52 protein-coding genes (1 of these 52 running past the window's edge) are annotated in these 56819 nt (G+C 66.6%); 32 read left to right on the forward strand and 20 right to left on the reverse strand.

Annotation, left to right across the window (positions count from 1 at the left end):
• Positions 1-246 precede the first annotated feature (246 nt).
• Together R1H25_RS11360 and R1H25_RS11365 are read right to left on the reverse strand one after the other, a co-directional pair.
• A complete protein-coding gene (locus tag R1H25_RS11360; protein WP_317223619.1) occupies positions 247-1962 on the reverse strand; it encodes a M28 family metallopeptidase in 1716 nt (571 codons plus the stop codon).
• A gap of 86 nt (positions 1963-2048) precedes the next feature.
• A complete protein-coding gene (locus R1H25_RS11365; RefSeq protein ID WP_049449443.1) occupies positions 2049-2711 on the reverse strand; it encodes a hypothetical protein in 663 nt (220 codons plus the stop codon).
• Positions 2712-2806: 95 nt separating this feature from the next.
• Between R1H25_RS11365 and R1H25_RS11370 the strand changes: the two genes are divergently transcribed.
• Positions 2807-4105, forward strand: coding sequence for a murein hydrolase activator EnvC (locus R1H25_RS11370; RefSeq protein ID WP_164158540.1), 1299 nt, complete (start codon positions 2807-2809; stop codon positions 4103-4105).
• 108 nt (positions 4106-4213) lie between these two features.
• Positions 4214-5662, forward strand: coding sequence for a S41 family peptidase (locus R1H25_RS11375; RefSeq protein ID WP_317223620.1), 1449 nt, complete (start codon positions 4214-4216; stop codon positions 5660-5662).
• 83 nt (positions 5663-5745) lie between these two features.
• On the opposite strand, the gene R1H25_RS11380 is transcribed toward R1H25_RS11375, so the two are convergent.
• Positions 5746-6438, reverse strand: a complete 693-nt coding sequence (locus R1H25_RS11380; protein WP_019662230.1) for a rhomboid family intramembrane serine protease — start codon at positions 6436-6438, stop codon at positions 5746-5748.
• A 226-nt stretch (positions 6439-6664) separates the two neighbouring features.
• On the opposite strand from R1H25_RS11380, the gene R1H25_RS11385 reads away from it, so the two are divergent.
• From R1H25_RS11385 to R1H25_RS11395, 3 genes are all read left to right on the forward strand, one after another.
• A complete protein-coding gene (locus tag R1H25_RS11385) occupies positions 6665-8092 on the forward strand; it encodes an outer membrane protein transport protein (protein ID WP_057501843.1) in 1428 nt (475 codons plus the stop codon).
• Between the two features lie 139 nt (positions 8093-8231).
• Positions 8232-8831, forward strand: coding sequence for a nicotinamide riboside transporter PnuC (gene pnuC, locus R1H25_RS11390; protein WP_049449434.1), 600 nt, complete (start codon positions 8232-8234; stop codon positions 8829-8831).
• Entirely contained in the window at positions 8818-9891 is a 1074-nt protein-coding gene (locus R1H25_RS11395; RefSeq protein WP_317223621.1) for an AAA family ATPase, read from the forward strand. Before pnuC ends, R1H25_RS11395 begins: the two co-directional genes overlap by 14 nt.
• 89 nt (positions 9892-9980) lie before the next feature.
• Here R1H25_RS11395 and putA read toward each other — a convergent pair whose 3' ends face one another.
• Positions 9981-13199, reverse strand: coding sequence for a bifunctional proline dehydrogenase/L-glutamate gamma-semialdehyde dehydrogenase PutA (gene putA / locus R1H25_RS11400; protein WP_317223622.1), 3219 nt, complete (start codon positions 13197-13199; stop codon positions 9981-9983).
• A 274-nt stretch (positions 13200-13473) separates the two neighbouring features.
• Here putA and R1H25_RS11405 point away from each other — a divergent pair, with 274 nt between their 5' ends.
• The 6 genes from R1H25_RS11405 to R1H25_RS11430 are packed head-to-tail and all read left to right on the forward strand — an operon-like array spanning position 13474 to position 18354.
• Positions 13474-13950, forward strand: a complete 477-nt coding sequence (locus R1H25_RS11405) for a DUF2244 domain-containing protein (protein WP_004153894.1) — start codon at positions 13474-13476, stop codon at positions 13948-13950.
• 11 nt (positions 13951-13961) lie between these two features.
• A complete protein-coding gene (gene coxB / locus R1H25_RS11410; RefSeq protein ID WP_317223623.1) occupies positions 13962-14918 on the forward strand; it encodes a cytochrome c oxidase subunit II in 957 nt (318 codons plus the stop codon).
• Between the two features lie 59 nt (positions 14919-14977).
• Positions 14978-16585, forward strand: coding sequence for a cytochrome c oxidase subunit I (gene ctaD / locus R1H25_RS11415; protein ID WP_004153896.1), 1608 nt, complete (start codon positions 14978-14980; stop codon positions 16583-16585).
• A gap of 8 nt (positions 16586-16593) precedes the next feature.
• Positions 16594-16878 carry a hypothetical protein gene (locus tag R1H25_RS11420; RefSeq protein WP_317223624.1) on the forward strand — a complete coding sequence of 95 codons (285 nt, stop codon included), beginning with the start codon at positions 16594-16596 and terminating at the stop codon, positions 16876-16878.
• Complete coding sequence (locus R1H25_RS11425) at positions 16875-17465, forward strand: cytochrome c oxidase assembly protein (protein WP_317223625.1); 591 nt, start codon at positions 16875-16877, stop codon at positions 17463-17465. The genes R1H25_RS11420 and R1H25_RS11425 overlap by 4 nt, the downstream gene beginning before the upstream one ends.
• Before the next feature lie 13 nt (positions 17466-17478).
• Positions 17479-18354: a cytochrome c oxidase subunit 3 gene (locus R1H25_RS11430; RefSeq protein WP_005412024.1), complete on the forward strand. Its 876-nt coding sequence runs from the start codon at positions 17479-17481 to the stop codon at positions 18352-18354.
• 20 nt (positions 18355-18374) lie between these two features.
• Here R1H25_RS11430 and R1H25_RS11435 read toward each other — a convergent pair whose 3' ends face one another.
• Positions 18375-18593 carry a twin transmembrane helix small protein gene (locus R1H25_RS11435; RefSeq protein ID WP_005412025.1) on the reverse strand — a complete coding sequence of 73 codons (219 nt, stop codon included), beginning with the start codon at positions 18591-18593 and terminating at the stop codon, positions 18375-18377.
• Between the two features lie 57 nt (positions 18594-18650).
• Between R1H25_RS11435 and R1H25_RS11440 the strand changes: the two genes are divergently transcribed.
• The 5 genes from R1H25_RS11440 to R1H25_RS11460 all read left to right on the forward strand — a co-directional run bounded on the left by R1H25_RS11440 (position 18651) and on the right by R1H25_RS11460 (position 23092).
• Positions 18651-19367 (forward strand): SURF1 family protein, encoded by a 717-nt coding sequence (locus R1H25_RS11440; RefSeq protein WP_317223626.1) that lies wholly within the window; start codon positions 18651-18653, stop codon positions 19365-19367.
• Positions 19368-19463: 96 nt separating this feature from the next.
• The gene (locus R1H25_RS11445; RefSeq protein ID WP_317223627.1) at positions 19464-20033 is read left to right on the forward strand and encodes a hypothetical protein; all 570 of its coding nucleotides are present in this window, start codon (positions 19464-19466) and stop codon (positions 20031-20033) included.
• A 10-nt stretch (positions 20034-20043) separates the two neighbouring features.
• Entirely contained in the window at positions 20044-21207 is a 1164-nt protein-coding gene (locus tag R1H25_RS11450; RefSeq protein ID WP_057501836.1) for a heme A synthase, read from the forward strand.
• A gap of 4 nt (positions 21208-21211) precedes the next feature.
• A complete protein-coding gene (gene cyoE, locus R1H25_RS11455; RefSeq protein ID WP_005407798.1) occupies positions 21212-22105 on the forward strand; it encodes a heme o synthase in 894 nt (297 codons plus the stop codon).
• 165 nt (positions 22106-22270) lie between these two features.
• Complete coding sequence (locus R1H25_RS11460; RefSeq protein ID WP_049449418.1) at positions 22271-23092, forward strand: hypothetical protein; 822 nt, start codon at positions 22271-22273, stop codon at positions 23090-23092.
• A gap of 83 nt (positions 23093-23175) precedes the next feature.
• Here R1H25_RS11460 and R1H25_RS11465 read toward each other — a convergent pair whose 3' ends face one another.
• The 6 genes from R1H25_RS11465 to rpsU all read right to left on the reverse strand — a co-directional run bounded on the left by R1H25_RS11465 (position 23176) and on the right by rpsU (position 28322).
• Complete coding sequence (locus tag R1H25_RS11465; RefSeq protein WP_049449416.1) at positions 23176-24147, reverse strand: bile acid:sodium symporter family protein; 972 nt, start codon at positions 24145-24147, stop codon at positions 23176-23178.
• A gap of 28 nt (positions 24148-24175) precedes the next feature.
• On the reverse strand, positions 24176-24676 hold the full coding sequence (locus tag R1H25_RS11470) for a protein tyrosine phosphatase family protein (protein ID WP_317223628.1): 501 nt from the start codon (positions 24674-24676) through the stop codon (positions 24176-24178).
• A gap of 27 nt (positions 24677-24703) precedes the next feature.
• Positions 24704-26443 carry a DNA primase gene (gene dnaG / locus R1H25_RS11475; RefSeq protein ID WP_317223629.1) on the reverse strand — a complete coding sequence of 580 codons (1740 nt, stop codon included), beginning with the start codon at positions 26441-26443 and terminating at the stop codon, positions 24704-24706.
• A 61-nt stretch (positions 26444-26504) separates the two neighbouring features.
• Positions 26505-27425 carry a YihY/virulence factor BrkB family protein gene (locus tag R1H25_RS11480; protein WP_049396179.1) on the reverse strand — a complete coding sequence of 307 codons (921 nt, stop codon included), beginning with the start codon at positions 27423-27425 and terminating at the stop codon, positions 26505-26507.
• Positions 27426-27529: 104 nt separating this feature from the next.
• Positions 27530-27973, reverse strand: coding sequence for a GatB/YqeY domain-containing protein (locus R1H25_RS11485; RefSeq protein WP_099590220.1), 444 nt, complete (start codon positions 27971-27973; stop codon positions 27530-27532).
• A gap of 133 nt (positions 27974-28106) precedes the next feature.
• Entirely contained in the window at positions 28107-28322 is a 216-nt protein-coding gene (rpsU, locus tag R1H25_RS11490) for a 30S ribosomal protein S21 (RefSeq protein WP_002808376.1), read from the reverse strand.
• Between the two features lie 166 nt (positions 28323-28488).
• On the opposite strand from rpsU, the gene tsaD reads away from it, so the two are divergent.
• Positions 28489-29514: a tRNA (adenosine(37)-N6)-threonylcarbamoyltransferase complex transferase subunit TsaD gene (tsaD, locus tag R1H25_RS11495; protein WP_049449411.1), complete on the forward strand. Its 1026-nt coding sequence runs from the start codon at positions 28489-28491 to the stop codon at positions 29512-29514.
• 33 nt (positions 29515-29547) lie between these two features.
• On the opposite strand, the gene R1H25_RS11500 is transcribed toward tsaD, so the two are convergent.
• Entirely contained in the window at positions 29548-30213 is a 666-nt protein-coding gene (locus R1H25_RS11500) for a hypothetical protein (RefSeq protein WP_317223630.1), read from the reverse strand.
• Positions 30214-30572: 359 nt separating this feature from the next.
• Here R1H25_RS11500 and folB point away from each other — a divergent pair, with 359 nt between their 5' ends.
• The 4 genes from folB (at position 30573) to R1H25_RS11520 (ending at position 35262) form a co-directional block, all read left to right on the forward strand.
• Entirely contained in the window at positions 30573-30926 is a 354-nt protein-coding gene (gene folB / locus R1H25_RS11505) for a dihydroneopterin aldolase (protein WP_005415016.1), read from the forward strand.
• Between the two features lie 88 nt (positions 30927-31014).
• Positions 31015-32286, forward strand: coding sequence for a mechanosensitive ion channel domain-containing protein (locus R1H25_RS11510; RefSeq protein WP_317223631.1), 1272 nt, complete (start codon positions 31015-31017; stop codon positions 32284-32286).
• 128 nt (positions 32287-32414) lie between these two features.
• Positions 32415-34589, forward strand: coding sequence for a glycoside hydrolase family 3 N-terminal domain-containing protein (locus R1H25_RS11515; protein ID WP_317223632.1), 2175 nt, complete (start codon positions 32415-32417; stop codon positions 34587-34589).
• A gap of 130 nt (positions 34590-34719) precedes the next feature.
• Positions 34720-35262 carry a hypothetical protein gene (locus R1H25_RS11520; protein WP_088479113.1) on the forward strand — a complete coding sequence of 181 codons (543 nt, stop codon included), beginning with the start codon at positions 34720-34722 and terminating at the stop codon, positions 35260-35262.
• 70 nt (positions 35263-35332) lie between these two features.
• Here R1H25_RS11520 and R1H25_RS11525 read toward each other — a convergent pair whose 3' ends face one another.
• On the reverse strand, positions 35333-36502 hold the full coding sequence (locus R1H25_RS11525) for a PQQ-dependent sugar dehydrogenase (RefSeq protein ID WP_317223633.1): 1170 nt from the start codon (positions 36500-36502) through the stop codon (positions 35333-35335).
• Positions 36503-36670: 168 nt separating this feature from the next.
• Here R1H25_RS11525 and yiaA point away from each other — a divergent pair, with 168 nt between their 5' ends.
• Positions 36671-37123 carry an inner membrane protein YiaA gene (yiaA, locus tag R1H25_RS11530; RefSeq protein WP_005407812.1) on the forward strand — a complete coding sequence of 151 codons (453 nt, stop codon included), beginning with the start codon at positions 36671-36673 and terminating at the stop codon, positions 37121-37123.
• 93 nt (positions 37124-37216) lie between these two features.
• Here the strand turns inward: yiaA and R1H25_RS11535 are convergent, their stop codons facing one another.
• From R1H25_RS11535 to R1H25_RS11560, 6 genes are all read right to left on the reverse strand, one after another.
• Positions 37217-37540, reverse strand: a complete 324-nt coding sequence (locus tag R1H25_RS11535; RefSeq protein WP_033833647.1) for a hypothetical protein — start codon at positions 37538-37540, stop codon at positions 37217-37219.
• Between the two features lie 109 nt (positions 37541-37649).
• On the reverse strand, positions 37650-38951 hold the full coding sequence (locus R1H25_RS11540; protein ID WP_088479733.1) for an APC family permease: 1302 nt from the start codon (positions 38949-38951) through the stop codon (positions 37650-37652).
• Entirely contained in the window at positions 38948-39709 is a 762-nt protein-coding gene (locus R1H25_RS11545) for a L,D-transpeptidase family protein (RefSeq protein ID WP_317223634.1), read from the reverse strand. The genes R1H25_RS11540 and R1H25_RS11545 overlap by 4 nt, the downstream gene beginning before the upstream one ends.
• A gap of 15 nt (positions 39710-39724) precedes the next feature.
• Positions 39725-40573, reverse strand: a complete 849-nt coding sequence (locus tag R1H25_RS11550; protein ID WP_049449392.1) for a MurR/RpiR family transcriptional regulator — start codon at positions 40571-40573, stop codon at positions 39725-39727.
• A gap of 535 nt (positions 40574-41108) precedes the next feature.
• Entirely contained in the window at positions 41109-42203 is a 1095-nt protein-coding gene (locus R1H25_RS11555) for a dipeptide epimerase (RefSeq protein WP_100477436.1), read from the reverse strand.
• Positions 42200-43639: an SH3 domain-containing protein gene (locus R1H25_RS11560; RefSeq protein ID WP_317223635.1), complete on the reverse strand. Its 1440-nt coding sequence runs from the start codon at positions 43637-43639 to the stop codon at positions 42200-42202. The genes R1H25_RS11555 and R1H25_RS11560 overlap by 4 nt, the downstream gene beginning before the upstream one ends.
• 132 nt (positions 43640-43771) lie before the next feature.
• On the opposite strand from R1H25_RS11560, the gene R1H25_RS11565 reads away from it, so the two are divergent.
• The 9 genes from R1H25_RS11565 to R1H25_RS11605 all read left to right on the forward strand — a co-directional run bounded on the left by R1H25_RS11565 (position 43772) and on the right by R1H25_RS11605 (position 54730).
• Complete coding sequence (locus tag R1H25_RS11565) at positions 43772-45262, forward strand: transglutaminase domain-containing protein (protein WP_317223636.1); 1491 nt, start codon at positions 43772-43774, stop codon at positions 45260-45262.
• A 51-nt stretch (positions 45263-45313) separates the two neighbouring features.
• The gene (locus R1H25_RS11570; RefSeq protein ID WP_317223637.1) at positions 45314-48337 is read left to right on the forward strand and encodes a TonB-dependent receptor; all 3024 of its coding nucleotides are present in this window, start codon (positions 45314-45316) and stop codon (positions 48335-48337) included.
• A gap of 55 nt (positions 48338-48392) precedes the next feature.
• Positions 48393-49946 (forward strand): serine hydrolase domain-containing protein, encoded by a 1554-nt coding sequence (locus R1H25_RS11575; RefSeq protein WP_317223638.1) that lies wholly within the window; start codon positions 48393-48395, stop codon positions 49944-49946.
• Positions 49879-50592: a M15 family metallopeptidase gene (locus R1H25_RS11580; RefSeq protein WP_317223639.1), complete on the forward strand. Its 714-nt coding sequence runs from the start codon at positions 49879-49881 to the stop codon at positions 50590-50592. Before R1H25_RS11575 ends, R1H25_RS11580 begins: the two co-directional genes overlap by 68 nt.
• A 227-nt stretch (positions 50593-50819) precedes the next feature.
• Positions 50820-51191 carry a hypothetical protein gene (locus R1H25_RS11585; protein ID WP_049449379.1) on the forward strand — a complete coding sequence of 124 codons (372 nt, stop codon included), beginning with the start codon at positions 50820-50822 and terminating at the stop codon, positions 51189-51191.
• A gap of 232 nt (positions 51192-51423) precedes the next feature.
• Positions 51424-51834, forward strand: coding sequence for an EF-hand domain-containing protein (locus R1H25_RS11590; protein WP_317223640.1), 411 nt, complete (start codon positions 51424-51426; stop codon positions 51832-51834).
• A gap of 95 nt (positions 51835-51929) precedes the next feature.
• Positions 51930-52682 (forward strand): HAD family hydrolase, encoded by a 753-nt coding sequence (locus R1H25_RS11595; RefSeq protein ID WP_317223641.1) that lies wholly within the window; start codon positions 51930-51932, stop codon positions 52680-52682.
• Positions 52683-52714: 32 nt separating this feature from the next.
• Entirely contained in the window at positions 52715-53203 is a 489-nt protein-coding gene (locus R1H25_RS11600) for a hypothetical protein (RefSeq protein WP_317223642.1), read from the forward strand.
• Between the two features lie 165 nt (positions 53204-53368).
• Positions 53369-54730 carry a VOC family protein gene (locus R1H25_RS11605; protein WP_317223643.1) on the forward strand — a complete coding sequence of 454 codons (1362 nt, stop codon included), beginning with the start codon at positions 53369-53371 and terminating at the stop codon, positions 54728-54730.
• Positions 54731-54861: 131 nt separating this feature from the next.
• Here R1H25_RS11605 and R1H25_RS11610 read toward each other — a convergent pair whose 3' ends face one another.
• Positions 54862-56376, reverse strand: a complete 1515-nt coding sequence (locus R1H25_RS11610; RefSeq protein WP_012509864.1) for an acetyl-CoA hydrolase/transferase family protein — start codon at positions 56374-56376, stop codon at positions 54862-54864.
• Between the two features lie 364 nt (positions 56377-56740).
• Between R1H25_RS11610 and glnE the strand changes: the two genes are divergently transcribed.
• Positions 56741-56819: the 5' end (the start) of a bifunctional [glutamate--ammonia ligase]-adenylyl-L-tyrosine phosphorylase/[glutamate--ammonia-ligase] adenylyltransferase gene (glnE, locus tag R1H25_RS11615; RefSeq protein ID WP_317223644.1), read on the forward strand. Its footprint extends 2717 nt past the window's final position; 79 of the gene's 2796 nt are visible here — the first part of the coding sequence; the start codon lies at positions 56741-56743; its stop codon lies off the right edge, out of view.

The raw sequence follows: 56819 nt of genomic DNA on the forward strand, positions 1-56819 counted from the left end.
CGTGCCGGCCGCTGGCCGGCAACCCGATGGCGTTGCATTGCCCGGCAGATCCACGCCATGCGTGGATGAGATGGTCTCCGCGGAGAGCGGTGCCAACCGAGGTTGGCACCCACCAGCAGCGGGTCCGTTGGCACCCACCAACCGTGGCGCCTACCAGCGGCGGGGCGGTTAGCCACGCAAAAAAAAGCGGCGCCCCAAGGGGCGCCGCTTTGACCTCAACGATGTTCAGTCGAGCATGGCTCGACTCTACTTTGCTGCGGCCGGTGCCTTGTCCTTCATCATCGCGTCGCGGGCGGCCTTGAACGGGTTGCCTTCGTACCAGTTCGGCCAGCGATCGCCACCGGCCAGTTCCTTGCCCACGCCGTACATCAGCTGCAGGTCCTCGACGGTGCCGTCCAGCTTCCAGGTGGCTGCATCGAACTCATCCTTCGGGCCGTGGTAGCGGTTGGCACCGTAGTCCGCCGCAGCCTTGCGGCCGGCGTCCACGCCACCCTCTCGCAGATCCTCGCCACCATCGGCGTACAGGGCCGGCACACCGGCCTTGGCGAAGTTGAAGTGATCCGAGCGGAAGTAGAAGCCGCTCTGTACCGAGGTCTCGCCGTGCAGGGTGCGGTCCTGGGCCGCAGCCAGCGGCTTGAGGATGTCTTCCAGCTCCGAGCTGCCGAAGCCGGTGACGGTCACGTCCTTCGCGCGGCCGGCCACCGACATCGCGTCGATGTTGATCACACCGGCGATCTTGTCCAGCGGGAAGGTCGGATGGGCAACGTAGTACTTCGAGCCCAGCAGGCCGGATTCTTCCAGGGTCACCGCCAGGAACACCACCGAACGCTCCGGCTTCGGCTCCTGGTGGGCCATCGCTTCAGCCACCTCGAGGATGCCGGCCACGCCGGTCGCGTTGTCGACCGCCCCGTTGTAGATGTTGTCGCCGGTCTCACCCTCATGCTTGCCCAGGTGATCCCAGTGCGCCATGTACAGCACGGCCTCGTCGGCACGCTTGCTGCCCGGCAGCACGCCCACCACGTTGCGCGACTGCTTCTGCGCGATCTGGCTCTTCAGGTCGACCGCAGCGGTGGCCTTCAGCGGCACCGGCTTGAAGCCGCGCTTGCTGGCGTCCTTGTAGGCCTGCGCCAGGTCCAGGCCGGCACCGGCGAACAGCGCCTTGGCGGCGTCGGCACTCAGCCAGCCCTGCACCGGAATGCGGGCTTCCGGGTCATCCTTGGCCGGCAGGTCGTACTGCGGGCCCGCCCAGGAGTTCTTCACCACGTCCCAGCCGTAGGACGCGCCGGCGGTGTCGTGCACGATCAGCGCGGCAGCGGCGCCCTTGCGCGCAGCTTCCTCGAACTTGTAGGTCCAGCGACCGTAGTAGGTCATGCGCTTGCCGTCGAACAGCTTCGCGTCATCGACATGGAAGCCCGGGTCATTGACGAACATGACCACCGTCTTGCCCTTCCAGTCCTGGCCGGCGTAGTCGTTCCACTTCTGCTCCGGCGCGTCGACGCCGTAGCCGACGAACACCAGGTCGCTGGCATCGACCTTCACCTCGGCCTGGCCGGTACGGGTACCCACCACCATGTCGGTGCCGAACTTCAGTTCGGTGGTCTTGCCGCCCTGGGTGATCTTCAGCACGGTCGACTCGTCGGCCGTGGTTTCGGTCATCGGCACATCCTGGAACCAGCTGTCGCCGTTGCCGGGCTGCAGGCCGATGCGCTGCATCTGGTCGCGGATGTAGTTGACCGTCAGCTCCTCGCCCTTGCTGCCTGGGGCGCGGCCTTCGAATTCGTCCGAAGCCAGCGTCTTGACCATCTCGGTGAAGTCGCCGGCGTTGATCTCCGGGGAGAACTGATGGGCGGCCGGCTTCGCTGCAGCGGTGTCGGTGGCTGGCGCGGCGGCTGGGGTGTCTTCGCCTTTGCAGGCACTGAGCGCGGCCGCAGCGGCCAGGCACAGGAGGAGTTTGCGGGGCATCGTCGATTCCTGGGTAACAAAGGGCGGCCGCGCGTCGTGCACAGCCGGTGTCAGCGAGTATCACCGAACCCGAAGGCGCGGTGCGCTCAGTCCGCCGGAGCGGTTTCGGTGTCGAACGGGATCGGCTCGGCGCCGGTGACCGGCCCGATGCGGGCGCTGCGGTGTACGTACAGCACCACCTCACGTTCGAACTGCAGGGGGCCGTTGACCACGGCGTTCGGGCCGATGATCACGCGTGGTTTGCGGCTGGCGGTCAGCGAGACGCTGAAGTTCGGCTTGCGTACGTGCACGCCACCGTTGACCTGCGAGCCGATGCCCACGGTGATGTCACCGTTGACGGTCTCCACGTCCTTGCCGACGCGGCTTTCGACCAGGCCGATGCCGCCGTTCACGGTTTCGACGCCGCCTTCGACCTGGGTGCCGCGGTCGGTGAAGATGCTGCCGTTGACAGTGCTGACGCTGCCGCGCGCGATCACCTCACGGCCCAGGCGCACACCGCCGTTGACCGTTTCGATCTTGCCGGTGCGTGCACGGTCGGCCACCTTGACCCCGCCGTTGACGGTGTCGATGCTGCCGGTCTCGACGCCTTCGCCGACACGGATACCACCGTTGACGGTGTCGAGCTTGCCGTAGCGTTGGCCGGCTTCGGCGCTGATGCTGCCGTTGACCTTGCTGATGTTCTCCTGGGCACAGACCGGCCCGGTGGCCAGCAGTACGCCCAACAGCAGCGGAATGGAAAGAGTTTTCATGGAGACCTCGATGGATGTGCGGCTGGCAGGCCGCGTGCGGAGATGTCACCATTCCCCGGTACCCCCTGCAACTGCCTGAAGTCACTGGAAAGCCCTTGCGCGACAACGCCTTCCCATCACGCCGACATCACATCGCCGCCGTACGCGGCGGGCGCTGCCTGCTGTTGGGGCTGGCGATCGCCTTGGCGTTGCCGTTGCCGGGCGCAGCGCAGACCACCCGCGAGACCGAGCGCAAGCTGCAGAAACTGCGCAGTGAGCTGAAGGGCGTGGCGCAGGAGCGTCGGCAGATCGAGGGACAGCGTGGCCAGGCCTCGCAGCAGCTGCGCGAGGCCGATGAGAAGGTGGCCCGCACCGGCCGTGCGCTTGCGCAGACCGAGACCGCGCTGCGCGAGCAGGGCAGGGCCCTGGCCGAAGCGGAACAGCGCCGCAGCACGCTGCAGGCCAACCTCGCCCAGCAGCACCGCGAACTGGCTGGCCTGCTGCGTGCGGCCTATCAGCTGGGCAATCACGCCCCCCTGAAGCTGCTGCTGTCGCAGGACACGGTGGCCGATGCCAATCGCGCCCTGGCCTACCACCGCTACCTGCAGCGCGAGCGGGCACAGCGCATCACCACGCTGACCGCTGACCTGAAGGAACTGGAAGCGCTGCAGGCGCAGATCGCCGAGCGCAAGCAGAAGCTGCAGGGTGCACAGCAGGACCAGAAGCAGCAGGCCGCGGCGCTGGAAGCCGACCGTCGCGATCGCGCAAAGACCGTGGCCTCGCTGGACGAGCGCTTCAAGGACCAGCGCGAGAAGGAACAGGCGCTGGGCCAGGATGCCAAGGCGCTGGAAACACTGCTGGCCAATCTGCGTGCTGCTGCGGCCCGCGCCGAGGCCGAGCGTCGCGCGGCTGCGCGCCGTGCGGCAGCGGAGAAGGCTGCCGCCGAACGTGCGGCACGCCAGGCCGCGGCACAGGGACGGCCGCCGCCGCCCACCAAGGTTCCGCCGGCGGTGGCGTCCGCACCGGCCCCGAAGGTCGGTGGCCTGGGCTGGCCGTTGTCCGGCAACCTGCTGGCCCGCTACGGCGGCAAGCTGCCCGATGGCCGCACCAGCAGCGGCGTGCTGATCGGCGCCCCGGCCGGAAGCACCGTCACCGCCGTGGCCGACGGCACCGTGGTGTTCTCCGACTGGATGACCGGCTACGGCATGATCCTGATCGTCGACCACGGCAATGGCTACATGAGCCTGTATGCCCACAACGACACCCTGCTGAAGGATGCCGGCGCGCGGGTCAGCCGCGGCGATGCGGTGGCCAAGGTCGGCAATTCCGGGGGCCAGGGCGTGACCGCGCTGTACTTCGAGCTGCGCCGTGGCGGGCAGCCGGTCAATCCGGACAGCTGGCTGCAGCGGCGCTGAATCCCGGCCCGCCACGTGCGGGCTGGATTCAACGGGAATTTAGCTGTGCTTCGCGCATAATCGGTGCATGTGCCTTGGGCACCATGCCACCGTCGACAGGAGTGATCCATGCGCGCAGCCCGTACCGCCACCCTCTTGCTGGCCCTGTTGCCAGCGCTGTCCTGGGCGCAGCAGACCGCGCCCGCCCCGAGCCAGGAAACCAGCGGGCAGGCAGCGAACAGCGAGGAGGCGGTGACCTCGAAGGTGCCGCTGGAGGAAATCCGCCGTTTCGTGGCCGTGTACAACGCGGTGCGCGCCGCCTATGTCGACCCGGTCGATGACAAGAAGCTGATGCAGTCGGCCGTGCGCGGCCTGCTGCTCGACCTCGATCCGCACAGCACCTACTTCAACAAGGAAGACGCGCAGGCCTTCGACGAGCAGGCCAACGGTGCCTACGAGGGTATCGGCGTGGAGCTGCAGCAGCAGCCGGACAACGCCAGCATGAAGGTCATTTCGCCGATCGACGACACGCCGGCGGCCAAGGCCGGCATCCTCGCCGGTGACCTGATCATCGCCATCGACGGCAAGCCGATCAGCGCCATTGATGCAAGTGAACCGCTGCGTGGCCCGGCCGGCAGCAAGGTGGTGCTGACCATCGTGCGCGAAGGCAAGCCCAAGCCATTCGACGTGAGCCTGACCCGCCAGACCATTCGCGTGACCAGCGTGAAGAGCCGCATGCTGGAACCGGGCTACGGCTACATCCGCCTGAGCACCTTCCAGGCCGATACCGGTTCGGACTTCCAGAAGCAGGTGCAGCAATTGCAGAAGCAGGCCGGTGGCCAGCTCAGGGGCCTGGTGCTGGATCTGCGCAGCAACCCGGGTGGCCTGCTGACCGCTGCGGTGCAGGTGGCCGATGATCTGCTCGACAAGGGCAACATCGTCAGCACCCGTGGCCGCATCAGCATCAGCGATGCACGGTTTGACGCGACCCCGGGCGACCTGCTGAAGGGCGCACCGGTGGTGGTGCTGGCCGATGCCGGTTCGGCCAGCGCATCGGAAGTGCTGGCCGGCGCGCTGCGCGACAACAAGCGCGCGCGCGTGGTCGGCAGCCGCACCTTCGGCAAGGGCTCGGTGCAGACCGTGCTGCCGCTGGACAACGGTGATTCGGTGAAGCTGACCACTGCGCGCTATTACACGCCCAGCGGCAAGTCGATCCAGGCCACCGGCATCGTGCCGGACGTTGAACTGAAGCCGGCCGCGACGCCGGCGGAAGATGCACTGCCGGCCAGCCTGAGCGACTACAGCGAAGCGACCCTGCCGGGCCACCTGCGCGGCGATGACGAAGGCACCGAGGGCTACCACGCCGGCGCGGTGCTGCCGGGCGATGGCCCGATCAACGACGCGCTGGCCGAGCTGAAGAACCCAGGCTCGGTGGCCGCACGGTTGAAGGCCGAAGCCGCCAAGACGGATGCGGCCAAGGCCGCGAAGGCCGCTGCGGCGAAGCCGGAAGCCAAGGTCGAACCGAAGGCGGAGAGCAAGCCGGAAGCAAAGCCCGCACCGGCCCCTGCCAAGCCCTGATTCTGCAGAGTCGAGCCCTGCTCGACTGATCTACGAACCGGCCGGTGAGCGTGGAGCCGGCCAGCGGCCGGCACTACCCGGCGTCAGAAGCCGTGGCGCTTGCGCAGGCGGCGGGCGATGGCCGCCCGCACGTAGACCCCGTACACCACGCCGAACACGAAGCCGCCGATGTGCGCCCACCAGGCCACCATGCCGAAGCTGGGGCCGATATGGGCGAACACCACCTGCAGTGCGGCCCAGACGCCGATCAGCAGGTAGGCCGGGGCACGCACGAATTCCAGGAACAGGCCGAGCGGGATCACCACGCCCAGCCGGGCGCCCGGGAACAGGGCCAGATAGGCGCCGATCAGCGCCGACACCGCGCCGCTGGCGCCGATGATGATCTGGTCCGGGCTGCCCATGGTGTAGATCGCCACCAGGTTCGATACCGCACCGCCTACAAGGAACAGCAGCAGCAACCGCCACGGCCCCAGCACCCGCTCAGCAGGCAGGCCGAAGATCAGCAGGAACACCAGATTGCCCAGCAGGTGCGACCAATCGGCGTGCAGGAACAGGGCGGTGAACAGGCGCAGCACGCTGCCGTCCTGCAGGGTGGCCCACCAGTCCAGTGGATGGGTCAGGCCGGTGGACAGGGCGCCCCAGTCCAGCCAGAGACTGCCACGGGCATCGTCCGGACGCGAGATCGACCACAGGAACGCCAGCCACAGTGCCGCAAACAGCACGGGCGTGGCCCAGCGCAGGGCCGCCTTCTTGCGAGACGGGAGGGAGACGAACATGGGCACTAGCCTAGCGTGCGGGCGCTTGCGGCGGGGATTGTCCTGTTCAGCTTTTGGGACGAAAAAACCGCCGCTGCTGTTATTGTTTCATTAACAGCTCTGGGTAATACTCGCATACGGCGTCGTATGTCGGGAGGGGAATCCGGCGCGCTCCGATGGGTCCCAGGACCTGCCGGGCGCAGGCGCACACAGAGCAACATCACCGCTTACCGGAGAGAGAACTACGATGCAAACCGCTTCCACCATTGCCCGACTGACCCTGCTGGCCGTCGGCGTTGCCGGTGCGCTGGCCGCCGCCGATGCCAATGCTGCCGCCTTCCAGCTGAAGGAAAACAGCGCCAAGGGCCTGGGCCGCGCGTTCGCCGGCTCTACTTCGACCGAAGGCGACGCCTCGGTCATCGCCACCAACCCGGCCTCCATGCGCCTGCTCGACGGCACCATGCTGCAGGGCGACGTCAGCGCCATCAGCTTCGGCGCCAAGTTCCGTGGCCAGGGCAAGTACGCCAACGGCGCTCCGATTTCCGGCGGCAACGGCGGCGACGCCGGCATGATCGCCCCGGTTCCGGCGGCCTACTTCCACCTGCCGTTCGGCGAGAACGACAACATGCACTTCGGTGCATCGCTGACCGTGCCGTTCGGCTTCAAGACCGAATATGACCGCGACTGGGTCGGCCGCTACAACGGCGTCAAGACCGAGCTGCAGGCGATCGACCTGGGCGTCGCGTTCTCCTACGACGTCAACCCGTACCTCTCGTTCGGTGCGTCGGTGTTTGCCGAGCGCCTGAACGTCGACCTGACCAGCGCCGTTGACGGCGGCACCGCGATCAACGCCAGCGCCCAGCGCACTGCTGCGGCGCGTGTACTGGCTGCGGGTGGCACTCCGGCCCAGGCCGCAGCGGCGTCGCAGGCAGCTGCACGCCAGGCCGCCCAGCTCGGCTTCTCGCCGGGTACCGCCGATGGCTACCTGCGCATCAAGGGTGATGAAGTGTCGGTGGGCTACACCCTCGGCGTGACCGTCACCCCGGTGGAAGGCACCAACATCGCCTTCAGCTACCGCTCGAAGGTCGAGCACAAGATCACCGACGGCAAGGCCGATTTCACCATGACGCCGCAGGCTGCCGCGTTCCTGTCGCAGGCTGCCCCGGGCACCTTCATCGACAGCAACGGTCGCGCCACCATCACCCTGCCGGCCAGCGCCACCGTGGGCTTCACCCACCGCGTGAACGACCAGTGGCAGATCATGGCCGAAGTCACCCGCACCGCGTGGAGCAAGTTCGACCAGGTCGTCGTCGATTACGACTCCAACCAGCCGGACAGCGTGCTGCCGTTCCACTACCGCGACACCACCTTCGCGTCGATCGGTACCGATTTCCGCGTGAACGACAAGCTGACCCTGCGTGGCGGCCTGGCTTACGACCAGACCCCGACCACCGACGCCCACCGCGACGTGCGCGTGCCGGACACCACCCGCAAGTGGCTGTCGCTGGGTATGACCTACGCTGCTTCGGACAAGATGGAATACAGCGTGGGCTACACCCACCTGTTCACCAAGGATCCGAACGTCAACTCGACCTCGGCCACGGCCAACACCGTGACCGGCAAGTACAAGGTCAGCGGCGACGTGCTGGCGGCTTCGCTGCAGTACAAGTTCTGATCCAGGCGATTGCCTGAAGCAGTGCGAAGGAGGCCCCGCGCAAGCGGGGTCTTTTTTTTGGGGCCTCGGACCACCCACGCCTGGAATGGATCCAGCGCGAGTGTCTCCATCGGTGGCCAGGATCCATGACAATAGCGCCATGAACCTGTCCGATCCGAACTTCCAGCTGGAGCTGGCCGCCAACATCGCCGTCGCCGGCTCGATCCTGCTGGCCGGCCGCAACAACGTGCACACCTGGTGGCTGGGCATCGTCGGCTGCGCATTGTTTGCTGCCGTGTTCGAACGATCGCACCTGTATGCGGACATGGTGCTGCAGTTCTTCTTCATCGCCATCAGCGTGTTGGGCTGGTGGCAGTGGTTGCGTGGTGACCATGGCGCGCCGCTGCCGATCACCGCGCTGCGCCCACGTGCCTGGGCCTGGCTGGCGCCGCTGGCGGTAGTGGCCACCTTCGGCTACGGCTGGATGCTGACCCGCCTGACCAACGCCTATGCGCCGTACATCGATTCGGCAGTGCTGGTGCTGAGTGTGATCGCGCAGATCCTGATGATGCGACGCAAGCTGGAATCGTGGTGGGTGTGGCTGCTGGTGAACACCGTTGCGGTACCGCTGTACTACAGCCGTGGCCTGCACCTGACCTCGATCCTGTACGTGGGCTTCTGGATCAATGCGCTGGTGGCCTTGCGCCATTGGCGGCACCTGATGCGTGACGAGGCCAAGACGGCCGATGCTGCTGCCTGAGCGCGTTGCACGCGGCCTGGTGGTGGGCAAGTTCTGCCCGCTGCATCTGGGTCACGAACACCTGATCGAGTTTGCCGCCACGCGTTGTACGCAACTGCTGGTGATCGGCTGGTCGCAGCCGGGCTTTGCCGGCTACAGCGCCGAGCGCCGCGAGCGCTGGCTGCGTGCGCGTTTCCCGCGAGCGACGGTAGCGGTGCTGGATGACGCGCGACTGGCGGCATTGTGCACGGAGCACGGTTTGCCAGTGCGAACGCTGCCGCAGGACAGTGATGACGAACAGGTGCAGCGCGACTTTACCGCCTGGCTGTGCCTGAACCTGTTCGGTGGGCCGGTGCAGGCGGTGTACACCGGTGAGGACTACGGTGACGGCTTCGCGCAGGCGCTGGCCACGTACTTCGGTGCGCCGGTACGCCATGAGCGGCTCGAACGCGCACTGGACGCCGGGCAGCCGTGTGGCACCCAGCTGCGCGCCGATCCGCATGCGCACCGCCATGGTCTCGCGCCGCAGGTCTATGCCGGCTATGTGCAGCGCGTGGCGTTCATTGGTGGCGAGTCCAGCGGCAAGACCACGCTGGCGCACATGATGGCCGAGCGCCTGCAGACCGCCTGGGTGCCGGAGTATGGCCGCACACTATGGGAGCAGCAGGGCGGAGAGCTGACGCCAGATGATCTGCTTCGCATCGCAATGGCACAGCCGCAGCACGAAGACGAGGCCGCACGCCATGCGCATCGCTGGCTGTTCTGCGATACCACTCCGCTGGTGACGCTGGGCTACAGCGGCTGGATGTTCGGCACGGCACCGGAGTCGCTGCGGCAGGCGGCACGACGACGCTACGACCTGCAGTTCCTGTGCGCGCCGGATATTCCGTTCGACCAGGACGGAACGCGCGTGGGCGAAGCCTTCCGGGCGCAGCAGCATGCGTGGTACCTGGCGCAGCTGCAGGCAGAGAGAGTCGAGTACGTGCTGCTGGAGGGCGATCTGGAGACGCGCATCGCGCGGGTGCATCGCGAGCTGGCGAAGCGTGCGGACAATCGGTTCAGTCTGGGCCAGCCTCTGTAGAGCCGAGCCCATGCTCGGCTCCGCAGGAACCCAAAGCACAAAAAACCCCGCTTTCGCGGGGTTTTTCATTTGCCGCATCACGCAGGCGATCAGTCGCCCAGGGTCAGCAGCGAGGCGTTGCCGCCGGCGGCAGTGGTGTTCACCGTTACCGTCTTCTCGGTAGCGAAACGCAGCAGGTAGTGCGGGCCACCGGCCTTCGGGCCGGTGCCCGACAGGCCCTGGCCGCCGAACGGCTGCACGCCGACCACTGCACCGATCTGGTTGCGGTTGACGTAGACGTTGCCGACGTGGACGCCGTTGCTGATGCGGTCGACGGTCTCGTCGATGCGCGAATGCACGCCCAGGGTCAGGCCGTAGCCGGTAGCGTTGATCTGATCGATCACCGCGTCGAGCTGGTCGCCCTTCCAGCGGATGACGTGCAGCACCGGACCGAACACCTCCTTCTGCAGCTGGCCCAGGTCCTTCAGCTCGTACGCGCGCGGTGCGAAGAAGGTGCCGTTGGCGGCTTCGGTGGACAGTTCGGCAGCCGCGATCAGGCGCGCTTCGCGGTCCATGCGCTCAGCGTGGTCCTGCAGGATCTTCAGCGCATCGGCATCGATCACCGGGCCGACGTCGGTGGACAGCAGACCGGGGTTGCCGACCTTCAGTTCCTTCATCGCACCGGCCAGCATGGTCATCACCTTGTCGGCGATGTCGTCCTGCACGAACAGCACGCGCGCAGCCGAGCAACGCTGGCCGGCGGAGGTGAAGGCCGAACCGATCGCGTCCTTGACCAGCTGTTCCGGCAGTGCCGAGGAGTCGGCGATGAAGGCGTTCTGGCCACCGGTCTCGGCGATCAGCACGCCGATGGCGGCGTCACGTGCGGCCATCGCGCGGTTGATCGCACGGGCGGTGTCGGTGGAGCCGGTGAAGGCCACGCCAGCCACGCGCGGGTCGGCGGTCAGGGCGGCACCGACGGTGGCACCGTCGCCCGGCAGGAACTGCACCACCTCGGCCGGCACGCCAGCGTCGTGCAGCAGCTTCACCGCGTAGTAGCCGATCAGGTTGGTCTGCTCGGCCGGCTTGGCGATGACGCTGTTGCCGGCGGCCAGTGCAGCGGCCACCTGACCCAGGAAGATCGCCAGCGGGAAGTTCCACGGGCTGATGCAGACGAACACGCCGCGGCCGTGCAGCTGCAGCTCGTTGGATTCACCGGTCGGGCTCGGCAGCTTCTCGGCGTGGCTGAACTGCTCGCGCGCCTGCTTGGCGTAGTAGCGCAGGAAATCCACGGCTTCGCGCACTTCGGCGATGCTGTCGGGCAGGCTCTTGCCGGCTTCCTTCACGCACAGCGCCATGAACTCCGGCATGCGCGCTTCCAGCTGGTCGGCGGCGTGCTCGAGGATGGCGGCGCGGCTGGCGGCCGGGGTGCGGTTCCAGGCCGGCTGCGCAGCCACGGCGTTGGCCAGGGCCTTCTGCACGGTGGCGGCATCGGCGGCCAGCCACTGGCCGACCACTTCGCGGGTGTCGGCCGGGTTGGTCACCGGCAGCGCGGCGCCGGCCGGGTTGGCACCCGGCACCAGCGGGGCGGCCTGCCAGGGCTTCACGGCCGCGTTGATCTGCTCGGCCAGGGCGCGCAGTTCGTTGTCGTTGGCGAGGTTGGCGCCCATGGAGTTCTTCCTGTCGTGGTTCTGGCTGCGCAGCAGGTCAACCGGCAGCGGGATCTTGGGATGCGGAATCGATTCGAACGAGGACACCATCTCGACCGGATCGCGGATCAGGTCGGCGATCGGCACGCGCTCGTCGGTGATGCGGTTGACAAAGCTGGAGTTGGCGCCGTTTTCCAGCAGGCGGCGCACCAGGTACGGCAGCAGGTCTTCATGCGAACCGACCGGCGCATACACGCGGCAGGGCAGGTTCAGGCGGTCGGCCGGCACCACTTCGGCATACAGGTCGTCGCCCATGCCGTGCAGCTTCTGGTGCTCGTACACGCCGCCATTGGCGATGCTGCGCACGGCAGCGATGGTGTGCGCGTTGTGCGTGGCGAACATCGGGTAGATCGCGTCGGCATGGGTGAACAGGCGCTTGGCGCAGGCCAGGTAGGACACGTCGGTGTTCTGCTTGCGGGTGAACACCGGGTAGCCCGGATAGCCTTCGATCTGCGCGCGCTTGATCTCGGCATCCCAGTAGGCGCCCTTGACCAGGCGCACCTGCAGGCGGCGACCAGCGCGGCGTGCCATGTCGGCCAGATGGTCGATCGTGTACGGGGTGCGCTTCTGGTAGGCCTGCACCACCACGCCGAAGCCGTCCCAGCCGGCCAGCGAGGCATCGCCGAACACCTGCTCGATGATGTCCAGCGACAGTTCCAGGCGGTCGGACTCTTCGGCGTCGACGGTGCAGCCGATGCCATAGCTCTTGGCCAGCTGCGCCAGTTCCAGCACGCCCGGCACTAGGTCCTTCAGCACGCGCTCGCGCTTGGCGTGCTCGTAGCGCGGGTACAGCGCCGACAGCTTGATCGAGATGCCCGGGGCGTTGTTGACGTCGCCGTCCGGACGGCCGCCGCGTGCCTTGTGATCGCCGCCGATGGCGTGGATCGCACGACGGTAGTCTTCAAGGTAGCGCAGCGCGTCCTTCATGGTCAGCGCGCCTTCGCCCAGCATGTCGAAGGAATAGCGGTAGCTCGCGTTGTCGCCCTTGTGCGAGCGCGACAGCGCTTCGCTGATGGTGCGGCCCATGACGAACTGGTGGCCCATGATCTTCATCGCCTGGCGCACGGCCAGGCGCACCACCGGCTCACCCACGCGGCCGACCAGGCGCTTGAACGCGCTGGGCGCATCGGCGCGGGTGGCATCGTTCATCTGCACCAGCTTGCCGGTCAGCATCAGGCCCCAGGTGGAGGCGTTGACCAGCACCGAGTCACTGCCGCCCAGGTGCTTTTCCCAGTCGGCATCGGCCAGCTTGTCGCGGATCAGCTTGTCGGCGGTGTCCTGGTCCGGAATGCGCAGCAGCGCCTCGGCCACGCACATCAGCAGCACGCCTTCCTCGCTGCCCAGATCGTACTGGCGCATGAAGGCTTCGATCGCGCCCTGGTCCTTGGCGCGCACGCGCACGCGGCCGACCAGGTCGGCGGCCAGCGCCTGCACCCTGGCCTGTTCCTCGGCGGGCAGGCGGGCCTGCGCCAGCAGCTCGCGCACGTGGCTGGCCTCGTCCTTCAGCCAGGCATCGGTAATGGCCTGGCGGAACGGGTTGGCGGGCGCCGGCAATTCCGGCGACAGCAGCGCGCCGGGACGCAGGGCGTCGTGGGCGGCAGGGGAGGAGGAGGGTGCGTTCATGCCGGTCCGGCCAATGGAAAACTTGGCGATTTTAATCATTTTTGCGGGTTGCGGAAGTGCCCCGCAGCCACCTTCGTGAAGCGCTGATAGTCCCTAGCTGCGGTGGATTCAGCGTGTTCAGCAAGCGCCGCAGAATTTGTGCTGAATTCGTCATTCGTGCCGCCGACCTCATGCTGTGTTGCAGCATGGGAAAAAGTGTGAATGCACCCTTGCTACCGGCGAGAGGGCGGGGCTACCATCGAGACGTTTCCCGCGGCAGGAACGCGGTTGCGACATGATCGAGGTGCTTCCAGCTCCGGATGGGTCAGGTACGCAGCTGCGGCTGCGTCCCCCACGGGCGCTCGATGCCCGGCAGTTCGTCCTGTTGTTCACCGTGTTGTCGGGTGCGATGTGGCTGGTGTCCGCCCTCGGGTGGTTGGCCGGCAATGCATTCGCCCCCCTGTTCGCGCTGCTGTACAGCCTGGTGCTGGCGGCCGCGCTGCGTGCCTTGTGGCGCAGCGGTGAACGGCAGGAGGAGATCCGGGTAGTGCCGGCGTACGTGGAGGTCATTCCCGTACCCGGTGGATCGCCGGTGTTCCGGGCCCACCCCCACTGGGTGCGCCTGCTCACCGACGATGAGAGGGTCCGGCTGGCATCCAGCGGCCGGCAGGTGGAGGTGGGGAGTTTCCTCGCGCCGGCCGAACGTCAGACGCTCGCAGAGACACTTGAAAGCTTGCTCGCCGCCAGCGATGGCGGCAACCGACGACGCTAAGGGTCTAGGCAATGAAGCAAAGCAGCAGGTGGGGCATGAAGTGCGTGAACGCGGTTGCCGCAGTGCTGGCGACCGGGGGACTGATGCCGGCGTTGGCCTGGGCCCAGGCGGCCGATCCGAAGCCGTGGCAGCTGAACATGGGCAAGGGGGTGACCCAGACCTCGCGCCTGGCCTGGGAATCGAACAACCTGTCGTTGATCATCTGCACGGTGATCGGCGTCATCGTGTTCGGAGCGATGGCCTACGCCATCTTCAAATTCCGCAAATCCAAGGGTGCGGTTGCGGCCACCTTCAGCCACAACACCAAGGCCGAGATCATCTGGACGGTGATCCCGGTGATCATCCTGATCGTGATGGCATGGCCGGCCACGGCCAACCTGATCAAGATGTACGACACCCGCGACGCCGAGATGACGGTCAAGGTCACCGGCTACCAGTGGATGTGGAAGTACGAATACCTCGGCGAGAACGTCACCTTCACCAGCCGCCTGGACCGCGAGTCCGACCGCGTGCGGCAGAGTGGCGTCGTGCCGACCCGCGAGAGCCATCCGCACTACCTGCTGGATGTCGACAACCGCCTGGTGCTGCCGGTCGATACCAAGGTGCGCTTCGTCATCACCTCCGATGACGTGATCCACGCCTGGTGGGTGCCGGCGCTGGGCTGGAAGCAGGACGCCATCCCCGGCTTCATCAATGAAGCCTGGACCCGCATCGAGCAGCCCGGCGTGTATCGGGGCCAGTGCGCCGAGCTGTGCGGCAAGGACCATGGCTTCATGCCGATCGTGGTCGAGGCGGTGTCCAAGGAAGAGTTCAAGCAGTGGCTGGCGCAGCGCAAGCCGGCGCCGCCCGCGGAGCCGGCAACGCCTGCGGCACCTGCTGAACCGACTGCACCGACGGGAGAGGCACCTGCAGCGCCTGCCGCTGCTGAAGTCGGCAGCGCGCCTGCCACCGCGGCCAGCGGAGCGTGATGTAAAGCCCGCGGCCGTTCGCGGCCGTGGTGACAACCGATTCTGAGAGGTGTTTTGCAATGGCGCACTCGGCAGTTGGGCACGACGATCACCATCACCAGCAGAGTTTCTTCGAGCGTTGGTTCTTCTCGACCAACCACAAGGACATCGGCACGCTGTACCTCGGTTTCAGCTTCATCATGTTCATCATCGGTGCGGCGATGAGCGTGGTGATCCGCGCCGAGCTGGCGCAGCCGGGCCTGCAGTTCGTCAAGCCCGAGTTCTTCAACCAGATGACCACCGTGCATGCGCTGGTGATGATCTTCGGTGGCGTGATGCCGGCCTTCGTCGGCCTGGCCAACTGGATGATCCCGCTGCAGATCGGCGCGCCGGACATGGCGCTGCCGCGCATGAACAACTGGTCGTTCTGGTTGCTGCCGGTGGCCTTCAGCCTGCTGCTGCTGACCCTGTTCCTGCCGGGTGGTGCACCGGCCGGTGGCTGGACGCTGTACCCGCCGCTGTCGCTGCAGGGTGGCTACAACGTCGCCTTCAGCGTGTTCGCCATCCACGTGGCCGGCATCAGTTCGATCATGGGCGCGATCAACATCATCGCCACCGTGCTCAACATGCGCGCGCCGGGCATCGACCTGCTGAAAATGCCGATCTTCTGCTGGGCCTGGCTGATCACCGCCTTCCTGCTGATCGCGGTGATGCCGGTGCTGGCCGGTGCTGTGACCATGCTGCTGACCGACAAGTTCTTCGGCACCAGCTTCTTCAACGCCGCCGGTGGCGGTGACCCGGTGATGTACCAGCACATCTTCTGGTTCTTCGGCCATCCCGAGGTCTACATCATGATCCTGCCCGCCTTCGGCGTGGTCAGCGAGATCATCCCGACCTTCAGCCGCAAGCCGCTGTTCGGCTACCAGGCGATGGTGTACGCCACCGCCGCGATCGCCTTCCTGTCGTTCATCGTCTGGGCCCACCACATGTTCACCGTGGGCATGCCGCTGGGCGGCGAGATCTACTTCATGTTCGCCACCATGCTGATCTCGATCCCCACCGGGGTGAAGGTGTTCAACTGGGTCAGCACCATGTGGCGTGGCTCGCTGACGTTCGAGGCACCGATGCTGTGGTCGGTGGCCTTCGTCATCCTGTTCACCATCGGTGGCTTCTCCGGCCTGATGCTGGCGATCGTGGCGGCCGACTTCCAGTACCACGACACCTACTTCGTGGTCGCCCACTTCCACTACGTGCTGGTGACCGGTGCGGTGTTCGCGCTGATCGCCGCGGTGTACTACTGGTGGCCGAAGTGGACCGGGCGCATGTACAGCGAGAAGTGGGCCAAGGTGCACTTCTGGTGGTCGATCGTGTTCGTCAACCTGCTGTTCTTCCCGCAGCACTTCCTCGGCCTGGCCGGCATGCCGCGCCGTATTCCCGATTACAGCGTGGCCTTCGCCGACTGGAACCTGATCAGCTCGATCGGCGCGTTCGGCATGTTCGTCACCCCGTTCATGATGGCGGCGATCCTGCTGTCCTCGCTGCGCAATGGCGAGAAGGCCGAGGCCCGATCCTGGGAGGGTGCACGCGGTCTGGAGTGGACGCTGCCGTCGCCGGCACCGGCGCACACCTTCACCACGCCGCCGACCATCCGCCCGGGAGATCTGGCACATGACGACATCACGCATTGAGGTGGGGCATGCATAGCGAGAGTCCGCTGCAGACCGGTAGAGCCGAGCCATGCTCGGCTCACGGCGTGCTCGCCACCGGTAGAGTGGACTGTCAGTCGACTCGCCCGGTGCAGCCGACTGACAGTCGGCTCTACCAAAGCCAAAGCCAAAGCCAAAGCCAAAGCCAGACCGAAGCCCAACGCCAAGTCATCGAGCAGCAACGCCAGCGCGCCAGGCGCACGGCGATGTGGGTCGGCGCCATCGCCGTGCTGGTCTACGTCGGCTTCATCCTCAGCGGGGTGATCGGCCGATGAGCGAGGCACCGGCCAGCACACCGTCACGCAGTGCGGGGCTGCCGCGCCTGATCGGCGTGGCGGTGGCGGTGTTCCTGCTCACGTTCTCGCTGGTGCCGCTGTACCGCATCGCCTGCGAGAAGGTGTTCGGTGTGCGTCTGGAGCGCGGCCCCGGTGGCGAAGCCAGTGCGGGGGCGGTGGCTGGCAAGCGCACTGTGCGCGTCGAGTTCGATGGCGGCGTCAATTCGCGCCTGCCGTGGTCGTTCCACCCCGAACAGCTGACCATGGACGTGGTGCCCGGCGAGCTCAACGAGGCGCTGTACTTCGCCCGCAACGACAGCCAGCAGGCGGTGGTCGGCAGTGCGGTGCCTTCGGTGGCGCCGGCGCGTGCGTCGGGCTTCTTCAGCAAGACCGAATGTTTCTGTTTCACCGCGCAGACGCTGCAGGCTGGCGAGAAGCGCGACATGCCGGTGCGTTTCATCGTCGATCCGGACCTGCCGCCGGAGATCAGGACGATCACCTTGTCCTACACCTTCTACCGCAACGACGCGCTGTCCGATCGGCTGGCCCCGGCCGCCACCTCGGAAGGCGCGCACGCCGCACCCTGACCCGGATACCGACATGGCCCAGACACCGACCGACGCCAACGTGTACTTCGTCCCGGCCCAGAGCAAATGGCCGTTCGTGGGTTCCATCGCGATGATGGTGACCATGGTCGGCGTGGCCAGCTGGCTCAACGATGCCAGCTGGGGGCGCTGGACGTTCTACATCGGTATCGCGATGCTGGTGCTGACCCTGTTCTGGTGGTTCAGCGACGTGGTGCGCGAATCGCAGGCCGGCAACTACAACCACCAGGTCGATGGCTCATTCCGGATGGGGATGATCTGGTTCATCTTCTCCGAGGTGATGTTCTTTGGCGCCTTCTTCGGCGCACTGTTCTACACCCGCAACCTGGGCCTGTCGTGGCTCAGTGGCGAAGGTCGCGGGGTGATGACCAACGAGCTGCTCTGGCAGGGCTACTCGGCAGGTTGGCCGACCAACGGCCCGGCGGCGATCGGTGGCGCATTCCAGACCATTCCGGCCTGGGGCCTGCCGCTGATCAATACGCTGATCCTGCTGACCTCCGGCGTGACCCTGACCATCGCCCACCACGCACTGAAGGCCGGCAACCGCCGCCAACTGCTGATCTGGCTGGGCCTGACCGTGGTGCTCGGCCTGGGCTTCCTGACCCTGCAGGCGGAGGAGTACATCCACGCCTACAAGGAGCTGAACCTGACGCTCGGCTCTGGCATCTATGGTTCGACGTTCTTCATGCTGACCGGCTTCCACGGCGCGCACGTGCTGCTGGGCACGATCATGCTGATCGTGATGTGGCTGCGTTCGGCCAAGGGGCACTTCACCCGCGACAACCATTTCGGTTTCGAAGCCGCCGCGTGGTACTGGCACTTCGTCGACGTGGTGTGGCTGATGCTCTTCATGTTCGTCTACGTGCTTTGACCACGCACGCATCGGTGGCCTCAGCCGCCGATGCCGTGCGGTTTTATCCAGCCCATGTAGATGCTCACGATCACCAGCAGGATCAACGCCACCGATACCGCGATGCGGCGGGTCAGTGCGTTGACCGTGCGCTTGGTCTGGCCGCGGTCGACCAGCAGGTAATAGAGGCCGGCGCCCAGATTCCAGACGATGACAATCAGAAACGCGATTACCAGCAGGGTCTTCAACGAATCACTCATGCGCGGCTCGAGGGCAGGGTGGATGGGCCTATCTGACCGCGTTTGCGCGGACTTGTCATGATGCGCCAGCACACGCGCGTGATCGGATGGCTGCTGGCAGTGCTGGCCATGGCCGGTTTCACCGCATTGGGGCTGTGGCAGCTGCAGCGCATGCATGCCAAACAGGCAATGTTGGATGCGCAGGGTCCAGCTGTGGCACAGGCATTGCCGCTGTCGCAGGCACTCGCGGCGACCGGCGCGTTGCACGGCGTGGCCGACCACGGCCGCTTCCTGCCCGGCGTGGTGCTGCTGGACAACCAGACCCGGCATGGCCGCGCCGGGGTGAAAATCTATCGCCCGTTCCGCAGTGACGAAGGCAGCGTGCTGCTGGTCGATCTCGGCTGGCGCGCGCTGCCGCCGGATCGCACCCTGCCGGATGTGCCGTCGCCGCCTTCGCCGGTGGCCGTACGTGGGCTGCTGGCGCCGCCGCCGTCAGCTGGACTGGCACTGGGCCCGGCGTTCTCCACCACCGGTGAGGCCGGGCGCTGGCTGGCCAGCCGGTTGCCGGCCGAGGGGCTGGCGCGCGCGCTGGGGCTGCAGGCGTTGCCCGACCGCGTCCTGCGCCTGGACCCGGCACTGCCATTCGGCGATGAGCGCGACCTGGACCTGTTGCCGAACACACTGCCGCCGCAGCGTCACCTGGGCTACGCCGTGCAGTGGTTCGGGCTGGCCCTGACCGTGCTGGTGGTCGCGCTGGTGCTGGAGTGGCGCCGGAGGCGCGTGATTACCCGGTAGTGCCGGCCGTTGGCCGGCAATCCCTCGGTTTCCTGGATGCCGGCCAGCGGCCGGCACTACCGGCATCCCTTACCCAACCATGAGAAAATGCCCCGCATGAACACTGCTACGTCCCCGCAGGCGCGCGGCTCCGGCCGCCGGACCCTGGTGCTGCTGTTTGCCGTGTTCTTCGGGGCGATGGCGCTGGCCGCCGTGCTGCGCTTCACCGGCTGGCAGCCGACCGGGCACCGCAATGCCGGCCAGCTGCTGAAGCCGCCGGTGGACCTGCGCCAGCAGGCGCCCACCCTGGCCAGCGGCCAGCATTATCCGTGGAATCCCGAGGCCCGTACCTGGCGCCTGCTGGTGGCCCCGTCCGGCGCCTGCGACGCGCAGTGCGTCACTTTGTCGCAGGGACTGGGCAAGGTGTGGCAGCTGTTCGGCCATAACGCCGATAATGTCGAGATTCTGTGGCTGGGAACGCCACCGGCGTCGATCGCCTCGCTGCCCGCGTTGCGGCCGCTGGCTCCGTCGCCAGCCCTGCGCGCGGCGCTGCCTGGCGTCGATGATCCGGCGGGATTGCCGGTCTACGTGATCGATCCGAACGGCTTCGTGATCATGCGTCATGCCCCGGGCACCGACCTGGGTGGCCTGCGCAAGGACATGGCCACGTTGCTGAAACTGAAGTGAGTCCCGTTTGATGAGCCTTTCCGCGCGTCCGGCGCTGCACCGCAATTTCCACCGCCTGGCGTGGTTCGCCATGATCATGACCGCGAGCACGATCATGTTCGGCGCCTTCGTGCGCCTGTCCGATGCCGGCCTGAGCTGCCCGGACTGGCCGACCTGCTATGGCCAGGCCACCTGGCCGCAGCACGTGGAAGAGACCATCGGCCACCCGGCGGCGGAGATCCGCCCGCTGGAGACCCACAAGGCCTGGCGTGAGCAGGTGCACCGCTTCCTGGCCGGCGCGCTGGGCATCGAGATCCTGACCCTGGCGCTGTTGGCCACGCGCAAGCGGCGATTCGGAAGCACGGCGGTAGTGACCGCCTGCGTACTGGTGGCCGCCGGCATACCGCTGTACATGATGGGCTGGCATGGCACCGCCAGCGCGCTGGCGCTGATCGGCGAGGCGATCCTGCTGATCGCCGCGCTGCGCTGGAGCAACATCGACCTGGCGCGCGCTGCACTGCTGACCCTGGCGGTGGTGATCTTCCAGGCCCTGCTGGGCATGTGGACGGTGACCCTGCTGCTCAAACCCATCGTGGTGATGGGCCATCTGCTGGGCGGCATGCTGATGTTCGCGCTGCTGGTGTGGATGGCCTGGCGCGCCACGCACATGCCGATCACCCTGGCCGAAGCACCGAAGCTGAAGTGGCTGTTGCGCATCGGCGTGGCGGTGCTGGTCACCCAGATCGCGCTGGGCGGTTGGGTCAGCGCCAACTACGCGGCGCTGGCCTGCGGCGGCGGCAGCGCCTCGCTGGACAACTTCCCGCGCTGTGCCAACCAGTGGTGGCCGCAGCACAACTTCGTCGAGGGCTTCACCCTGTGGCGCGGCATCGGCGTGGACTACGAAGGCGGCGTGCTGGATGGCGCCTCGCGTATCGCCATCCAGATGGCGCACCGCCTGTTCGCGGTGGTGGTGGCTGTCTACCTGCTGTGGCTGGGCGTGCGCCTGTTCCGCTTGCCGAGCATGCGTGGCTGGGCCAGCGCGTTGATCGCGCTGCTGGTGCTGCAGGTCACCCTCGGCATCCTCAATGTGAAGCTGGCGCTGCCGCTGGAAGTGGCGGTGGCCCACAACGGCGTGGCCGTTGCCCTGTTGTTCGTACTGGTCAGCCTGCTGGCCCGCCTGCGTGCCCCGGACTGATCCCATGTTTTCCAATTACCGCCAGTACTGGGACCTGACCAAGCCCAAGGTCGTCGCCCTGATCGTCTTCACCGCCCTGGTCGGCATGGTCCTGGCCATTCCGGGCGTGCCCAGCTGGGAGCAGGTGCGCGCCGGCGTGCTCGGCTTCCTCGGCATCTGGCTGGCGGCCTCGGCCGCGGCTGCGATCAACCAGCTGCTGGATGCGCACATCGATGCGCAGATGGCGCGCACCTCGTGGCGTCCGCTGGTGGTGGGCAAGGTCAAGCCGTGGCAGGTGCTGGTGTTCGCCGGCGTGCTGATCGTGCTGTCGATGACCATCCTGGTGCTGTGGGTGAACCTGATCACCGCCGTACTGACCTTCGCCTCGCTGATCGGCTACGCGGTGATCTACACCGTGTACCTCAAGCGCGCGACCTCGCAGAACATCGTCATCGGTGGCCTGGCCGGCGCGATGCCGCCGATGCTGGGCTGGGCGGCGGTGACCGGCATGCAGGGCTCGTCGGACTGGGCGTACTCGTCGCTGCTGGTGCTGATCATCTTCATCTGGACGCCGCCGCACTTCTGGGCGCTGGCGATCTTCCGCCGCGAGGACTACGCCAAGGCGGAGATCCCGATGCTGCCGGTGACCCACGGCGTGGTGCATACCCGCAAGCAGATCATGGTGTATTCGGTGGTGCTGGCGCTGGTGTGCCTGCTGCCGTACCTGGTGGGCATGAGCGGCGCGTTCTACCTGGGCGGTGCGATCGTGCTCAACGCCGTGTTCCTCTGGTATGCCTGGCGCATGCTCAACCCGCCGGACGAGCTGTTCTCGATGAAGATGTTCTATTACTCCATCGTCTACCTGATGGCGTTGTTCGCCTTCCTGCTGGTGGACCACTGGATCCTGCCCTGGTTGTGACCGGTTGGTGTATCCACGCATGGTGTGGATCAACTGTAGAGCCGAGCCATGCTCGGCTGAGGGCTGATCGGAGAAGCAGCCGAGCGTGGGCTCGGCGCTGCACTTGATCTCTTCCAGCTGCGTCGCCATTGCTGTTCCTGACCCCAAGGAAAGGAAGGCGCAGGGATGCATTCGATCTTCCGCTGGACCGCCGCGCTGCTGCTGGCGCTGGGCATGGCCCTCAGTGCGCATGCCGACGACACCGCCGCGCAGATCCGCCAGCATGCCGGTGACCATCGCCTGCTGGTACTGGGTGAGTTCCACGGCACCCGCGAGACCCCGCTGCTGGTACGGGAGCTGATGGAGGCCTACGCGGCCGATGGCACACCGGTGCGGTTGGCATTGGAGCTGCCGACCGACGAGAACGCCGCGCTGGCGACCTATACGGCGTCTGCCGGCACAGCCGAGGCGCGCGCTGCATTGCGTGGCACGACGTATTGGAACGTCCGCAGCCGGATGCATGACGGCCGTCGCAGCGAGGACATGCTTGAGCTGATCGAGGCGGTACGCGTGCTGCGCAGCCAAGGGCGCGACGTGCAGGTGTTCGGCTTTGATCGCATGCTTCCCGCCAACATGGCCGGCACTGGTACGCGTGACCGGGTGATGGCCGAAGAAGTAAGAGCACGCGCGCGGGCGCTGCCGAAGAACGGGCGGCTGCTGGTGCTGACCGGTAACGTACATGGCATGCGTACGCAGCCGAAGATGATTGCGTACCCGCCAATGACGGCACTGCTGAAGGATCTGGACCTTTACAACGTGCGTATCGAGGCGCGTGGCGGGGAAGGCTGGGGCTGCACGGCACCTCAACGCTTTGGTGTACGTCCGCTGCCCAGTTACAACGGTGAGTCGCCCAGGCGGCACACTGCTGGTGACCGCAGTTATGACCTGCAGGTATGGCTGCCGCGCTTCAGCGTGGCGCGGCTGCTGGACAGCGATTCTGTCTGGTGATCATCCACGCGCCGTTCAACCGCCAGCCGAGCATGGGCTCGGCTCTACAGTAGATCCACGCCATGCGTGGATGGATTTGCGGCTCAGGGCTTGCGCCGCGCATAGCGCTGCGCGATCACGCCGCAGACGATCAATTGGATCTGGTGGTAGATCATCACCGGCAGCACGATCGCGCCGAGGCTGCCGCCGGCGAACAGCACCTTGGCGATCGGCACGCCGGTGGCCAGGCTCTTCTTCGAGCCGCAGAACACGATGGCGATCTCGTCCTCGCGGTTGAAACGCAGGCGGCGGGCGATGAACGTGATCAGCGGCATGGCGATGCCCAGCAGTACCGCGGCCACCACTGCCACGGCCAGCAACGACAGCAGCGGCGTCTTGCTCCACAAGCCTTCGGTAACGGCTTCGCCGAACGCCGAGTACACCACCAGCAGGATCGTGGCCTGGTCGGTGTAGCGCAGCAGCGCGCGCTGCTTTTCCACCCAGCCGGCGATCCACGGCCGCAGCAGATGGCCGGCGACGAACGGCACCAGCAGCTGCAGCATGATGCCGCCGATCGCATGCAGCGGGTCGTGCACACCGCCGGAGGTGCCGGCCAGCGCGGTCAGCAGCAGCGGGGTCAGGAACACGCCGAGGATGCTCGACAGTGAGGCACTGCACACCGCTGCCGGTACATTGCCGCGGGCCATCGAGGTGAACGCGATGGACGACTGCACGGTGGAGGGCAGGGTGCACAGGAACAGCACGCCCAGGTACAGCTCCGGAGTCAGCAGCCAGCCCGACAGCGGCTTGAACATCAGCCCCAGCAGCGGGAACAGGATGAAGGTGCAGGCCAGGATGGTCAGGTGCAGCCGCCAGTGCAGCATGCCGCCGATGATCGACTCGCGCGGCAGGCGCGCGCCATGCAGGAAGAACAGCGCGGCGATGGCGACGGTGGTGACGTCATCGAGGACGATGGCGGCGGCGCCCTTCATCGGCAGCAGCGAGGCCAGGCCCACGGTGCACAGCAGGGCGAGGGTGAAGTTGTCCGGTCGCAGGCGCGACCACCAGCGGGTCATGGTGGGCAGAGTCCTTGGTGCGGAGGGTTCAGGGCGAAGTGATCGGCGTGGCCAGGCGCTGGCGGGTGGCGGCTTCCAGTGACTTCAGGCCGGCGCGCTGGCCGAGCTGCAGTGCCTGTTCCGGGCTGGCGTGTTCGTAGCGTGCGTTGACCAGGCCGAGCACGGCACCGGCGCGGTTGCCGGAGGCGCAGTGCAGCAGCACCGGTCCCTGGCTTTGCCGCAGGGCCTGATGCACGGCGCGCACATTGGCTGCATCCAGCCCCTCGGCACCGGCCACCGGAATGCGCACATAGCGCAGGCCCAGCGATTCGGCCACGCGGGTTTCATCGAAACCCCGGTCCTCGCCAGGCTGGCGCAGGTCGATCACGGTGCGCACGCCTTGTGCGGCCAGTTCGCGCAGCTGTGCGGCACTGGGCTGGCCGCCGGCATACAGGCCGGGGCGGACTTCATTGAGCGGGGTATCCGCAGCCAGGACAGCCAGCGGCAGGCAGAGCGACAACAACAGCAGGCAGGTCAGGCGCAGCAGCATGGTCCTCTCCGTGAAAACGTCCTGCCGCTACAAGCGCAGTCCGGCGCGGGCCTTCAACAGCTCGCGCAGTTCGTATTTGTCAGTATCGTCCAGACCCTGCTGGCGCTGCTTTGCCAACAACTCCTCCAGACGTTGCACCAGCAGCTGTTTCTCCAGCTGGGCCACGGCATCGTGCAGTTCCTGGGTCCACATCGCGTCGTCGCCCGGCAGCGTCTGTGCGGCCAGCGTGTGCAGTGACGCCTGTTCCTCTCGCCCGTCGAAGTGCTCCAGCAGGGCGCCGGTGCTGATGTCCGGGCGCTGCTCGACCAGGCCCAGCAGCTCCAGCAGCAGCTCCACGCCCGGCAGGCGCAGGCCCTGGAAGTGGTGCTTGCCACCCAGCGTCAGTGCCAGCGACGGCTGCTGCAGCAGCACGGCGATCGCGCCGCGCACCAGGCTGCGCTTGGCCACCGGTTGAATAGTGCGTGCCGGCTGGCGCTGAGGCATCGGCGCGCGCGCAGACGGGGCGTTGCCGCCGAGCCCGGTCAGCTGCGCCAGCTGCTGCTTCATCAGGTCGCCGAAGGCACCGTCGGGAATCTGCGCCAACATCGGCTTGGCCCGCTCGGCCAGGCGTGCCTTGCCGTCCAGCGTGCCCAGGTTGATCTCGCGGGTGAGCTCGTCGAAGAAGAACTGCGACAGCGGCGTGGCCTGCTTCAGGCGCTCGTTGAAGGCCTCGGCACCTTCCTTGCGCACGATGGTGTCCGGGTCCTCGCCATCGGGCAGGAACAGGAAGAAGGCCTGGCGACCATCCTTCATGCGCGGCAGCACCGACTCCAGCGCCTTCCAGCCGGCGCGGCGGCCGGCGGCGTCGCCGTCGAAGCAGAAGAACACGTCCGGCGCGTTGCGGAACAGCAGCTCGGCATGGTCCGGCGTGGTGGCGGTACCCAGCGTTGCCACCGCCTGGGTGACCCCGAACTGGAACAGCGAGACCACGTCCATGTAGCCCTCGACCACGATCAGCCGCTCGATCTTCTGGTTTGCCTGGCGCACCTGCCACAGGCCGTACAGTTCGCGGCCCTTGTGGAACAGCGCGGTTTCGGGCGAGTTGAGGTACTTGGGGCCGTCGTCCTTCTCGAACACGCGGCCGCCGAAGGCGATCACCCGGCCACGGCGGTCGAAGATCGGGAACATCACCCGGTCGCGGAACTTGTCGTAGACGTGGCCGCGGTCGTTCTTCGAGAAAAGGCCGGCGCGGTCGAGCAGCTTCATGCGCCGCTCGTCCTTGCCCAGCGCGTCGCGCAGGCCGCTGTAGCCGTCCGGGGCGTAACCGATCTGGAAACGCGCGCGGTTCTCTTCGTCCACGCCACGCCCATCGAGGTAACTGCGTGCCTTCTCGCTGCCCTCCAGATTCTTCTGGAAGAACTTGGTGGCCGCGTCCAGCGCCGAATACAGCTCGCGGCTGTCGTCCTGCTGCTGGGGGCTGCGCGGGTTCTCGCTGCGCGGCACTTCCATGCCGGCGCGCTTGGCCAGTTCATCCACCGCGTCGAGGAACTCGAGGCGGTCGTAGTTCATCAGGAAGCTGATCGCGGTGCCGTGCGCGCCGCAACCGAAGCAGTGATAGAACTGCTTGGTGGGCGAGACCGTGAACGACGCCGAGCGCTCGTCATGGAACGGGCAGCGCGCTGCGTATTCCTTGCCCTGTCGCTTCAACGGCACGCGGCTGCCCACCACCTCGACAATGTCGGAGCGGGCGAGCAGATCGTCGATGAAAGCGTCGGGGATACGGGCCATGGGCAACAGGGCAGGGCGCGGTGCAGGACCACGCGACGGAACCGGGGGCGGTCGGCCTAGTTTACCCCCTGTCGGGCACCTGGCTGGCGGTTGCCGGATCAATGCCGGCTGCGGCCAGGTGATGACGCGCGCGCAGGCGCTCATCGATCACCGCCGTCATCAGGGCGCCAACGAAGAACACGACGGTGGCGTAGTAGATCCAGACCAGCGAGATCACCAGCGCACCCATCGAGCCGTAGGCACTGCCGGGGGCCACGGTGGCGATGTAGACGCCGATGCCATAGCGGCCCAGCGCGAACAGTGCCGAGGTGATGACGCCGCCGATGAAGGCCTGGCGCCACGCCACGCGACGGTCGGGCAGGTAGTGGTACATGAAGGCGAACCCCACCGCGTACAGCAGCAGGCTCGTGACGTACCCCAGCGCGGGCAGGATCGAGGGCAGTTGCGCGAAGGCCACCTGCAGCACCGTGGTGGCGGTCATCGACAGGATCAGCAGGAAGCCCAGCGCCAGCACCACGCCGAACGAGAACACGCGCTTGCGCAGCCAGGCCTTGAGGCCTTCCAGGCGCTCGCCGCTGGTGCGGAAGATCAGGTTCAGTGCGTTCTGCAGCTGGGCGAACACGGCGGTGGCGCCGACGAACAACAACAGCGTGCTCCACACGCCCGCCAGCGAGCCGACATCCGGCTGGTTGTCAGCGTTCTTCAGAACGGTTTCGGCCACGGTAGCCGCGCTGCTGCCGGCCACCGAGCTGATCTGGTCGATCAGCGCCTGCTGGGCCGGTGGGTACAGCGAGGCGGTCAGCCACAGCAGCAGCACCAGCAACGGTGCCATCGACAGCAGGGCGTAGAAGGAGACGGAAGCTGCCTGGGTCAGCACGTCGACGTCGATGAAGCGCTTGGCCACCGCCATCGGGAAGCTGTCCTGCAGGCGCTTGATGTACTTGTGCAGTGACACGGGAACGTTGGGCTCGGGTTCAACCATGTGTGCGGTTGTAGCAGGCGACCGACGAAGGTGCGGTGAAGCGGGTGCATCAATGGGGTCAGAGCCCTTCCGCGTTGCGAAAGGGATCCGACCCCGGCAATGGCTTACGCCAGCTGCTGCTTGACCAGCTTGGAGACCAGGCCCATGTCGGCCTGGCCGGCGAGCTTGGGCTTCAGTGCGCCCATCAGCTTGCCCATGTCCGCCGGGCTGGAAGCACCGGTCTCGGCGATGGCGGCCTGGATGGCGGCCACGATCTCGGCTTCGCCCATCTTGGCCGGCAGGTAGGCTTCGATGACCACGATCTCGGCGCGCTCGATCTCGGCCAGGTCTTCGCGGTTGGCGGCTTCGAACTGGCTGACCGAGTCCTTGCGCTGCTTGACCATCTTGTCGAGCACGGCGATCACGGCGGTGTCATCCAGCTCGATGCGCTCGTCCACTTCGCGCTGCTTGATGGCGGCGTTGATCAGGCGGATCACGCCCAGCTTGTGCTTCTCGCCCGCCTTCATGGCGGCCTTCATGTCTTCGGTGAGCTGCTGCTTCATGCTCATGAGGAACCTCGTGGTGGTAGGTGGGGCGGGGCGGATGCCCGAACCCGGAAACGCAAAAAGCCGGCGACGCTCGCGCGTGCCGGCTTCGGCTCCATCGCGACAGGCAGGCCCGCCGCAATGAAGATGCGTCCGATCAGTACAGGCGCTGACGCTTGGTGACGTCGCGCGACGAGCGGCGCAGCTGACGCTTCACAGCAGCGGCGGCCTTGCGCTTGCGCTCCTGGGTCGGCTTTTCGTAGAACTCGCGCTTGCGGGTTTCGGCCAGCACACCGGCCTTTTCGCAAGTGCGCTTGAAGCGGCGAAGAGCAAACTCGAAGGGCTCGTTCTCGCGGACTTTGACGCTGGGCATGGAATCTCCGGGACACAGTAGAACCGGGTCACGCCCGGCGAGCCGCACATTATAGCGGCGAATCAACAAACTGCAAGCGGCCAACCCTGAATACGGGCCGGGGGTTCGAAAGCAGTGAGATCTGCACGTTCCCCGAGGGGACGGCAGGGGCGTCATAATAGCAGGCATGCGAGTCCTTGGCATCGAATCTTCCTGTGATGAGACCGGCGTGGCGGTGTATGACACCGACCTTGCCGGCAGCGCGGCCCTGCGCGCCCATGCGGTCTACAGCCAGATCGCCCTGCACGCCGAGTACGGTGGTGTGGTGCCCGAGCTGGCCAGCCGTGACCACGTCCGCAAGCTGCTGCCCCTGGTGCGCCAGACCCTGGCAGAAGCTGGCCTTGGCGTAGACGACATCGACGGCGTGGCCTACACGGCCGGCCCCGGCCTGGTTGGTGCGCTGCTGGTGGGCGCGGGCGTGGCCCGCTCGCTGGCCTGGGCGCTGGAGGTGCCGGCGGTGGGCGTACACCATATGGAAGGCCACCTGCTGGCCCCGCTGATGGAAGACGACCCGCCGGAAGCGCCGTTCGTGGCGCTGCTGGTATCGGGCGGCCATACCCAGCTGGTGGCAGTGGACGCCATCGGCCAGTACCGCCTGCTGGGCGAGACTCTGGACGATGCTGCCGGTGAGGCCTTCGACAAGACCGCCAAGATGATGGGCCTGCCCTATCCGGGCGGGCCGCAGCTGGCCAGGCTGGCCGAGCAGGGCACGCCGGGTGTCTACCGCTTCGCGCGGCCGATGACCGACCGTCCGGGGCTGGATTTCAGCTTTTCCGGCCTGAAGACCCAGGTCCTGATGGCCTGGCGCGACAGCGACCAGAGCGAGCAGACCCGTGCCGATATCGCCCGTGGTTTTGAAGATGCGGTGGTCGAGACCCTGTCGATCAAGTGCGAGCGCGCGCTGGAAGCGGCCGGCACCAACGTGATTGTGGTGGCCGGCGGTGTCGGCGCCAACAAGCGCCTGCGCGCCCGCCTGCAGCAGATGGCCGAGCGTCTCGGCGGCCGTGCCTGCTTCCCGCGGCCGGCACTTTGCACCGACAACGGCGCGATGATCGCCTTCGCCGGCGCGCTGCGCCTGCAGGCCGGGCAGCACAGCCCGCCGAAGGTGGATGTGACCCCGCGCTGGGACATGGCGACCCTGCCGGCGGTGTGATCCGGTAGCGCCGGGCCACGCCCGGCGGACGCATTACCGACGCCCTGCCAACGGCGACGCGGCCAATACCGTCGTCGCCCGCTCATGGCGTTGCAGCCAGCCCAGCGTGTGCGGGCAGCGGGCGTGGATCAGCCGCCCGATCGCGGCCAGGTCGGCGCCGATGTCGCGTTCCAGGATGGGTTCGTGATGGGCGATGCGGTTGCGTAGGTGGCGGATGCGTCCGATATCCGCATGGATGGCTTTCCTGACGGCACTGGGATGAGCAGAGGGAGCATGCTGCAGAACCCTGCTGAGTGCGGGTATCCAAAGCGTGGAGTCGAAGCGACAGGTGAAGAGCTGCTGCCAGAACACCATTGGCAGGTTGGCGACGATCCCAGGTGTATCGGTTACGCGGCTGGCAAGTTGTTCCAGTGCCGTGCGCGGAGAAGTACTGGATGAGGTTGGCAGCCTGCGTCGGAAGGCATCATTCCAGGGCCAACGCGGGCCATGCTGCCGGGCGAGCACAACTGCAGCGGCGTTGCGGGTGACCACTTCGCACAGATGGACCGGCATCATCAGTGCACTGCACATCCGCATGTTCCACAGGTACAGGGATTCGGCTGTGACGTCGGGGCTGCAGGTCGATGCGATTCTCTCGTAAGTAGACAGGCGCTCCGCTGACAACGCGCGCCGGAGTACATCGTATGGAGCCATCGTCATGAGCGGTGGTGAAGGAGGGATCGATGTTCGCCAGAGTGGGCGGCGGCGACCATCAGGGAACGTCGTTGTCCGCGCGGCTGATTTTCTGCGTTTTGCCTCGGACGAATACCTGACCTGCCCTGTCGGAATTGGCCTTGACCGGCGATCTGGTCCTTGCCTAATCTGCGTGCCTGCGCCACCGGGACTCGCGGCTGGATTCCAGCTCCCCCCGGGGACAAACGGTAGTACCAAAGGGCCCTGCTAGTGGGGCCCTTTGTCTTTTCCGGCGCCGTCTCCCTGCCGACCGCTCACCGCCCGTTCCGGGCAGGCTCACCGCCGTGCCGTTACCATGGCCGCCTGTATTCGTGCCGGTACGCGCAATGGACAAGGTTTTCATCGAAGGGCTGACGATCGACGCCCTGATCGGGATCTACGATTGGGAACGACGGATCCGCCAGGACCTGGTGTTCGACCTGGAAATGGGTTTCGACAACCGTCGCCCCGCTGCCACCGATGACATCGCCCATACCTTGAACTACAAGGCGGTGAGCAAGCGCCTGGAGCAGTTCGTGCGCGAATCGGAATTCGGCCTGGTCGAGACCCTGGCCGAGCGCTGCGCGCAGATTGTGCTGGACGAATTCGACGTGAAGTGGCTGCGCCTGAAGCTGAGCAAGCCGGGCGCGGTGCGCGGTGCGCGCGCGGTGGGCGTGATCATCGAACGTTCGCGGGACTGACCCGGTCGCGCCGGCCATTGGCCAGCAGACCCGGTAGTGCCGGCCGTTGGCCGGCAACCTCAACGGCAATGAAGAAAGGAGACAACTGATGGTGGACGCGGTGGTGGCGGTACAGTGGCTGGAAAAGCTGCAGAACACACTGGAACCCTATCCCGGCGCCTACCTGGCGTTGATGATCTCGGCGCTGCTGATCGCAGCCGGCCTGGCCAACTGGGTGACCAAGCGCATCCTGGTGCGTGGCCTGCGGCGCCTGCTGCAGCGCCTGCCGGGTGCCGAGTCCGGGCGTGGCAGCCACCTGATGCGGGTCATTTCGCGCCTGTCCAACGTGGTGCCCAGCCAGGTGATCGCCTCGGGCATCACCCTCATCCCCGACCTGCCGCCGGGCCTGGTCAACGTCATCATCAAGCTGTGCATCGTGTGGGCCGTACTGACGGTGTCGATGGCGTTCTCGCATGCGCTGGACGCGGCCAACAGCCTGTACGAGCGCAAGCCCGATGCGCGCAACAAGCCGATCAAGGGCTACCTGCAGGTGGTCAAGATCGTGGTGTTCGTGGCCGCCGGCCTGTCGATCGTCGCCACCCTGCTGGGGGTGAAGCTGGGCCCGCTGGTGACCGGCCTCGGCGCAGCCACTGCGGTGCTGATGCTGATCTTCCAGGACACCATCCTGTCGCTGGTGGCCAGCGTGCAGATCAGCGGCGATGGCCGTGTGCGCATCGGCGACTGGATCGAGATGCCCAGCCAGAACGCCGATGGCGATGTGATCGACATCGCCCTGCACACCATCACCGTGCAGAACTTCGACAAGACCATCACCACCATCCCGACCAAGAAGCTGGTGACCGAGTCGTTCAAGAACTGGCGCGGCATGCAGGAAGCCGGTGGGCGCCGGATCAAGCGCGCGCTGTACCTGGACCAGCACAGCGTCGGCTTCCTGGATGAGGGCGACCTGGCCTTCCTCGGCCAGTTCGCGCTGCTGCGCGATTACCTGCAGGCCAAGGAGCAGGAGCTGGGCCAGTGGAACGGGCGCCTGCGCGAGCAGGGCGTGGCCGAGGTCAACAGCCGTCGCGTGACCAACCTGGGTACCTTCCGGGCCTATGTGGAGCGCTACCTGCGCAGCCACCCGGGCATCCATACCGATATGACCCTGCTGGTACGTCAGCTGCAGCCGACCACCGAAGGCCTGCCGCTGGAGCTGTACTGCTTCACCCGCAGCACTGCCTGGGGCGAGTACGAGGCGGTGCAGTCGGACATCTTCGACCACCTGTTGGCGATCCTGCCGGCGTTTGGCCTGCGGGTGTTCCAGGCCTCCAGCGACGCCATGTTGATGGCCGGGCAGCGCCAGTTGGCCGGCTCGGAGTAAGCTGCGGTGCCCCCGGCGGGGCCATACGGTCCCCGCTGGTGGCTGAAACTGAATGAAGAAACCTCTCGCCAAACGGCTCGGGATCGCTAGAATGCCGGGCTTGTAAACGTTTTCATCAAGGACTGCCGGTGGCCTCCGATCGCATCGAATCCCTCATTGCCCAGATGACCGTCGAGGAAAAGGTCGGCCAGCTGGGTGTCTTCGCGGACATGGTCCGCCCGTTCGCCCCGGACGTGAACCCGGAAGCCAACGTGCGCAATGCCGACCAGGTGCTGCAGCAGGTGCGCGAGGGCAAGGTCGGCTCGCTGTTCAATGGTGTGGGCGCCGAACTGGGCCGCCGCATCCAGCAGGTCGCCACCGAGGAGAGCCGCCTGGGCATTCCGGTGATCCTGGCCGCCGACGTCATCCACGGCATGCGTACCGTGTTCCCGATCCCGCTGGGCGAGGCCGCCAGCTTCGAGCCGGACCTGGCCGAGCGCACCGCGCGCGCCACTGCCATCGAGGCCACCGCTGCCGGCCTGCACTGGACCTATGCCCCGGCCGTGGATATCGCCCGCGACCAGCGCTGGGGCCGTGGCGCCGAAGGTGCCGGTGAGGACGTGGTACTGGGTTGTGCGTTCGCCGCCGCCCGCGTGCGTGGCTTCCAGGGCAGCGACCTGCGCGCCGCCGATTCGCTGCTGGCCACGCCGAAGCACTTCGCCGCCTACGGCGCGGTGATGGCCGGCATGGAATACAACATGGTGGATATTTCGCCGCAGACCCTGCGCGACGTGCACCTGCCGCCGTTCAAGGCCGCTTTCGATGCCGGCGCGATCACCGTGATGTCCTCGTTCAACGACATCAACGGCGTGCCGGCCAGTGCCAACGCCGAACTGCTGACCGACATCCTGCGCGGCGAATGGAAGTTCCCGGGCGTGGTGATTTCCGACTACACCGCCGACATGGAACTGGTCGCGCACGGCTATGCCGCCGACGACCGCGATGCCACCGCCAAGGCGTTCACCGCCGGCCTGGACCTGAGCATGCAGAGTGGCTTCTATGCCGAGCACCTGCCTGGCCTGGTCGAGAGCGGCGACGTGCCGATGAGCGTGCTGGATGAGGGCGTGCGCCGCATCCTGTGGCTGAAGGAAACCATCGGCCTGTTCGACGACCCGTACCGTTCGCTGGACCCGGCGCGCGAAGCCGACACCTCGCACATTGCTGCGCATGACGCACTGTCGCGCGATGCCGCACGCCGTTCGATCGTGCTGCTGAACAACCGCGACAACGTGCTGCCGCTGCAGAAGACCGGTCAGAAGATCGCGCTGATCGGCCCGTTCGTGCAGGACCGCGAGAACATCGAAGGCTGCTGGACCCTGTTCGGTGACAAGCAGCGCTACGTGGACCTGGAAACCGGCGTGCGCGCCGCCATCGGCGATGAAGCACTGCTGGAGATCGTGCCGGGCTGCGAGCTGGAAACCGCGATTCCGGGCGGCACCGAAGCCGCGGTGGCGGCCGCGCTGCGCGCCGACGTGGTGGTGTTGGCGCTGGGCGAACCGCAGCGTTACAGCGGTGAAGCGCAGTCGCGCGTGGAGATCACCCTGCCGCCGGCACAGCAGGCGCTGGCCGAGGCGGTGGCGATGACCGGCAAGCCGCTGGTGGTACTGCTGCGCAACGGTCGCGCGTTGGCGCTGCAGGGCGCGGTGCGCAATGCACAGGCGGTGGCGGTGACCTGGTACCTGGGCACGCAGACCGGCCATGCCGTGGCTGATGTGCTGTTCGGCGACTACAGCCCGTCCGGCCGCCTGCCGGTCAGCTTCCCGCAGGTGTCCGGCCAGCAGCCGTACTTCTACAACCACCCGCGCACCGGCCGCCCGGAACTGCCGACGATGTCGGAGTTCAAGGCCCGTTGGCGCGAGATCCCGAACGAACCGCTGTACCCGTTCGGCCACGGCATCGGCTACACCACCTTCGCCTACGGCGTGCCGCAGCTGAGTGCGGCGCAGCTCGGCTGGGAGGACACCCTGACCGTCACCACCACGCTGACCAACAGCGGCGACGTGGCCGGCGAGGAAGTGGTGCAGCTGTACATTCACGACCGCGTGGCCAGCCGCGTGCGTCCGGTGCGCGAACTGAAGGACTTCCGCAAGGTGGCACTGCAGCCGGGCGAGTCGACCGACGTGGTATTCACCCTCACCCGCGAGCAGTTGGCGTTCACCGGCCGCGACGGCGTGCTGCGTGCCGAGCCGGGCCACTTCGACCTGTGGGTCTGCGCCTCGTCGGCGGCAGGAGAAGCCGTGCAGTTCGAGCTGCTGAAGGCCTGATCGAAGAAAAGGGGACGGAGGGGATTAAGTCGTTTGTGGCACTAACGACTTAATCCCCTCCGTCCCCTTTTTGTTGTCCTCACTGCGGCGGCGCTACCATCGGTGTTCTTGAACCGATGGATGCCCGCGCATGCGTACGATCGCTGTGTTGATTCCCGCCCTGCTGCTGGCGGCCTGTTCGCAGCCGGCGCCGCCGGCCGAGCCCGCGGCCGATGCTCCACCGCCGATGGAGGCCAGTGCTGCGGCGACGCCTGCGGCTGAACCGGCGACGCCGACAGCCGAACCTGCCGCAGCCGCACCGTCGGATGCGCCCGCGGAAGACGCGCGTGCGCGTATCGAGAGCGTGCTCGGTGATGCTGCGCAGTACGAAAAGGTCTTCAACGCGTTCAAGACCGCCGTGGTCGGTGGTGATCGTGCTGCCGTGGTCGAGGAAGTGCGCTTCCCGTTGAACATCAGCGGTGGAAAGAAGATCACCAGCCCCGGTGAGTTCCAGCGCAACTACGAGAAGATCATCACCCCGGCGGTGGTCAAGGCGGTGTCCGAACAGGACTTCGGCAAGGTCTTCGTCAACCAGCAGGGCGTGATGATCGGCGATGGACAGGTGTGGTTGAACGGGCAGTGCCTGGACCAGGCCTGCACGAAGACCGAGGTGAAGGTCATCACCATCCAATGAACGCAGACGGCCCCGCGTGCGGGGCCGTTGCGGACAGACGTGGCGGCCAGCGGCCGCCACTACCGGGGCATCAGGCCTTCGGTGTCAGCTTCAGCAGGCGCGCCTTGCTGCCGTCTTCCAGCAGCCACAGCGCGCCATCCGGGCCCTGTTCCACTTCGCGGATGCGCTCGCCCATGTTGAAGCGCTCGGCTTCTCGCGCGCTGTCGCCATCAAAGGCCACACGCACCAGCGAGGTCGACGACAGGCCGCCGATGAAGCCGCTGCCCTTCCATTGCGGGAACAGGTTGCCGCTGTAGATCACGAAGCCGGCCGGCGAGATCACCGGTGTCCAGGTCACCTTCGGCGCGGCGAATTCCGGGCGCGTGTCGTGGTCGGGAATCGGCCGGCCGTCGTAATGGTCGCCGTTGGAGACGATCGGGTAGCCGTAGTTGGCGCCGCGCACGATCAGGTTCAGTTCGTCGCCGCCGGCCGGGCCCATTTCATGCGCCCACAACTTGCCGTTGGCGTCGAAGGCCATGCCGAGGATGTTGCGGTGGCCCAGCGACCACACCTGCGCGGCCACACCGCCCTGCGAGGCGAACGGGTTGTCGGCGGGCAGGCTGCCATCATCGTTGAGGCGGATGATCTTGCCGAGGTTGCCGCCCATGTCCTGCGCCGGATCGAACTTCTGCCGCTCGCTGGAGCTGATCCACAGCTTGCCATCCGGGCCGAAGGCGAGGCGATGCCCGTAGTGGCCCTCGCCGCTGACCTTGGGGCTCTGTCGCCAGATCACCTTCAGGTCCTTCAGCTGGCCGGCACCGTTGGCATCCAGCGCCAGCGTGGCACGGGCCACGGCCGCTCCGCGGGTGTCCAGCGTGCCTTCCTCGGCATAGCTGAGGTAGATCACGTGGTTGCTCGCGAATTGCGGGTGCAGGATCACGTCACCGAAGCCGCCCTGGCCGCCGTAAGCGACCTTCGGAACGCCGGTGATCTCATGCTTCTGGCCGCTGGCCAGGTCCAGGTGCTGCAGCTTGCCGCGCTTTTCGGTGACCAGCAGGCTGCCGTCCGGCAGGAAGGTCATCGCCCACGGCTGGTCGAAGCGGCTGATTTCGGTGGCGGTGAACGGGCGCTGGTCGGCAGCGATGGAGGCTGCGGGCGCTGTGGTCTGGGCGCCGTTGGCGGCCGGGTCGGCGGCATTGCAGGCGGAGGTGGCAAGGATCGGCACCAGGCCGAGGGCGAGCAGCAGGGGCGTGCGGGTCATGGGTATCTCCAGTGCGGGGATGCGGATGGCCGGGCTGTCCCTTGTATACCACTGGCGCCGTGAGCGTCGTGGCCCGAAGGTCCTGCGCCCCCTGTGCGAGCGCGGCGGGATCGTCTAGGGTGGGCACGCCCGGGCAAAGCGTGCCCGTCTGCCTGCCAAGGATCTGCAATGAACACTGCCATGCCCCACAAGCCCTCCACCGCCTTCATCGCCGCCTCATGGGTGGCCCTGCTGCTGGGTGCGGCGGCCTACCTGATCGGTCTGTTCAACGCCACGATGGCGCTCAACGAAAAGGGCTACTACCTGACCCTGCTGCTGTTCGGCCTGTTCGCGGCGGTGTCGCTGCAGAAGAGCGTGCGTGACCGCGTCGAGGGCATTCCGGTGAGTGGCCTGTACTACGCGCTGTGCTGGTTCGCACTGCTGTCGGCGTTGATGCTGCTGCTGGTTGGCCTGTGGAATGCCACGCTGGCACCGAGCGAGAAGGGCTTCTACGGCATGGCGTATGCACTGTCGCTGTTCGGCGCGGTGGCGGTGCAGAAGAACACCCGCGACCTGATCGCCGCCGGTGGCGGTGAGAGCAAGCGCAGCGCGGTCGTGCCGCCGCTTCCGGAACAGGAGTGATCGATCCGGTGTAGAGCCGAGCCAATGCTCGGCTGTCGTGCGGCGTTTGTGGAGTCGAGCCGAGCGTAGGCTCGGCCCGACAAAAGCATGGCGTTATCGCTTCAACCGCGGGTCCGCCAGCTGTGCATCCTCCCAGCCACGGCGAACGGCACCGCGCGCCTGCGCCCATTCCAGCCGGCTGCGGCCACGCTCGCTGGCCCAGCGCGACTCCAGTTCAGCTTCGACCTGTTCGTAGGCGCGGATCATGTCCTGCGCACGCGCGGCGTGGCCGATGCGGTAGGCCGGTTCATAATCCTCGAAGAACAGCTGGTCGTCGTAATACGGTTCGGCCGTGTAGCGCTCACGCCAGTAGTTGCTGACCGCATCACGCGGCGTGCTGTCGTCCGGTACGCGGCCGGGGATCTGGTACTCGGTCATGGAAGGCTCCGTTGTGGACGAAGCCTGATCGTGCCTGCGTGGCGGTTAACGGCCCGGTCCGGCAGCGTGATCGCCAGATCAATCCGCCGGGCATGCCCGGCGCTACCGATCACCCGGCGTCGGCATCCTTGCGGGGCAGCTTGTAGATCACCGCGCCGATGGCGAACGCGACCAGTGCAGCGGCAATGTTCTGCCAGCTGGCACTGGCGAACAGGGCAACGCACAGCAGCAGCGCCAACACCGGAATCAGTGGACCGCCCGGCAGCTTCAACGCGCCGGGGCGATCGGCATAGCGCTTGGCCAGTACCAGTACCGCCGCGGCAGTGCCGATGTAGGCGAACAGGCGCGTGGTCATCGACAGCAACGCCAGCTGCACGAACGAGCCGGACAGGGCCAGGCCCAGCGCGATCAGGCCCTGGCACAGGATCGACGCGGCCGGGGTATGGAAGCGGGGATGCACCTGCGCCAGGATCTTCGGCCCGTAGCCATCGCGGGCCAGCGCGAACAGGAAGCGCGGGCCCATCATCATCGTGTTGCTGTTGGTGCCGAGGATGGAGATGGTCGCGCCTACGGTGAGGATCAGCGCCAGTGCTTCGCCGCCAAAGCCGGCAGCGGCGTCGGCCAGCGGCGTGGCCGAGCTGGCCAGGCCGGCCAGCGTGCCCTGCGCCACCACCTGCACCGCGCCGTAGATGACGGTGACGGTGATGATCATGGTGATCAGCGCGAACGGAATATCGCGGCGCGGATTACGATACTCGCCGGCGGCGGCCGGGATGTTCTCGAAGCCGGCATAGGCGTACAGCAGCAACAAGGCGGCTTCACCCATGCGCTGCAGGTCATGCGGGTCCGGGCGTTGTCCGGAGAAGGCCAGCTGCGGGTCGATGTAGAACGCGCCGATGGCCACGAACAGCAGCAGCGGCAACATCTTGCCGATCACCAGCACCACGCCGGTGCGCGCGGCCGAGCGCACACCGATGATGTTGACGCCGGTGAGGAAGCCCAGCGATACCACAATGATCGCGATGCGCCCCATGCCGGCACCCGCCCACGGCCAGAACCGCGCGACTGCGTCGGCCAGTGCATTGCTGAGTGCGGCCGCCGAGCTGATGCGGGTCAGCCAGATCATCCAGCCGATCTCGAACCCGGCAAAGCGGCCAAAGGCCTCGCGTGCATACAGGTAGCTGCCACCGGGCTCATCGAAGTAGCTGGCGGCCTGCGCGTAGCACAGCACCAGCAGCGCCACGACGATACCGGCGGCGACCACGCCCCACAGGCTGAAGGGGCCGAGCAGGGCGACGGTGGCGGCTGGGAGCAGGTAGATACCGCTGCCGATCACATCGTTGATCGACAGGCCGACGATCTGCCAGCGGCTGACCGCGCGCTGCAGCTGCGGTTCGTCCTGCGCGCTCAACGGGCGTCTCCGCGCAGTGCGGGCAGCTGCCACTGGGCCTGCAGCCGCTTGTACTCTGCACGCGGCAGCAGCACGAAGCGCGGCGCATCCTGCGGGCGCAACCAGTCCAGCAGGGCCTGCATGCGCGCCTGCGGCATGGCGGTGCAGCCGGCGGTGGCCTCACCCGGCTGGCGCCACAGATGGGCGAAGATGCAGCTGCCCTTGCCGGGCTGGTTGTCCGGGTTGTGGGCGATCACGAAGCCTTCCTGGTAACGCACGTCGCCCTTGTTGTGCAGGTCCAGCCGCATCGGCTCGGTGGAGCCCTTGACCGCTGCACTGCCGACCTTCTTCTCATCGACGATGCGGTTGTAGAACGGCGAGCCGGGTACGTCCATGCAGTAGCTGCTGTCCAGCATTGGCTGATAGGGCATCGCGATGCCGGGGCGGGTGACGGCATAGCCGAACGCGCTGCCGAGCGCGAACACGCCCGCCGGGCTGCGGCCATCGCCTTCCTGCTTCTGCGGGCCATCGGCCTGCGCCGGGTGCAGGCCCAGGCCCCAGGCGCTGCCAGTGCGGCCCAGTGCCACCGGGAACGCCTGTCCATGCGCGTGCCAGCCCTTGCCATCACGCACATAGGCCTGCAGCTGGCCCTGCGTGCTGTCCCAGCTTTCGCTGGTGACCACGATCAGCTGGCGCGCACCCTCCAGCGGCGCAGCGTGGACGGACACCGCCGCGGCAAGCAGCAGCGCAGCGGTAGCGAGACGGACCAGCGATTTCATCAACAGGTGCTCCGGTCAGGAATCCAGCAGGTGGTCGATCCGCTCCAGGTTCACCGCCAGCTGCTGCTGGCGGTCCGGATTGGTGTGGCAGAGCAGCACGAACAGGAAATCGAGCAGGGCGTGCATGGCGCTACGGTACAGCAGCTGCGCGACCTGCGGCGTGCGATCGTGCGCGCACACCACCAGTGCTGCGTCAGCATGCGCGCGCAGCGGGTTGGCGGTATGGCGGGTGATGGAAATCACCTTGCCACCCATGTCCTGGAACTGGCGTGACAGCTGCGAAAGCTGCGGCAGGTTGCCGAATTCGGAGAACACCAGCAGGGCATCGCCGGGGCGCGCAGCCGAGAGGTTGGCCAGCATCAGGATCGGGTCGGTATGCGGCACCACCAACAGGCCGAGCAGCGACAGTCGCATGGCGAACTCGCGGGCGAACAGGCCATCGTCACCCAGGCCGTACACGAACAGCTTCGGTGCGCCATCAAGCAGCTGCACGATGCGCTCGATTTCCTCGCGTGGATTGGCCTGTCGGGTTTCCTCTTCAGCCTGTGCCTTGCTGCGGCGCAGGGCCTCGCCCAGGCGCAGGTAGTCATCGCCGCTATCGGGTTCGCTGGGCGCCTGCTGCGGGTCCGCGCCAACGCGGGCCACGTCCTGGCCGATCGAGTACTTCAGGTCCGGGTAGCCCTTGAAGCCGAGCTTCTGGCTGAACTTCACCACGCTGGATTGGCTGATGCCGAGTGCACTGGCCAGCTGCTGGGACGAGTAGTCACGCAGAAGGTGGGCGTTGTCGAGGATGAAGTCGGCGATGCGGCGCTCAATGGCCGACATCTGCCCGCGCTCGGTGCGGATTTTCAGCAGGGGCGGCATGCGGGGTGTCCGAGGGGCGTGCGTTGGAGCATAGGGGAACGCGTTGCGGTTGGCAGCGTAGAGCAGGTCATGGAGTGGGTCGGGCGGGTGGGGTTTGCAGGGGACGCCGTGAATCCGTCCATGGAGGCTTGGTCGCGCCATCCTTGGCGCGGACACCCCTGCAAGCCCCACCCGCCCCACCCCGGACAGATCGCGCGCGTGCCAGCCGCGAAGGGGATACGGGGTAGAGCAGAAGCAAGAGCAAAAGCATCCACGCATGGCGTGGATCCACGGGATGCAGTTGTTGCCTTTGACGTTGAGTCCGCCTTCAAGCGAGCCGAGCACCGCAGGTCCGGCGAGGGCGAAGAGGCGCGGGTGTCTGAGCGTAACGAGTTCTCGCGCCGTCCCTCGACGGGCCGAGGAGCGCAGGGAACCGGTGCGTAGCACCGGTTCGCGGCCGGCGGAGCGTTTCTTTTGGTTACTTTTCTTTTCGCGAAAAGAAAAGTAACGCCCGACCCAAAGTCAGTTGTACGCCAGGCCAGCCACAAGGCAGGGATCAACCCAGCATCTCCAGCCCGCGCACTTCGGTAATGCCCAGCCCCGGCACGTCGCTGATGCTGATCTCCGATTCGTTGAAATGCACGCCGCCGCTGACCGGGTCGAACTGGCCCAGCGACGGGCCGTCGAGGTCGACCTTGGTGATCACATCGCTCTTGGCCACCGCCAGGTGCACGGCGGCGGCCACGCTGATGCTGGACTCGATCATGCAGCCGATCATGCACGGTACGCCGTAGATGCCGGCGATGTCGGCAATGCGGATCGCGTTGGACAGGCCGCCGGTCTTCATCAGCTTGATGTTGATGATGTCGGCCGCGCGCTGCTGGATCAGGTCCATCACCTGGCTCGGGCTGAACACGCTTTCGTCGGCCATCACCGGCGTGTTGACCCGGTCGGTGACGTACTTCAGGCCGCTGATGTCGGCCGCCTTCACCGGCTGCTCCAGTAGTTCCAGCACCACGCCGGCGTCTTCCAGGGTGCGCATCGCATGCACCGCCTGCTTGGCGGTCCAGCCCTGGTTGGCGTCCAGGCGCAGCAGGGCGCGGCCTTCCACGGCGGCGTGGATCGCCTTGACCCGTTCGATGTCCAGGCCGATGTCCTTCCCGACCTTGATCTTCAGCGACTCGAAGCCGCGTTCGATCGCTGAAAGCGAGTCGGCCACCATCTTGTCGATGTAGTCCACGCTGATGGTGATGTCGGTGGTGATCACCGGGTCGCCACCACCGAGCATCTGGTACAGCGGCGCACCGTGCAGCTGCGCCCACAGGTCGTACAGCGCGATTTCCACCGCCGCCTTGGCGCTGGTGTTGCGCTCCATCGCGGTCTGCACCAGCGTGCACAGATGGTTGAGGTTGACCACGTCCTGGCCGATCAGGCGCGGGGCGATGAAGTGGCGGATCGCTTCGATGATCGAGCCGTGCGTATCACCGGTGATCACGGCGGTGGCGGGGGCTTCGCCGTAGCCGGTGTGGCCGGTGTCGGTGCGGATCAGCACCACCACGTCTTCCACGGTTTCCACCGTGCGCAGGGCAGTCTTGAACGGCGTCTTCAGCGGCACGCGCAGCATGCCCAGTTCGATGGCGGTGATCTTCATTCAGGAGTCTTGGCCCGCAGGCGCTGGATGTTGGTGATGCGGTCGATGTAGCGGACGGTATCGCTGGCCATCATCGGCTCCAGCGGCGTGACCGAAACACCATTGAGATGGGCCTGCACGCGCTTGCCGTCGGCACCGAACCAGCTGCCGCCCGCCGTATCGTGGATGACCCAGGTGCGGCCGTCGACGTGGCCGATGGCCATCATCACGTGGCCGGGGATGTAGACCAGATCGCCCACCTGCAGGTCGGTGACAGCACGGTCGCGCGCGGCCTTGCCGACCTTGTCGGTGAACGGCAGGCGATCCAGTGCCGGGCTGACCGCCTGTGCACTGGTATTGCGCGGCAGCAGCACGCCGAAGCTGCGGTAGATCTCGGAGACGAACCCGCTGCAGTCGCGGGTGTCGTAGTCATGGCCCCAGCCGTAGCGTTCGCCAAGGAACTTGAAGGCCTGCTGCAGCAGCAGGCGCGGGGTCAGTGGCAGGTAGTCGGCGGCGGTGTCCTGCGAGCGCGGCAGCAGGGCCGGCACCAGCTTCAGGCCGCCGTCGGTTTCGCGGACCGGCAGCTGCACCACCCACGAGGCGTGCGCCTGCTGGCCGTTCACCGGCTCAGACGCAGGCCAGTCGGCCAGCACTGGCAGGCGCACGCCCATGTCCAGCTGCAGGCGCGAGACGCGCGGTTCTTCCGGGGTGTAGACGGTCTGTGCGGTGGCGCCGGTCACGATGCGGTACGGCCCCTTCGCGCCGTAGCCGAGCACCGTGGCCTTGTCGCCGCTGGCGATGGCATCGGCCTCGATCCATGCGCTGTAGCGCTCGCTGTGCACGAACAGCCAGCGGCCGTCGGTACTGCGATGGATCACGGCAACCTTGTCACCGGGGAACAGTGCCGATTCCTGGAAGCGGTCGATGTCGGTGTCACCGGCAGTGCTGAAGACGCGCTCGCGGGTGGGGAAGGTGCGCAGCGCGGCACGCTTCACCACCAGCCCGTAGGCCGGTGTCACCTGCGCGGGAATCGCATCGAGGCCGAGGTTGGCCTGGATGCCGCTGCGTAGCGCCGGGGCGATGGCCTTGCCCTTCTCGTTGAACAGTGCACGCTCGGGCCAGCGCGACAATGCGCTGATGCTGGCGCGTACCTGCGCGGCATCGAGCTGTGCGGGCAGCGAAGCGATGTCCTGGATGTGGCTGTCCTGCGCCCGCATCCGTGCGTTCTGTGCCTCGATCTGCGCGCGGTCCAGAATCGGCGCATCGGCATTGTCCAGGCGTGCGGCCCAGTACTGCGGTGTCAGGTAGGCCTCGTGCAGGCCAACCACATAGGGCAGCGGCGCGCCGGGGTCAGGTGGCGGTGCAGCCTGTGCGAAGGCCGGTGCGGCCAGCAGGCACAGGGCCAGGGTCAACCGGCGCGGCCACTGCCGGTCCGGTGCGCGGGAAGCCAGGATCATGCGCTGCATACCCTCCTCGAATGCCAGTTGGAATATTTATTCCTTTCTCTGGCGAAAGCAAGAATAAATTATTGACCGCTGTTCCGGCCCGTGTTACACAGCCATTACCACCCGCGCTGGGGAAGTGTCGCTGTGGATCCTGCCGTTCGCAAACCGCGTCTGCCTGCTGCTGCCGGCCTGTGTGCCGCGCTGCTGCTGTGGGCGTGGTCGGCGGGAGCGGAGCCGCCACCCTCAGCCATCCAGTTTGCGCGTGTCGTGCAGATGATCGACGCGGGACGGTTCTTTGAAGCTCACAGCGAACTGAACACCTGGTCGGCCGCCGACGCGGCGGAGCCTGGCGTCAGTTTCGACGACATCGCGTTCCAGGAAGAACGCATGCGCCGCATCCGCCTGGATTTTTCCCTCGACGAAACCGCCGCCAAGGCCGCCGTGCGGCGCTGGATTCCCGACCTGACCGACGAGGAATTCGCACGCTGGGACCAGCTCGGCCTGATCGAGCATCTCGACATCGATGGCACGCGTTGGTACTTCAAGCGCGCACCTTCGAACCTGTTCCTGCTCAGCGCCGAAGCACGCGCACGCCGCCGCGCGGATGCACCGATGCCAGCGCCGGGCCCGAACGAGGTGCTCAATGCACACCATGCGCGTGTGGTTGCCGCGGCCGAACAGAGTGGCCAGGCATCGGTACTGCCACAGCGCATCGAATTCACCCAGTCGCTCACGGTAAAGGCCGACGCCGTCCCGGCCGGCGAAACTGTACGGGCCTGGATTCCGTACCCGCGCGAAATCCCCGGGCAGCAGGAACAGGTGCAGTGGCTGGGCAGCACCCCGGGCAAGGCGCGGGTGGCACCGGCCAGTACCCTGCAGCGCACCGCCTACCTGGAAGCCAAGGCAGTGGCTGGGCAGCCGACGCGCTTCGAGATCCGCTACGCGGTCACGATCCTCGCCCGGCATACCGCGATCGACCCGGCCAAGGTACAGCCAACCCCGGCTGATCCGGCCTTGAAGCCCTATCTGGCCGAGCAGCTGCCGCATGTGCGCTTCACCCCGGCGCTGAAGCTGTTCTCCGACCAGGTACTGCAGGGCGAGACACGTCCGTATGAAGTGCTGCGCAAGCTGTTTGCTGCCGTGGATCGCATTCCCTGGGCCGGTGCGCGCGAATACTCCACGCTCAGCAACATCAGCGACTACGCGCTGCATGCCGGCCATGCCGACTGCGGACAGCAGACCCTGCTGCTGATCGCGCTGCTGCGCATGAACGGTATTCCCGCGCGCTGGCAGTCGGGCATGGTGTTCTCCGACGATGGCAGCGGCTACAACAACCTGCATGACTGGGGGCAGGTCTACCTGGCGCCGTATGGCTGGCTGCCGATGGACGTGACCACCGGCGCGCTTGCCAGCGATGTGCCTGCACTGCGCGATTTCTATCTGGGTGGCCTCGACGGCTACCGCATCGCTTTCAACGACGATTTCGGCCAGCCCTTCGTGCCGGCCAAGCAGCACTTCCGCTCGGAAACGGTCGACTCGCAGCGCGGCGAGGCCGAGTGGGCAGGCGGCAACCTGTACTTCGACCAATGGAGCTACGACTTCCAGTGGCGGGTACTGCCAGCCAGGCAACGCTAGCGCGACACATCGCATTCCACACCATTCAATTCTTGCAGGAGAGAGCAGGGGATGAAGGCTTACAGCATCAAGCGGGCGGCGTTGTGCGTCGCTCTCGGGGCGTGTCTGGGCGCAATGCTGCCCGGTATCGCAATGGCACAGAACGTAAGCGGTGCCGTGGCCGGGCGCGCCACCGCCGGCGACCAGGTGACCGTGGTGAGCAGCAGCACGGGTCTGACCCGCAGCGTCACGGTCGGTGCCGATGGCAGTTATCGCCTGGGCCAGCTGCCGGTGGGGGATTACCAGCTGCAGCTCAGCCGTGATGGCCAGAAGCTGGGCGACCAGGTCGCCGTCAGTGTGGCGGTAGGCGGCACCACCACGGTCAACCTGGCCAGTGGCGGCGGCGTCACCAACCTGGATGCCCTGCAGGTGGTCGGCACCCGCGTGGTCAACCGCGTGGACGTCTATTCCACCGAAACATCCTTCAACATCAACCGCCAGGAAATCTCGCGGTTGCCGGTGGCGCAGGACCTGTCCGCCGTGGCGTTGATGGCGCCGGGCGTGGTCGGCGGCAACTCGTCATTCGGAGGCCTGTCGTTCGCCGGCTCATCGGTGGCCGAGAATGCGGTCTTCATCAACGGCCTGAATGTCACCGACATGTATACCCGTCGTGGCTTCAGCACGGCGCCATTCGCGTTCTTCAAGGAATTCCAGGTCAAGACCGGTGGCTACTCGGTCGAGTTCGGGCGCTCCACCGGCGGCGTGATCAATGCGGTGACCCGTTCGGGCAGCAACGAATTCGAAGGCGGCGTGGAAGTCACCGCTGAGCCGAGTGCATGGCGCTCCAGCGGCGGCGACCACTTCCATCGTGATGGAACCCCGCATTCGTATGGCAGCCGCGACAACAACTCGTTCCTGAAGACCAACGTCTGGGGCTCCGGGCCGATCATCAAGGATAAGTTGTTCCTGTTCGCGATGTACGAAGACCGCAGCGACAAGGGACACAACACCTCGTCCGATGGCAGCACCTGGTTCAAGAATGATTCCGGCAACGGATTCTGGGGCACCAAGCTGGACTGGAACATCAACGACAACCACAGCCTGGCGCTGCTGGCGTTCTCGGATGAGGGCGATGTCACCAATGCGTCGTACGGCTACAACTGGAACGCCAACCAGCTCGGCGCCTGGGGCGGCGATTCGGTCACCGAGACCGGCGGCCGCAACTGGTCGGCCACCTACACCGGCCATTTCGGGCAGAACTTTACCGCCCGTGCCATGGTCGGCCAGAACAACCAGCGTGCGTTCACCAATTCGTCGTTGGACCAGGCCTGCAGCCCGGTGTTCACTGACAGTACGTATGGCCCGCGACTGGGCAAGCTGCAGGGTCTTCGTGCCGGCTGCCATCCCACCGGTACGGCGGTGGCCGAGCGTGACGATACCCGTGACGTGGCGCGACTGGACTTCGAATGGCAGCTGGGTGATCACCTGCTGCGCTTCGGTGTCGACCGCGAGTTGATGACCACCAAGCAATCCACACGCTACCCCGGTCCGACCGAACTGAGCTATACCGCCTACGTGGCGCGACCGGGCGATGAAGTCTGGGATGGCGCCAACGCCTACGTGCCGGGGGGCGTCACCGAGATGCTGCGTGCGCGCAACCGCAAGTCGGGCGGAACGTTCGAGACCGAAGCCAATGCGCTGTACGTGGAAGACATCTGGAACATCACCCCGAACCTGATGCTGAACCTGGGCGTGCGCTGGGACCGCTTCGAGAACCGTACCGCCGCCGGCAAGGCGTTCATCAAGATGGACGACCTGATCGCGCCACGTGTCGGCTTCTCGTGGGACATGCGCGGTGACGGCAGCACCAAGCTGTTCGGCAACGCTGGCCGCTACTACCTGCCGGTCACCAACAACATCAACGTGAACTTCGCCGGCGGTCTGACCGACGAGTACAGCTATTACGTACTCAATGGCTGGGAGCGGAAAACCTCACCGACGGGCTCACCGTACATGGCACCGGTCGTCGGCCAGCAGATCGGGCCGACCGACACCCGCATGAACACCGGCGGTGCCGACCTGCGCCAGAGCGTGGACCGCGACCTGAAGGCGGTCTACCAGGATGAGTACATCCTGGGCTTCCAGAACATGATCAACCAGGCGTGGTCATGGGGCGTCAACGCCACCTACCGGCGCATGACCCGTGCATTGGATGACATCCGCATCAACTACACCCCGTGCGGTCCGACCCCGAGCACGCTGTGGCCGATCGCCAACCCGGGCGAGAGCCTGACGATCTGGGGCGACAAGAGCATCGGCTGCGCCAACGAAGGCTGGATCACCATCGACACCGCTAACAGCGGCTATCGAAAGGGCGGCAGCGGCGAGGTGATCGGTTACTCCAAGCCCAAGCGCACCTACAAGGCGCTGGAGTTCCAGATCGACCGCGCCTGGGACGAGAAGTGGATGTTCAACGCGTCTTACCTGTGGTCGAAGAGCGAGGGCAACTTCGAAGGCCCGGTGAACTCCGATACCAACTACGGTGACACCGGCATGGTGCAGTTCTGGGATCATCCTGCCACCAACGAGCGCTACGGTGTGCTGTTCAACGACTTCCGCCATCAGTTCAAGCTGCGCGCCGCCTATGCGCTGAACAAGCAGTGGTCGTTCGGTACCACGCTGCAGGTGCAGTCCGGTGGTCCGATCACCGCTTACGGCGTGATGTGGCCGAACGACTCCATCGCCGGTGGCAGCACCTCCAGCGAGGGCAGTGGCGGTGGCACCGGCTGGCTGTGCGTGGCCAACTGTGCAGGCCCCTACAACCAGCGCCAGTTCGAGTACAGCCCGCGCGGGGCGTTTGGTCGCCTGCCGTGGACCTGGACCATGGGCGCCAACGTGACCTGGCGCCTGCCGGTGGAGGGCATCGACCTCAGCGCCCGGTTGTCGGTGTACAACCTGTTCAACAACCAGAAGACCATCAACGTGCACCAGCGCTACGAGGCGCAGCCCGGCCAGTATCGCGAGGCGACGTTCGCTACCGGTACGCGCTGGCAAGCCCCGCGCTACACCCAGCTGGTGGTGACCTGGAACTTCTGAGACCACGATCCGCGTCGTCCACCATGACGGCGCGGGCAATGGAGGGGCTGCCCGCATGCACCACCTGCTGATCCTCGCGGCGGCACTGGCCGCACCGTCCGCTTCGTCGGTCGACAGTGCAGCCATCGAGGCCGACATCGCCGCCGTGGTCCGGCACGAGCACCTGCCCGGGCTGGCCATGGCGGTGGTCGAGAGTGGGCAGGTTGTCTATCGCCACGCAGCCGGCGCGCGCGGTGACGGCGGCCGCATCAACGAGGACACGCTGTTCAAGATCGCCTCCAACAGCAAGGCGATGACCGCCGCGCTGCTGGCGCGGCTGGTGCAGCAGGGCACGCTGCACTGGGAGGATCCGGTGCAGCGGCACCTGCCGGGCTTCCGCATGCACGATGCGTGGGTCGGCCAGCAGATGCAGGTGCGCGACCTGTTGATCCACAACAGCGGTCTCGGCCTGGGCGCCGGTGACCTGATGCTGTGGCCGGAGCCGAACGCGTTCACTCGTGCCGACATCATCGCGGGGCTGGCGCACCTGAAACCGGTCAGCAGCTTCCGCAGCCACTATGCCTACGACAACCTGATGTATGTGGTGGCCGGCGAAGTGGCGGCGGCAGCGGGTGGCAAGCCGTATGACCAGCTGATGCGCGAGCAGGTGTTCGAACCACTCGGCATGACGCGCTGCCAGGTGGGTGCGTGGTCGGTGAAGCGCGTGGGCAACGTGGCACAGCCGCATGCCTGGCGTGGTGAACGCAACGAGGCGGTGAACGCCGATGCTGCGATCAGCCCGGACCTGCCCTCGATGGCGGCGGGAGGGATCCGTTGTTCGCTGCGCGACATGACACGCTGGATGCAGGTGCTGCTCGATCCCGCGCTGGTGCCGGACTGGCTGGGCGCTGAGCAGCGGCGCACGCTGTGGACCCTGCACATGCCGATGCCGTTGGGTGAGCGGCAGCGGCGCTGGGACAATGCGCACTTCTACGGCTATGGGTATGGCTGGCGCGTGTCCGACATGGACGGGCAGTGGAAGGTGGCGCATACCGGCACGCTGTCGGGCATGTACTCGTCGCTGGCGCTGCTGCCCGACCGGAAGGTGGGTGTGGTGATGCTGATCAATGGCGACGGCGAGGACGCGCGCACAGCGCTGATGCAGGCGATGCTGAAGCGCTTCACTGCACCCGACGATGCGCGGCCGGCGATGGAGTACCTGGCCGAGTTGAAGGCAGACCGGGCAACGCAGGCAGCGTCAGGCCGCCAACGGCCAGCGACCGCAGCAGCACAGCCGGCACGGGGCAATGACCTGCCGCGCTGGCAGGGCCGCTACTCCGATCCGTGGCTGGGCCCGGCTTCGCTGTGCCCGGGCAGGGACGGCCTGCGTTTCAGCGTGGACAAGTCGCCCAAGCTGCAGGCGGCCCTGCTGCAGCTGCAGGGCCGCTGGCTGCTGCGCTGGGATACGCTGGACGACGACGCACAGGCCTGGTTGCAGCCAGGTGAGGGTGCGCCGCCCACACTGGACCTGCGTGCCATCGACCCGGACATCGACTTCAGCTATGACTTCCAGGACCTGCATTTCACTCGTACTGGCGACTGCCCTGGCGGCGACCGCCAACGCCGCTGAGCCACCGCGCGTTTCACCCGCCACCGATGCGGCCAGCGGCGGATTGGTGGAGATCCGCACGTTGTCGCCAGGCATCGACATGGACATCCGCTACGCCAGTGCCAACAACTTCACCGGCGCGCGCGTGCCCGGTTATGAGGCGCCGTCCTGCTACCTGCTGGCGCCGGTGGCGAAGGCGCTGGCACAGGTGGAACAGGATCTGCGTGCGCAGGGCTTTGGCCTGCGCCTCTACGACTGCTACCGGCCGGTGCGCTCGGTGCAGGCGTTCATGGCCTGGGTGAACGATCCGCGCGAGCTCTCGCGCAAGGCACAGCAGTACCCGGATCTGGACAAGCCACGGCTGCTGGCCGACGGCTACATCGCCGAGCGCTCTGGCCATAGTCGTGGCGCCACGGTTGATCTTGGCCTGCTGGATTGCCGCACTGGCGCCTGCACGGCGCTGGACATGGGCACCGACTTCGATTTCTTTGGCCCGCGTGCGCATACCCGGACGAGCGGGCTGAGCACTGTGCAGCAGGCGAACCGCCAGCAGCTGGTGCAGGCGATGGCGCGCCGTGGCTTCGTCAACTATCCGCAGGAGTGGTGGCATTACACTCTGCAGCCCGAACCGGATCCCGGCACCGCGTACGACGTCCCGGTACGGTAGGGGTATCGGCAGGGCTGCGCCCTCGACAATATCCCGCTGCTCTTGGTAGGTGTCGACCTTGGTCGACACGGTAGATCCACGCCATGCGTGGATGCTTTCCGTTCAATCGTCGAGATACTCGATCTCGGTGGAGATTCATCCACGCATGGCGTGGATCTACCGTGGCTGCCGGATTGGGTCCGGGGCAGATCCCTTACACTGGCCGCCTCTTCATCCCTGCCCATCCGATGAACCTTCCTTTGCACTTCGGCCTGCTCGGTACCCTGGAAGCCGGCGCCATCGCCCTGCTGGTCGGGCTGCTGGTGTACTTCCTGTGGTCGCAGCTGTGCCGGCTCCTGCACTGGACAGTCGGTCACGCGATCGGCTGGTCCTGTGTCATCGCGGTGATCATCTCCGCCGGCATCGATGCATGGAAGCTGTTCTACATGGGCATCGTGCGGCTGGAGTCGCCGCTGTATGCGCGCCTGTTCCTGGCAACCATCCACGATCCGAACGAACTCGGCAGCCGCGTGGTACTGGAAATCGCCGGCGCGCTCGCTGGTGTTGCGCTCGGCTGGGTGTTGTTCAGTTCGCGGTCATCGAAAAAAACCGTCGACTGACGCAGGTTTTTCGTTGGTTGCCGGTTAAATCCTGCGGCGCTGAATGCGCATCTTATGAGCTGCTCACTTGCTGCTAACCACCGCGCTAATGCATGGGTGGAGGCGAGTGGTTAATCGTGTGTGTGCACGCCGCTCGCGACGCAAAATCGATTCAGAAACGCGGTGGCAGGGTAGGTGCCGTGCGGAGACAACACGCCGCGCAACACCACCCAATTGGCAGGAGACACCCCTGATGACTATTCGCAACCGCAAGCCCCTGATCGCCCTGATCGTCGCCGCTGGCAGCGTGCTGGCCATTCCGGCGATGGCGCAGTCGGCCAAGCAGCAGGCGGCGCATGCGCAGAATGAGGCCGCACAGGCCCAGCAGGCGGCTGCACAGGCTGGCCAGGCCGCCGACCAGGCGACCAACGCAGCCGCAGCGGCATCGGCGCAGGCCAATGGCGGTGGCCAGACCTGGGCCAGCATCGATACCGATGGCAACGGCACCATCAGCAAGACCGAGGCGCAGGTGAACGCGGGCCTGGCCCAGGTGTTCGACCAGGCCGATACCAACAAGGACGGCGAGCTGAGCGCCGATGAGTACAAGGCCTACGTGGCCGCGCAGCAGGCCGGTGCAGGTGCCGGCCCTGCCCAGGGCCGCTGATCTACACCTGATTCGGGAAGACCGGTGCATGGGGACCCGGGCGGCTGCGGCCGCCCGGGTTTTTCTCGTCACCACGGCCCCTGTATCCTTGCGCGATGAACACCTCCACGCCTGCGCCGTCGCGCGCCATCGGCCTGGTCGGTTTTGACGGTGACGACACGCTGTGGAAGAGCGAGGACTACTACCGCAAGGCCGAGCAGGATTACCTTGACCTGCTGTCGCGCTACGTCGACGTGCACGACACCCAGACTGCGCGCCACCTGCTGGAAGTGCAGCAGCGCCACCTGGGCACCTTCGGCTACGGCGTGAAGAGCATGACCCTGTCGATGATCGAAGCGGCCATCGACATCACCGGCCAGCGCATCGAAGCGAAGGACATCCAGCGCATCCTCGATATCGGCCATGCCACCCTGGGGCATCCGGTCGAGCTGATCGACGGTGTGCGCGAAGCCGTGGCGGCCATCGCCGAGCACTACCCGGTGGTGCTGATCACCAAGGGCGACCTGTTCCACCAGGAAGCCAAGATCAAGGTCGCCAACCTCGGCGAGCTGTTCCCGCGCATCGAGATCGTCTCGGAGAAGGACCCGGAAACCTACGCCCGCGTGCTGGCCGAATTCGATCTGCCGATGCAGCAGTTCGTGATGGTAGGCAACTCGCTGCGTTCGGATATCGAGCCGGTGGTCACCCTCGGTGGTTGGGGCGTGCATACCCCCTACGCGGTGACCTGGGCCCACGAGACCCAGCACGGCGTGGCCGACGACGAACCGCGCATGGTCACCGCCGACACCGCCCACGATTGGCCGGCCGCACTGGCGGCGATCGAGGCCAAGGCCGCTGCGGCGGCCTGACAGGACCCGGCGGCTGCGGCAGAATCGGGGGCATGAACGTCCGACTGCGCGCGCTGTTGTTGTCCCTGCTGCTGGTGCCGGCCACCGTGCTGGCCCAGCAGACCGCCGAGCGTTCGGCGGCCTACACGGTGGAAACCGGTGACCGCTGGGTCGATGCCCAGCTGCAGGACATCAACCACTACGCCGAACGCTACCCCGACGCCTTCCTCGACGAAGTGTCGCGCTATGCGGGCGTGCCGCGCGGCTACATCAGCGCGCTGTTCACCACCCATGGCTGGCAGGCCGGGGACATCTACTTCGCCTGCTTCTGGGCCAAGGCCAGCGGCCAGACCTGCCGCGACAGCGTGCGCGCCTTCAGCCAGGACCCGGAGGGCGGCTGGGAGGCGGTGGTGAAGCGGATGCCCATCAAGCCGGACAACCTGCATTACCGTGCCGTGCGCCACGCCATCGTGGCCAGCTACCAGCACTGGGACCGGCCGATCACCCTGGATGCCACCCTGAAGCGCCAGCTCAAGCGGTAGTGCCGGCCGCTGGCCGGCAATTGCACCCTTCCAGGCATCCGGAGATTGCCGGCCAGCGGCCGGCACTACCGGTTTGTTTCATGTTGCTCTGCATATCGCCGCCACCGCGCGCTCCGGCGACAATACGGGTCCGAGCTGTTCCCCGTTCCCGTAATCGAGTGACTGATGAGCGCCTCTTTCGTTTCGCCTGATGTGATCCGCCGCCTGTTCGCACAGGCCATGTCCCGCATGTACCGCACCGAAGTGCCGCTGTACGGCACGCTGGTGGAACTGGTGGAGCGGATCAACGCGCAGGTGCTGGAGCAGGACCCCGCTCTGGCCGCGCAGCTGCAGCGCAACGACGAGCGCGCGCGCCTGGATGAAGAACGCCATGGCGCGATCCGCGTCGGCACCGTGCAGGAGCTGGCCACGCTGCGCCGCCTGTTCGCGGTGATGGGCATGTACCCGGTCGGCTACTACGACCTGTCGGTCGCGGGCGTGCCGGTGCATTCCACCGCGTTCCGCCCGCTGACCGGTGCCGCGCTGGCGCAGAATCCGTTCCGCGTGTTCACCTCGCTGCTGCGCCTGGAGCTGATCGAAGACGAAGCGCTGCGTGCGGAGTCCGCGCGCATCCTCGAACGCCGCCGCATCTTCACCGAGGGCGCGCTGGCACTGATCGACCAGGCCGAGCGTGACGGTGGCCTGTCGCAGGCCGATGCCGAGCACTTCGTCGAGGAAGCACTGGAAACCTTCCGCTGGCACGGCGATGCCACGGTCGATCTGCCGACCTACCACGCGCTGCACAACGCGCACCGCTTGGTGGCCGACGTGGTCAGTTTCCGTGGCCCGCACATCAATCACCTGACCCCGCGCACGCTGGACATCGACGCCGCACAGGCCGCGATGATCGAACACGGCATGGCGGCCAAGGCGGTCATCGAAGGCCCGCCGCGCCGCGCCTGCCCGATCCTGCTGCGGCAGACCAGTTTCAAGGCACTGGAAGAGGCCGTGCATTTCCCGGACGCGGAAGGTGGCGATGCCGGCACCCATACCGCGCGCTTCGGCGAGATCGAACAGCGCGGCCTTGCGCTGACCCCGAAGGGCCGCGCGCTGTACGACCAGCTGTTGTCGCAGGCCCGCGATGCCGGTGGCGAAGGCAGCACCGGCGGCGACTACGGGCAGCGCCTGCAGGCGGTGTTCGCCAGCTTCCCGGATGACCACGACACGCTGCGCCAGGAAGGCTTGGGGTATTACCGCTACCAGCTGACCGATGCCGGCCGTGCCGCGCCGGAGCGCGTGGCCGATCTGCCGGCTGAAGTGCTGGTGGCTGCGGGCCTGGCCACGGCCGACCCGATCGTCTACGAGGACTTCCTGCCGGTCAGTGCGGCGGGCATCTTCCAGTCGAACCTGGGCGGCGAAGAACAGCGCGCCTATGCCGCCCATGCCAACCGCGAGGCCTTCGAGCAGGCGCTGGGCGTGGCGGTGAATGACGAGTTCGAGATCTACGAGCGGCTGCAGGCCGAATCGCTGGCGGCGCTGCGCGGGTAACCCGCTTGCCGTGGAGCCGAGCGTGGGCTCGGCTCTACATTGATTCTGCGGAGCTGCTCTTTGTAGAGCCGAGCCATGCTCGGCTGCCGAGGAACGCAGTCGAGCATGGCTCGACTCTACAAGAGCGGGCCTCAGCCCTTCATCGTGCCGGTATCCAGCCAACGCTGGTGCCACGACAACGCTTCCGGCAGCAGGTGCGGGGTGTGCTTGCCGTAGCTTTCGCGGCTGGCACGGTCGAAGTAATCCTGCAGCTGCGGGCGGAAATCCGGATGCGCGCAGTTGTCGATCAGCACCTGCGCGCGCTTGCGCGGGGTCAGGCCGCGCAGATCGGCCAGGCCCTGTTCGGTGACGATCACCGACACGTCGTGCTCGGTGTGGTCCACGTGGCTGGCCATCGGCACGATCGCCGAGATGGTGCCGTTCTTCGCAGTGGACGGGCTCAGGAACGCCGACAGGAAACCATTGCGGGCAAAGTCACCCGAACCGCCGATGCCGTTCATGATCCGCGTGCCCATCACGTGCGTCGAATTGACGTTGCCGTAGATGTCCACCTCGATCATGCCGTTCATGCCGATGCAGCCCAGGCGGCGCACCAGTTCCGGATGGTTGGAGATTTCCTGCGTGCGCATGATGATGCGCTCGCGGTAGAAATCGATGTTCTCCTTGAACGTCTCGTTGGCCTGCGGGCTCAGCGCGAAGCCGGTGCACGAGGCATAGCTCAGCACGCCGTCGCGCAGCAGGTCGAGCATGCCGTCCTGGATCACTTCGGTGAACGCGGCCAGGTCGCGGAAACCGCTCTTGGCCAGGCCCGCCAGCACAGCATTCGGAATGTTGCCCACGCCCGACTGCAGCGGCAGCAGGTTCGGGGGCAGGCGGCCCTTCTTCACCTCGTGCTTGAGGAACTCGATCAGGTGCGAAGCGATCTGTTCGCTGGTCGCATCGATCGGGCTGAACGGACTGTTGCGGTCCGGGCCGTTGGTGCGCACCACGGCCACGATCTTGTCCGGGTCGCAGCGCAGCGCGGTGTCGCCGATGCGGTCGTTGGCGTTCACCAGCGGAATCGGCTTGCGGTGCGGCGGCAGCGCGGTGCCGTAGTAGATGTCATGCATGCCGTCGACGCCGGCCGGCTGCCATTCGTTGACCTCGACGATCACCTTCTTGGCCAGGTCCAGCCAGGTCTTGTTGTTGCCGACCGAGGTGGAGGGCACCAGCGAGCCATCTTCGCGGATGGCCGAGACCTCGATCACGGCGGTGTCGATCTCGCCGTAGAAGCCGAACCACACGTGCTGGGCAACGTGGCTGAGGTGGATGTCGATGTAATCCAGCTTGCCCTCGTTGATGCGGTTGCGCGCATCCGGGTCGCTCTGGAATGGCATGCGCATGGCGATGCCATCGGCCTTGGCCAGCGCGCCATCGAGTTCCGGCGCGGTGGAGGCGCCGGTCATCAGGCTGATCTGGAAGGGCTGGCCCTGGGCATGCACCGCTTCGATGCGGCGGGCCAGTTCCACGGGAACGGCCTTGGGATACCCAGAGCCGGTAAAGCCGCTCATGGCCACGGTTTCACCGGGCTGGATCAGCGCGGCTGCGGCCTCTGCGGAGACCACGCGGTCACGGAGACGCGCGTTGGCGATGCGATCAACAGACATGACGACACGTGTTGCTGGGGGGAATCCCGATTATCGGCCATCCTCATCCGTACGGGGGGTTCTACCTTCGTGGAATGGCTTTTCCCCGGGGGCTCACCCAAACCCGCCGGTTTTGTTTTGCAGTGCAGCGTGCAAAGTGCTTTCGTAGCCCGCACGATGGCCCTGCATCCCGACGTGGGGGAGGGAGCAGAGCCCGCTGGCAGTTCGCTGCAAGCGGGCTTTTTTATTGCCTGTCGCCCAGTATGAATGCGCGGCCTCCATTATCGGTAGTGCCGGCCGCGGGCCGGCAACCCCAGTAACCTACGGCGGGATCGTCGGATCTGCCGGCCAGCGGCCGGCACTACCGGGTCGATACAATCAGCCCATGACCCTCGCCCCCGCTGACCTGCCCGCCTCGCTGCAGCCTCTTGTCGACCGCGCCCTGGCGCGTCTGGCCCAGGTCC

The organism is Stenotrophomonas veracruzanensis, assembly GCF_032911525.1.
Taxonomy (GTDB): Bacteria; Pseudomonadota; Gammaproteobacteria; order Xanthomonadales; family Xanthomonadaceae; genus Stenotrophomonas; species Stenotrophomonas africana.

What these genes read in the sequence shown, in the direction of transcription:
- R1H25_RS11360 (WP_317223619.1), bottom strand. Translation starts at nt 1,962, where the DNA reads ATGCCCCGCAAACTCCTCCTGTGCCTGGCCGCTGCGGCCGCGCTCAGT.
- R1H25_RS11365 (WP_049449443.1), bottom strand. Translation starts at nt 2,711, where the DNA reads ATGAAAACTCTTTCCATTCCGCTGCTGTTGGGCGTACTGCTGGCCACC.
- R1H25_RS11375 (WP_317223620.1), top strand. Translation starts at nt 4,214, where the DNA reads ATGCGCGCAGCCCGTACCGCCACCCTCTTGCTGGCCCTGTTGCCAGCG.
- R1H25_RS11380 (WP_019662230.1), bottom strand. Translation starts at nt 6,438, where the DNA reads ATGTTCGTCTCCCTCCCGTCTCGCAAGAAGGCGGCCCTGCGCTGGGCC.
- R1H25_RS11385 (WP_057501843.1), top strand. Translation starts at nt 6,665, where the DNA reads ATGCAAACCGCTTCCACCATTGCCCGACTGACCCTGCTGGCCGTCGGC.
- pnuC (WP_049449434.1), top strand. Translation starts at nt 8,232, where the DNA reads ATGAACCTGTCCGATCCGAACTTCCAGCTGGAGCTGGCCGCCAACATC.
- R1H25_RS11395 (WP_317223621.1), top strand. Translation starts at nt 8,818, where the DNA reads ATGCTGCTGCCTGAGCGCGTTGCACGCGGCCTGGTGGTGGGCAAGTTC.
- putA (WP_317223622.1), bottom strand. Translation starts at nt 13,199, where the DNA reads ATGAACGCACCCTCCTCCTCCCCTGCCGCCCACGACGCCCTGCGTCCC.
- R1H25_RS11405 (WP_004153894.1), top strand. Translation starts at nt 13,474, where the DNA reads ATGATCGAGGTGCTTCCAGCTCCGGATGGGTCAGGTACGCAGCTGCGG.
- coxB (WP_317223623.1), top strand. Translation starts at nt 13,962, where the DNA reads ATGAAGCAAAGCAGCAGGTGGGGCATGAAGTGCGTGAACGCGGTTGCC.
- ctaD (WP_004153896.1), top strand. Translation starts at nt 14,978, where the DNA reads ATGGCGCACTCGGCAGTTGGGCACGACGATCACCATCACCAGCAGAGT.
- R1H25_RS11420 (WP_317223624.1), top strand. Translation starts at nt 16,594, where the DNA reads ATGCATAGCGAGAGTCCGCTGCAGACCGGTAGAGCCGAGCCATGCTCG.
- R1H25_RS11425 (WP_317223625.1), top strand. Translation starts at nt 16,875, where the DNA reads ATGAGCGAGGCACCGGCCAGCACACCGTCACGCAGTGCGGGGCTGCCG.
- R1H25_RS11430 (WP_005412024.1), top strand. Translation starts at nt 17,479, where the DNA reads ATGGCCCAGACACCGACCGACGCCAACGTGTACTTCGTCCCGGCCCAG.
- R1H25_RS11435 (WP_005412025.1), bottom strand. Translation starts at nt 18,593, where the DNA reads ATGAGTGATTCGTTGAAGACCCTGCTGGTAATCGCGTTTCTGATTGTC.
- R1H25_RS11440 (WP_317223626.1), top strand. Translation starts at nt 18,651, where the DNA reads ATGATGCGCCAGCACACGCGCGTGATCGGATGGCTGCTGGCAGTGCTG.
- R1H25_RS11445 (WP_317223627.1), top strand. Translation starts at nt 19,464, where the DNA reads ATGAACACTGCTACGTCCCCGCAGGCGCGCGGCTCCGGCCGCCGGACC.
- R1H25_RS11450 (WP_057501836.1), top strand. Translation starts at nt 20,044, where the DNA reads ATGAGCCTTTCCGCGCGTCCGGCGCTGCACCGCAATTTCCACCGCCTG.
- cyoE (WP_005407798.1), top strand. Translation starts at nt 21,212, where the DNA reads ATGTTTTCCAATTACCGCCAGTACTGGGACCTGACCAAGCCCAAGGTC.
- R1H25_RS11460 (WP_049449418.1), top strand. Translation starts at nt 22,271, where the DNA reads ATGCATTCGATCTTCCGCTGGACCGCCGCGCTGCTGCTGGCGCTGGGC.
- R1H25_RS11465 (WP_049449416.1), bottom strand. Translation starts at nt 24,147, where the DNA reads ATGACCCGCTGGTGGTCGCGCCTGCGACCGGACAACTTCACCCTCGCC.
- R1H25_RS11470 (WP_317223628.1), bottom strand. Translation starts at nt 24,676, where the DNA reads ATGCTGCTGCGCCTGACCTGCCTGCTGTTGTTGTCGCTCTGCCTGCCG.
- dnaG (WP_317223629.1), bottom strand. Translation starts at nt 26,443, where the DNA reads ATGGCCCGTATCCCCGACGCTTTCATCGACGATCTGCTCGCCCGCTCC.
- R1H25_RS11480 (WP_049396179.1), bottom strand. Translation starts at nt 27,425, where the DNA reads ATGGTTGAACCCGAGCCCAACGTTCCCGTGTCACTGCACAAGTACATC.
- R1H25_RS11485 (WP_099590220.1), bottom strand. Translation starts at nt 27,973, where the DNA reads ATGAGCATGAAGCAGCAGCTCACCGAAGACATGAAGGCCGCCATGAAG.
- rpsU (WP_002808376.1), bottom strand. Translation starts at nt 28,322, where the DNA reads ATGCCCAGCGTCAAAGTCCGCGAGAACGAGCCCTTCGAGTTTGCTCTT.
- tsaD (WP_049449411.1), top strand. Translation starts at nt 28,489, where the DNA reads ATGCGAGTCCTTGGCATCGAATCTTCCTGTGATGAGACCGGCGTGGCG.
- R1H25_RS11500 (WP_317223630.1), bottom strand. Translation starts at nt 30,213, where the DNA reads ATGACGATGGCTCCATACGATGTACTCCGGCGCGCGTTGTCAGCGGAG.
- folB (WP_005415016.1), top strand. Translation starts at nt 30,573, where the DNA reads ATGGACAAGGTTTTCATCGAAGGGCTGACGATCGACGCCCTGATCGGG.
- R1H25_RS11510 (WP_317223631.1), top strand. Translation starts at nt 31,015, where the DNA reads ATGGTGGACGCGGTGGTGGCGGTACAGTGGCTGGAAAAGCTGCAGAAC.
- R1H25_RS11520 (WP_088479113.1), top strand. Translation starts at nt 34,720, where the DNA reads ATGCGTACGATCGCTGTGTTGATTCCCGCCCTGCTGCTGGCGGCCTGT.
- R1H25_RS11525 (WP_317223633.1), bottom strand. Translation starts at nt 36,502, where the DNA reads ATGACCCGCACGCCCCTGCTGCTCGCCCTCGGCCTGGTGCCGATCCTT.
- yiaA (WP_005407812.1), top strand. Translation starts at nt 36,671, where the DNA reads ATGAACACTGCCATGCCCCACAAGCCCTCCACCGCCTTCATCGCCGCC.
- R1H25_RS11535 (WP_033833647.1), bottom strand. Translation starts at nt 37,540, where the DNA reads ATGACCGAGTACCAGATCCCCGGCCGCGTACCGGACGACAGCACGCCG.
- R1H25_RS11545 (WP_317223634.1), bottom strand. Translation starts at nt 39,709, where the DNA reads ATGAAATCGCTGGTCCGTCTCGCTACCGCTGCGCTGCTGCTTGCCGCG.
- R1H25_RS11550 (WP_049449392.1), bottom strand. Translation starts at nt 40,573, where the DNA reads ATGCCGCCCCTGCTGAAAATCCGCACCGAGCGCGGGCAGATGTCGGCC.
- R1H25_RS11555 (WP_100477436.1), bottom strand. Translation starts at nt 42,203, where the DNA reads ATGAAGATCACCGCCATCGAACTGGGCATGCTGCGCGTGCCGCTGAAG.
- R1H25_RS11560 (WP_317223635.1), bottom strand. Translation starts at nt 43,639, where the DNA reads ATGATCCTGGCTTCCCGCGCACCGGACCGGCAGTGGCCGCGCCGGTTG.
- R1H25_RS11570 (WP_317223637.1), top strand. Translation starts at nt 45,314, where the DNA reads ATGAAGGCTTACAGCATCAAGCGGGCGGCGTTGTGCGTCGCTCTCGGG.
- R1H25_RS11575 (WP_317223638.1), top strand. Translation starts at nt 48,393, where the DNA reads ATGCACCACCTGCTGATCCTCGCGGCGGCACTGGCCGCACCGTCCGCT.
- R1H25_RS11580 (WP_317223639.1), top strand. Translation starts at nt 49,879, where the DNA reads ATGACTTCCAGGACCTGCATTTCACTCGTACTGGCGACTGCCCTGGCG.
- R1H25_RS11585 (WP_049449379.1), top strand. Translation starts at nt 50,820, where the DNA reads ATGAACCTTCCTTTGCACTTCGGCCTGCTCGGTACCCTGGAAGCCGGC.
- R1H25_RS11590 (WP_317223640.1), top strand. Translation starts at nt 51,424, where the DNA reads ATGACTATTCGCAACCGCAAGCCCCTGATCGCCCTGATCGTCGCCGCT.
- R1H25_RS11595 (WP_317223641.1), top strand. Translation starts at nt 51,930, where the DNA reads ATGAACACCTCCACGCCTGCGCCGTCGCGCGCCATCGGCCTGGTCGGT.
- R1H25_RS11600 (WP_317223642.1), top strand. Translation starts at nt 52,715, where the DNA reads ATGAACGTCCGACTGCGCGCGCTGTTGTTGTCCCTGCTGCTGGTGCCG.
- R1H25_RS11605 (WP_317223643.1), top strand. Translation starts at nt 53,369, where the DNA reads ATGAGCGCCTCTTTCGTTTCGCCTGATGTGATCCGCCGCCTGTTCGCA.
- R1H25_RS11610 (WP_012509864.1), bottom strand. Translation starts at nt 56,376, where the DNA reads ATGTCTGTTGATCGCATCGCCAACGCGCGTCTCCGTGACCGCGTGGTC.